The 53644-nt window shown below is 43.7% G+C and carries 44 protein-coding genes and 1 tRNA gene; 19 read left to right on the top strand and 26 right to left on the bottom strand.

Annotated elements, in window-relative coordinates; translation table 11 throughout:
• Window positions 1-265: 265 nt before the first annotated feature.
• From ACED59_RS15095 to ACED59_RS15080, 4 genes are read left to right on the top strand one after another with little or no spacing between them, the layout of a single operon-like run.
• Window positions 266-1432, top strand: coding sequence for an ABC transporter substrate-binding protein (locus ACED59_RS15095; protein ID WP_029224023.1), 1167 nt, complete (start codon window positions 266-268; stop codon window positions 1430-1432).
• Window positions 1433-1437: 5 nt separating this feature from the next.
• On the top strand, window positions 1438-3138 hold the full coding sequence (locus tag ACED59_RS15090) for an ABC transporter permease (protein WP_017098651.1): 1701 nt from the start codon (window positions 1438-1440) through the stop codon (window positions 3136-3138).
• Window positions 3104-3754, top strand: coding sequence for an ATP-binding cassette domain-containing protein (locus tag ACED59_RS15085; protein WP_012603669.1), 651 nt, complete (start codon window positions 3104-3106; stop codon window positions 3752-3754). The genes ACED59_RS15090 and ACED59_RS15085 overlap by 35 nt, the downstream gene beginning before the upstream one ends.
• Complete coding sequence (locus tag ACED59_RS15080; RefSeq protein WP_012603668.1) at window positions 3744-4361, top strand: CDP-alcohol phosphatidyltransferase family protein; 618 nt, start codon at window positions 3744-3746, stop codon at window positions 4359-4361. The genes ACED59_RS15085 and ACED59_RS15080 overlap by 11 nt, the downstream gene beginning before the upstream one ends.
• Window positions 4362-4495: 134 nt before the next feature.
• Here the strand turns inward: ACED59_RS15080 and ACED59_RS15075 are convergent, their stop codons facing one another.
• The 6 genes from ACED59_RS15075 to ACED59_RS15050 form a co-directional block, all read right to left on the bottom strand.
• Entirely contained in the window at window positions 4496-5077 is a 582-nt protein-coding gene (locus tag ACED59_RS15075; RefSeq protein WP_017104255.1) for a TetR/AcrR family transcriptional regulator, read from the bottom strand.
• Window positions 5078-5396: 319 nt separating this feature from the next.
• Window positions 5397-5792 (bottom strand): phosphate ABC transporter substrate-binding protein, encoded by a 396-nt coding sequence (locus tag ACED59_RS15070; RefSeq protein WP_009846438.1) that lies wholly within the window; start codon window positions 5790-5792, stop codon window positions 5397-5399.
• 11 nt (window positions 5793-5803) lie between these two features.
• Entirely contained in the window at window positions 5804-7054 is a 1251-nt protein-coding gene (locus ACED59_RS15065; RefSeq protein WP_371704968.1) for a hypothetical protein, read from the bottom strand.
• A 12-nt stretch (window positions 7055-7066) separates the two neighbouring features.
• The gene (locus ACED59_RS15060) at window positions 7067-8686 is read right to left on the bottom strand and encodes a methyl-accepting chemotaxis protein (protein ID WP_009846436.1); all 1620 of its coding nucleotides are present in this window, start codon (window positions 8684-8686) and stop codon (window positions 7067-7069) included.
• Between the two features lie 103 nt (window positions 8687-8789).
• A complete protein-coding gene (locus tag ACED59_RS15055) occupies window positions 8790-9995 on the bottom strand; it encodes an EAL domain-containing protein (protein ID WP_012603664.1) in 1206 nt (401 codons plus the stop codon).
• Window positions 9992-14134: an ATP-binding protein gene (locus tag ACED59_RS15050; RefSeq protein ID WP_371704967.1), complete on the bottom strand. Its 4143-nt coding sequence runs from the start codon at window positions 14132-14134 to the stop codon at window positions 9992-9994. The genes ACED59_RS15055 and ACED59_RS15050 overlap by 4 nt, the downstream gene beginning before the upstream one ends.
• Before the next feature lie 370 nt (window positions 14135-14504).
• On the opposite strand from ACED59_RS15050, the gene ACED59_RS15045 reads away from it, so the two are divergent.
• Entirely contained in the window at window positions 14505-14777 is a 273-nt protein-coding gene (locus ACED59_RS15045) for a hypothetical protein (RefSeq protein ID WP_009846433.1), read from the top strand.
• 19 nt (window positions 14778-14796) lie between these two features.
• The gene (locus ACED59_RS15040) at window positions 14797-16161 is read left to right on the top strand and encodes a hypothetical protein (protein WP_009846432.1); all 1365 of its coding nucleotides are present in this window, start codon (window positions 14797-14799) and stop codon (window positions 16159-16161) included.
• 210 nt (window positions 16162-16371) lie between these two features.
• On the opposite strand, the gene ACED59_RS15035 is transcribed toward ACED59_RS15040, so the two are convergent.
• Complete coding sequence (locus ACED59_RS15035; RefSeq protein WP_371704966.1) at window positions 16372-17145, bottom strand: ABC transporter substrate-binding protein; 774 nt, start codon at window positions 17143-17145, stop codon at window positions 16372-16374.
• 10 nt (window positions 17146-17155) lie between these two features.
• Window positions 17156-18289: a histidinol-phosphate transaminase gene (hisC, locus tag ACED59_RS15030; RefSeq protein ID WP_017104259.1), complete on the bottom strand. Its 1134-nt coding sequence runs from the start codon at window positions 18287-18289 to the stop codon at window positions 17156-17158.
• Between the two features lie 181 nt (window positions 18290-18470).
• Between hisC and ACED59_RS15025 the strand changes: the two genes are divergently transcribed.
• From ACED59_RS15025 to ACED59_RS15000, 6 genes are all read left to right on the top strand, one after another.
• Entirely contained in the window at window positions 18471-19358 is an 888-nt protein-coding gene (locus ACED59_RS15025) for a LysR substrate-binding domain-containing protein (RefSeq protein ID WP_135383933.1), read from the top strand.
• Between the two features lie 285 nt (window positions 19359-19643).
• Window positions 19644-19892, top strand: a complete 249-nt coding sequence (locus tag ACED59_RS15020) for a hypothetical protein (RefSeq protein WP_012603658.1) — start codon at window positions 19644-19646, stop codon at window positions 19890-19892.
• A gap of 161 nt (window positions 19893-20053) precedes the next feature.
• Window positions 20054-20656: a septation protein A gene (locus tag ACED59_RS15015; protein ID WP_371704965.1), complete on the top strand. Its 603-nt coding sequence runs from the start codon at window positions 20054-20056 to the stop codon at window positions 20654-20656.
• A 195-nt stretch (window positions 20657-20851) separates the two neighbouring features.
• Window positions 20852-21250: an acyl-CoA thioester hydrolase YciA gene (gene yciA / locus ACED59_RS15010; protein WP_017098521.1), complete on the top strand. Its 399-nt coding sequence runs from the start codon at window positions 20852-20854 to the stop codon at window positions 21248-21250.
• Window positions 21251-21459: 209 nt separating this feature from the next.
• Window positions 21460-21756 carry a YciI family protein gene (locus tag ACED59_RS15005; RefSeq protein WP_009846425.1) on the top strand — a complete coding sequence of 99 codons (297 nt, stop codon included), beginning with the start codon at window positions 21460-21462 and terminating at the stop codon, window positions 21754-21756.
• A gap of 1 nt (window position 21757) precedes the next feature.
• Window positions 21758-22156, top strand: a complete 399-nt coding sequence (locus ACED59_RS15000; protein WP_009846424.1) for a GspS/AspS pilotin family protein — start codon at window positions 21758-21760, stop codon at window positions 22154-22156.
• Between the two features lie 136 nt (window positions 22157-22292).
• Here ACED59_RS15000 and metE read toward each other — a convergent pair whose 3' ends face one another.
• Window positions 22293-24641, bottom strand: a complete 2349-nt coding sequence (metE, locus tag ACED59_RS14995) for a 5-methyltetrahydropteroyltriglutamate--homocysteine S-methyltransferase (protein ID WP_017098519.1) — start codon at window positions 24639-24641, stop codon at window positions 22293-22295.
• 278 nt (window positions 24642-24919) lie between these two features.
• Here metE and ACED59_RS14990 point away from each other — a divergent pair, with 278 nt between their 5' ends.
• A complete protein-coding gene (locus tag ACED59_RS14990) occupies window positions 24920-25831 on the top strand; it encodes a LysR substrate-binding domain-containing protein (protein ID WP_009846422.1) in 912 nt (303 codons plus the stop codon).
• Between the two features lie 156 nt (window positions 25832-25987).
• On the opposite strand, the gene ACED59_RS14985 is transcribed toward ACED59_RS14990, so the two are convergent.
• Window positions 25988-26188 carry a DUF4250 domain-containing protein gene (locus tag ACED59_RS14985; RefSeq protein WP_009846421.1) on the bottom strand — a complete coding sequence of 67 codons (201 nt, stop codon included), beginning with the start codon at window positions 26186-26188 and terminating at the stop codon, window positions 25988-25990.
• 121 nt (window positions 26189-26309) lie between these two features.
• A complete protein-coding gene (locus ACED59_RS14980) occupies window positions 26310-26990 on the bottom strand; it encodes a hypothetical protein (RefSeq protein ID WP_009846420.1) in 681 nt (226 codons plus the stop codon).
• A 237-nt stretch (window positions 26991-27227) separates the two neighbouring features.
• On the opposite strand from ACED59_RS14980, the gene ACED59_RS14975 reads away from it, so the two are divergent.
• Complete coding sequence (locus tag ACED59_RS14975; RefSeq protein WP_017098518.1) at window positions 27228-29627, top strand: YgiQ family radical SAM protein; 2400 nt, start codon at window positions 27228-27230, stop codon at window positions 29625-29627.
• 135 nt (window positions 29628-29762) lie between these two features.
• Here ACED59_RS14975 and ACED59_RS14970 read toward each other — a convergent pair whose 3' ends face one another.
• The 3 genes from ACED59_RS14970 to ACED59_RS14960 are packed head-to-tail and all read right to left on the bottom strand — an operon-like array spanning window position 29763 to window position 32717.
• Window positions 29763-30227, bottom strand: coding sequence for a GtrA family protein (locus ACED59_RS14970; protein ID WP_012603650.1), 465 nt, complete (start codon window positions 30225-30227; stop codon window positions 29763-29765).
• Entirely contained in the window at window positions 30214-31701 is a 1488-nt protein-coding gene (locus tag ACED59_RS14965) for a glycosyltransferase family 39 protein (RefSeq protein WP_017098517.1), read from the bottom strand. The genes ACED59_RS14970 and ACED59_RS14965 overlap by 14 nt, the downstream gene beginning before the upstream one ends.
• Window positions 31698-32717 carry a glycosyltransferase family 2 protein gene (locus tag ACED59_RS14960; protein ID WP_017098516.1) on the bottom strand — a complete coding sequence of 340 codons (1020 nt, stop codon included), beginning with the start codon at window positions 32715-32717 and terminating at the stop codon, window positions 31698-31700. Before ACED59_RS14960 ends, ACED59_RS14965 begins: the two co-directional genes overlap by 4 nt.
• A 125-nt stretch (window positions 32718-32842) precedes the next feature.
• On the opposite strand from ACED59_RS14960, the gene ACED59_RS14955 reads away from it, so the two are divergent.
• From ACED59_RS14955 to ACED59_RS14940, 4 genes are all read left to right on the top strand, one after another.
• Complete coding sequence (locus tag ACED59_RS14955; protein ID WP_009846415.1) at window positions 32843-33520, top strand: response regulator transcription factor; 678 nt, start codon at window positions 32843-32845, stop codon at window positions 33518-33520.
• Entirely contained in the window at window positions 33517-34815 is a 1299-nt protein-coding gene (locus ACED59_RS14950) for a sensor histidine kinase (protein WP_371704964.1), read from the top strand. The genes ACED59_RS14955 and ACED59_RS14950 overlap by 4 nt, the downstream gene beginning before the upstream one ends.
• A 127-nt stretch (window positions 34816-34942) precedes the next feature.
• On the top strand, window positions 34943-35872 hold the full coding sequence (locus tag ACED59_RS14945) for a pyridoxal-phosphate dependent enzyme (protein WP_029224008.1): 930 nt from the start codon (window positions 34943-34945) through the stop codon (window positions 35870-35872).
• Window positions 35873-35989: 117 nt separating this feature from the next.
• Entirely contained in the window at window positions 35990-36727 is a 738-nt protein-coding gene (locus ACED59_RS14940) for a dienelactone hydrolase family protein (protein WP_017098513.1), read from the top strand.
• A gap of 80 nt (window positions 36728-36807) precedes the next feature.
• On the opposite strand, the gene ACED59_RS14935 is transcribed toward ACED59_RS14940, so the two are convergent.
• The 5 genes from ACED59_RS14935 to ACED59_RS14915 all read right to left on the bottom strand — a co-directional run bounded on the left by ACED59_RS14935 (window position 36808) and on the right by ACED59_RS14915 (window position 43235).
• Window positions 36808-38061: a D-amino acid dehydrogenase gene (locus tag ACED59_RS14935; RefSeq protein ID WP_017098512.1), complete on the bottom strand. Its 1254-nt coding sequence runs from the start codon at window positions 38059-38061 to the stop codon at window positions 36808-36810.
• Between the two features lie 225 nt (window positions 38062-38286).
• The gene (locus tag ACED59_RS14930) at window positions 38287-39213 is read right to left on the bottom strand and encodes a LysR family transcriptional regulator (protein WP_017098511.1); all 927 of its coding nucleotides are present in this window, start codon (window positions 39211-39213) and stop codon (window positions 38287-38289) included.
• A 596-nt stretch (window positions 39214-39809) separates the two neighbouring features.
• Window positions 39810-39900: transfer RNA gene (locus tag ACED59_RS14925), tRNA-Ser, on the bottom strand.
• A 180-nt stretch (window positions 39901-40080) separates the two neighbouring features.
• Window positions 40081-40530 carry an L-alanine exporter AlaE gene (locus ACED59_RS14920; RefSeq protein ID WP_017098510.1) on the bottom strand — a complete coding sequence of 150 codons (450 nt, stop codon included), beginning with the start codon at window positions 40528-40530 and terminating at the stop codon, window positions 40081-40083.
• Window positions 40531-40778: 248 nt separating this feature from the next.
• The gene (locus ACED59_RS14915) at window positions 40779-43235 is read right to left on the bottom strand and encodes a hybrid sensor histidine kinase/response regulator (protein ID WP_012603641.1); all 2457 of its coding nucleotides are present in this window, start codon (window positions 43233-43235) and stop codon (window positions 40779-40781) included.
• 170 nt (window positions 43236-43405) lie between these two features.
• Here ACED59_RS14915 and ACED59_RS14910 point away from each other — a divergent pair, with 170 nt between their 5' ends.
• Window positions 43406-43975, top strand: coding sequence for a UPF0149 family protein (locus tag ACED59_RS14910; RefSeq protein ID WP_009846406.1), 570 nt, complete (start codon window positions 43406-43408; stop codon window positions 43973-43975).
• Between the two features lie 117 nt (window positions 43976-44092).
• Here ACED59_RS14910 and ACED59_RS14905 read toward each other — a convergent pair whose 3' ends face one another.
• The 7 genes from ACED59_RS14905 to fepB all read right to left on the bottom strand — a co-directional run bounded on the left by ACED59_RS14905 (window position 44093) and on the right by fepB (window position 53505).
• The gene (locus tag ACED59_RS14905) at window positions 44093-45124 is read right to left on the bottom strand and encodes a potassium channel family protein (protein ID WP_009846405.1); all 1032 of its coding nucleotides are present in this window, start codon (window positions 45122-45124) and stop codon (window positions 44093-44095) included.
• A 163-nt stretch (window positions 45125-45287) separates the two neighbouring features.
• Complete coding sequence (locus ACED59_RS14900) at window positions 45288-45989, bottom strand: 4'-phosphopantetheinyl transferase (protein WP_009846404.1); 702 nt, start codon at window positions 45987-45989, stop codon at window positions 45288-45290.
• Between the two features lie 5 nt (window positions 45990-45994).
• Window positions 45995-46807, bottom strand: coding sequence for an ABC transporter ATP-binding protein (locus ACED59_RS14895; RefSeq protein WP_017098509.1), 813 nt, complete (start codon window positions 46805-46807; stop codon window positions 45995-45997).
• 198 nt (window positions 46808-47005) lie between these two features.
• Entirely contained in the window at window positions 47006-50221 is a 3216-nt protein-coding gene (locus tag ACED59_RS14890; RefSeq protein WP_017098508.1) for a condensation domain-containing protein, read from the bottom strand.
• A 187-nt stretch (window positions 50222-50408) separates the two neighbouring features.
• Window positions 50409-51470, bottom strand: coding sequence for an iron chelate uptake ABC transporter family permease subunit (locus tag ACED59_RS14885; RefSeq protein WP_017098507.1), 1062 nt, complete (start codon window positions 51468-51470; stop codon window positions 50409-50411).
• The gene (locus ACED59_RS14880) at window positions 51467-52507 is read right to left on the bottom strand and encodes an iron ABC transporter permease (RefSeq protein ID WP_017098506.1); all 1041 of its coding nucleotides are present in this window, start codon (window positions 52505-52507) and stop codon (window positions 51467-51469) included. Before ACED59_RS14880 ends, ACED59_RS14885 begins: the two co-directional genes overlap by 4 nt.
• A gap of 32 nt (window positions 52508-52539) precedes the next feature.
• Complete coding sequence (gene fepB / locus ACED59_RS14875; RefSeq protein WP_017098505.1) at window positions 52540-53505, bottom strand: Fe2+-enterobactin ABC transporter substrate-binding protein; 966 nt, start codon at window positions 53503-53505, stop codon at window positions 52540-52542.
• Window positions 53506-53644: the final 139 nt, after the last annotated feature.

Genomic DNA, 53644 nt, shown 5'->3' with positions numbered 1-53644 from the left:
GATGTGTAGCTAGCCTACATGAGAAGCCGATAACGTAGTAGAAATGACCAGCAAACGCTGCCCGAAGGGTTCGAGCTGGGCGCCCCCGCAAAAAGCGTTTTACTCTTTGTTGAGGGAGATTTGCTTAGAGTGACTAGGCTACTTCCCCCTCGCCGCGATTATAACGCTTTTATCTCGAACAAAATTTAACCACGAAAGGTCAACACGCCCTAGGGAGTTTGAAAATACAATGCTCTTGCCCGTTCACTACCAAATGGAAAAGTTTATGAACAAGATAGTAAGTACGTTAGGAATCATGGCAACCGTTGCATACAGCGCAGCCATTTACGCTGATGAAGCAACATCAACCAATAGCTGGAACCAAATAGAACAGCAGGCAGAGGGACAAACTGTCTACTTTCACGCTTGGGGCGGAAGCCAAGAAATTAATCGTTACCTACAATGGGCAGGCAAGGAGTTACAAAGTGACTACGGTGTGACCTTAAAGCATGTAAAAGTAACCGACATTGCTGAAACGACTACTCGACTACTTGCAGAAAAAGCCGCAGGCAAGAACAGCGAAGGCAGTGTCGATATCGTTTGGATTAATGGTGAGAACTTCCGCTCGATGAAAGACAATGCGCTGTTATTTGGACCATTCACAGAATCACTTCCAAACTGGAAGTACGTTGATAAATCTTTACCAATTGATGTCGATTTCTCGGAGCCAACCGAAGGCTTAGAAGCACCTTGGGGCGTCGGACAACTTGTGTTCATCCACGACCAAGAGACACTAAACAATCCGCCACAATCGTTTTCAGAGATGTTGAGCTACGCTCAAGCTTTCCCTAACCGCTTAAGCTACCCTCGCCCACCTGAATTTCATGGCACCAGCTTCATCAAGTCTCTACTGATTGAGCTAACAGACAACAACCCTGCACTGGCTCAACCTGTTTCGGAAGACAACTTCCAAGAAGTTACTGCACCACTTTGGGCTTACTTAGATAAATTCCATAAAGTGGCATGGCGCGGTGGTAAACAATTCCCAGCGGGCACATCGGAAAGTATCCAACTTCTGGATGATGGTCAGCTCGATTTAGCGATTACCTTTAACCCAAATTCTGTCTATTCAGCACAATCAAGTGGCCGCCTAGCTGAAACTACCAAGGCCTATGCTCTAGAAAGCGGTGCTCTGTCTAACATTCACTTCCTTGCGATTCCTTGGAATGCTAATGCAAGTGCTGGCGCTCAGGTAACCATCAACTTCTTGTTGAGCCCAGAAGCACAATCGCGCAAAGGCGACCTCAATGTTTGGGGTGATCCTTCTGTATTAAGCAGCAAGTACCTGACTGGTAGCGCTAAGAATACTCAACAATTTAAATCGATTGATGAACCACACCCAAGCTGGCAAAACGCGCTCGAGAAAGAGTGGCTTAAGCGATACGGTAACTAAAATTCATGCTACGCGCTCTATATTATGTTGTTATAGCTGTGTGCATTATCCCTACGATTCCTGGGGTAGCGGGAGTAGTGGCCTCGTCACTGAGTTTCATCCCGCCCCTAGGTTTAGAGGAACCAACACTCAACGGTTTTAACCAAGTCTTTCAATGGGAAGGGGCTTGGCACTCTATTGGTTTGAGCCTAGGTTCAGCGGTCGCCAGCAGCTACATTGCCTGCTTCCTGACCTTTTGTATTCTTCAGGCTTCTTGGGGAAACAAGTATTGGAGAAAGATTGAGCTAACGCTATCGCCAATGCTTGCCATTCCGCATGTGGCTTTCGCTATCGGCTTTGCTTTTCTGTTTAGCCCAACAGGGCTTGGCGCAAGAGCCGTGCATCACTTACTTGGTGAATCGGCTACAAGCTCTGAATTGGCTTTGCTGATAAAAGATCCTTACGCGTTTGGCCTAATCATTATGCTCGCACTCAAAGAAGTGCCCTTCTTATTGCTGATGAGCATTTCGATACTTCAACAAATCGATGTTGAACGCATCACTAAGGTCAGTGCCTCTCTGGGTTATAGCCGTGCTCAGATCTGGTGGAAGTGTATTTTCCCACAATGGTTTACCAAGCTTCGCTTCCCTATGTTGGCGGTGCTTGCTTACAGCGTATCGGTTGTCGACATCGCTCTGATCATTGGCCCAACCAATCCGCCGACCTTTGCCGTTTTGGTATGGCAATGGTTTAACGACCCAGACCTTAATCTATTGCCACGAGCTGCCGCTGGCGCCATCGTTTTATTCGGTTTAGCTTCGTTGATCATCGCCCTAGCGCGTCTAATCGAATGGGCAATTCTCAAGTACTTTAGAACTTGGCAATATTCAGGAAGAACAGGTATTAACCTTCCAGGAAAAACGATCTTCGCAGTGCTTGCTGCATTGTCACTACTGATCATTCCACTAATGGGGATTTGGAGTGTTGCCCAACGTTGGCGTTTCCCTGATTTACTTCCAAGTCGCTACAGCAAGCGTTTCTGGGAGTTTGAGTGGGATGGCATCATGAGCACCGTCGGGCAAAGCTTGTGGATTGGCCTTATTGCCGCTTCCGTTGCTTTATTACTCGCGCTGGTAGCTCATGAGTACCGAATCAAATACAAGTGGCAAGTTCCGGGCTTTATTATCGCGATTCCCATGTTGATACCTCAACTCTCGGTATTGTTCGGCATGCAAGTGACCACGCTTTATATCGGCAGCAGCGCCTATGAATTTTGGGTAATTTGGGCGCATGTTTTCTTTGCTTTCCCGTTTGTGTATCTGTCTTTGGATGGCCCTTGGAAAAGCTTCAATGACGGCCTGATAAAAGCCTCGTTGAGCTTGGGTAAATCGCCATTTCAAAGCTGGTACTCCATCAAGCTGCCTATCTTGTTACCCGCTATTGCCTTTGCTTGGGCGGTCGGGATCAGCGTAAGTTTGGCTCAGTACTTACCCACCTTGATGCTCGGCGCGGGCCGTATTAGCACAATCACCACAGAAGCCGTTGCCCTTACCAGTGGTTTCGACCGCAGAGTGACAGCTATCTATGCCATTTGGCAGGCCCTATTGCCTCTGTTCTTTTTCTCTTTAGCGATATTAGTCAGCCGACTTCAACTCAGATATCGCCGTCTTACTTTTAAAGGTTTTCTAACGAATGAGTCTGCACCTCAACGACCTCGCCATCCGTAAAAACGATGGTGTATCGCTGTTTTCAGCGCTAAACGTAACATTAGAATCAGGCCAAGTATTGGCTTTGATGGGGCCGAGCGGCTGCGGAAAATCGACCTTGTTGGACGCCGTAGCTGGGCACTTAAATGATGAGTTTTCGTATTCTGGCACCGTTATTTTGAACGACATTCAGCTGGATGACCTGCCTTCACATCAGCGTGAAGTCGGTATTCTTTTTCAAGATGACTTGTTGTTCCCTCACCTCAAGGTATGGGAAAACTTGGCGTTCTCTCTGCCTAATTCAATTAAGGGCTCCGCTCGTCAACAGCAAGCGATGGCTGCACTAAAAGACATAGAGCTAACTCACTTGGCAGAGTCTTTCCCGGATCAAATATCTGGCGGTCAACGTGCAAGAATCAGCTTAACTCGTATGTTATTGGCGAAGCCGAAGCTCGCCCTACTCGACGAACCGTTTAGTAAGTTAGACCAAGAGTTAAGAGCACAATTTCGCGATTGGGTCTTCGAACAGCTGACAAAAGCAAATATCCCAACATTAATGGTCACGCACGACGAAGCTGACGTACCTCAAGGGGCGCAAGTGCTGTCTTGGCCATGGAGGAGTCATCATGCTGGATAAGTACTCCATCAAGGTCATTAAGTGGCCATTAAACCAATCAGCTAAGTTGCTGAGTCAATTCGGTATCACGGCAAATCAAACCACCTTATTTGGCTTTCTGGTCGGGTGTTTAGCGTTTCCGGCGTTGGCATTTCAACATTACGAATGGGCGCTAGGCTTCATTGTGTTCAACCGAGTATGTGATGGGCTTGATGGGGCTTTGGCTCGAATCCAAGGCATTAGTGACGCTGGCGGTTTTCTCGACATCAGCCTCGATTTCCTTTTCTATTCGTTAATTCCTTTTGGCTTTGTTATTGCGAACCCAGAACACAACGCCATTGCCGGTGCGTTTTTGATCTTCTCTTTTATCGGTACTGGCAGCAGCTTTTTGGCGTTTGCCGTGATGGCAGGCAAACGAGGCATCGAAAACCCAGTCTATAAGCATAAGTCTCTGTACTACATGTCAGGGCTAACCGAAGGCACTGAAACCATCGCTTGTTTCATCGCGTTCTGTATTTGGCCTCAACACTTTGCTGTTATCGCCTACACCTTTGGCACCGCGTGCTGGCTAACTACGTTCATGCGAATTTACTTTGGATTCCAGACACTCAAGGATCAAACTAGCTAGGGTGTGCATTTCTCATAAATAAAAACGCCGCTCAAATGAGCGGCGTTTTTTCGTGTCAGTTTTTGAGGAATTAGGAGTTAAGACTTAAAAACCCAAAATGTAACTTACGAATAATTCATTTAATAAGCAGTTATTTAATAAGCAAAGCGAGTCTCTTCTTTAAATAAGCTAGCTATAACCTCTTGGTATTGCATAAGGTTAAACGTAGAGTTGTCATTGTTATATTTTTGTTGCTTGTTTGCTAGATATGGTTGAGACACTAACGACGTAACCAGCATCTGGTAATAATGAAAGTTTGACTCGTTACAGCCATCAACTAAATAAAGAAGATTTTCAAGAGTCTTATTGTAGGTGTAACCAAACTTAGACTCTTTAAGGCGTTGAACATTTTCGTAATTGTATGAACTTCCGCCAAAAGTGAATAGTAAAAAGATGTTAGGCGAAGCTTCCCAAAACTCGATAAGTTCAGAAAGTAAGTGTTGTAGTTGTATTCCATCCACTCTCTGATACTTTGAGAACTGATCTTGAAAACGACTTGTATGCTCTTCGATGAGCTGATCAAACAATTGCTCTTTGTTATTAAAGTAATAAAGAATTAACGCGGGGCTTACACCCGCAGACTTAGCAATAGACCGAATTGAAACTTTACTATAAGGCTGAGAAATAAATAGCTTTTCTGCTGAGCTCAAGATTTTTGTTCTTTTGTCATTTAGCATCAGATTGTATCCTCACCTATTTGTTTATATTACCCGCGCATTCTATAACTCAACCAAATAATCTCAACATGCCCATTTTTATATCAAACAAACTAAATGAATAAAAATATAAAAAATTTGGATTTTTTAGAAAATAGAGCAAAAAGCAACCAGCAAGATTGCCTTATTAAACAATAAGATAGGGAATTGACAAGCGATTGTAAGCGGTAAGTAAGAGAGTTCGAGCAGTATGTAAGCCAATGTAAGAGTGGCGCCCTATTAGAGCGCCACACGAAAAGCCTTTACTTTGCAGCTCAAGCTTTTATTTTATAGCTCAAACTTAAAGCTTTAGAAGAACCTTAACTGAGCTATCAACTAAAGAGTCATCGATATAAGCAATTTTGTTTGAAGAGCTAGCGACCATGTCTTTCGCTAAGCTTTCTTGACCTACAGCTTTAGGTGGTTGACCTTTACCCGTAAATACTCGCTTTGCCCAGTAAGCTTGAAGCTGTGCTTCTGTCTTCTTTGTAATTGCTTGGTGAAAAGTACCCTTAAGTGGGTGACCGTCTTCCAAGTCTACCGCTTCAATCTGTAGAGACTTTGCTTTACCTAGATACAGTTTTTTAACTGTTGAAGCGTCAAGCTCATTCATTGATGGGTTGCCAACAACAACCAAACCAGCGAAAGCGTTCATGCTGCTAAGAAGAGCAGCGGCTACCAATGCTTTTTTAAACATAATTCTCTTCCTTAAAATACCGCGTCAACTTTAACTGTGTACAAGATGTTGTCTTCGTTCTTGTAAGATGCGTTAACACCACCATTAGTTGAACCGAAGTTGGTTAGGTAGCTAACATCACCTTTCAGCGCGATATTAGGCATAAAGTCCCAACGAGTACCGATGCTGTAAGTTGTGCGTTGGATATTCATGTTGCTAGAGATAGCGGCTGCAGAGCCGAAAGCATATTTAGTAGCAGCACTTGGGTTCTTAACCATGTTTACGTATTGACGTTTAACCTGGTTGTTACGTTCTGCATCGTCTGTCGATTCCATGTGCGTTACAGTTACGTAAGGCGTGAATTCGTTCACACGGTAAGCCGTTGTCAGGTAAGCAGAATCTACATCGTGATAGAAACCTTCAACCGTTGTACGAGTAACTTCTGAAACTAGCGATAGGTTACCGTTGTCGTATCGACCACCAACACCGTAGAACTTCGCTTTCTCATCGTTAAACGTTGTGTTTAAAATAGGTGGCTTATTCTTAACGTTCCAGTTTGTTGTTGAGCTTACCACTGCTTGAGCGTAAACCGTACGTAAAGTCCAAGTGTCGTCTGTCCAGTTGATCACACCACCAGCGATGTCATCAAACTGCGTATCAGCATTGTAGCTATGCTTAGACGCTGAAAGCTTTTGTGAACCTACGAAACCTTGGAATGATACAGTGCTGTCGTCTAACTCAACGTCATAGATGAAATCACCACCAGTAAGTGACGTAAGAACCACAGAACCATAAACTTCACTAGGAACGCGAACGCTTGTTTGAGCGTAACCCACTTCTAGGTAGTCAGAGTACATGAACAGAGGAAGACGTAGCTTACCGCCACGGACTGTCAAATTTGGTGTTACTTTATGGCTTAGAAATGCCCACTCAACATCCGGTGTCCAGTTTTCTTTCTTGTTACCGCGAGCAACCATTTGCACTACAGCTGAAGTAGAGTCGTTAACTTCAAACTCACCTTGCAAACCAATTAGAGAACCTTCATCAAAGCGTACTTTGTTTTGTGACTTCATGAAACCATGGCTATTGTTACCAAGTTGCATGTTCAAAGACGCAAAACCATTGAAGCTAAATTTATCAGCGACTGAATTTAGTTCTTTTGCTTCAAGAATAGCGACCTTGTTCTCAAGCTCAGCCAATTTTTGCTCATCTGTAGCGTGTGCAGCGAATGAAGTCGCAAGTGCTACCGCTAACGGCAATAAGCGAAAAGAGGAGTTAGTCATTGTTGTTCTCCGTTATACTTTAAATTGTGATGTTGATTTACTCAGCTCTGTAACGATGCCACTCAGTTGGTGACTTAGAGCTTCGAGTTGATCTGTCGACTGAGACACTTGATGAGAGCACTGTCTAAAATCATCCATATGGGTGTGGATTTGTTTTGAAGCACGAGCTTGATGCTCTGTAGTACTTGCAATTTGTTTGTTGAGCTCGGTAATTTCTTCTACCTGGCCACTAATTTCTAATAGATAGTCACCCGCGTTTTGCGCGTCTCCAACCGCCTGTGACGAGCTCGCTAAGCCTTGGTCCATAGCGCCAACAGCAGCGTTAGAGCCGGACTTAAGGTCGACCAACAAGGCATTAATTTCTGTTGCGGATTGTTGAGTATTGTTCGCTAACACGCGCACTTCGTCGGACACAACAGCAAAGCCTCGGCCATGTTCACCAGCTCGCGCAGCTTCAATTGCAGCATTTAGTGCTAACAAATTCGTTTGCTCAGCGACACTTTGTATTGTGTTTAGTATTGAGCCAACATTGCTTGCATTCTGATCGAGTTCTTTCAACTTACAGGCCGTATCACGGATGTTTGTCGCAAGCTCTTCAATTTCTTTACTCGTTTTAAGAACCACTTGTGTTCCTGTTTGAGCACTAGAATTGGCTTTTTGAGCTTGAGAATCTGCATGCGATGCAAAGTTAACAACTTGTTCTATGAGGTCGATGATGTTATTGACCGCCTCGGTAACCTCTTCGATGTGATCACGTTGAGTGCTATTTAGAGCCAAGGTTTGATTCGACTCGCTACGAATCTTGTCGCTGACAACCTCAAGCTCGTGTCCAATGCTTAACGTACTCGCGATAATGCCTTGTAGCTTTTCAATGAATTGATTGAAACTCTCAACAAGCGTTGATATCTCATCTTTTCCTGCGTAGTCGATGCGTACCGTTAAGTCACCATCCCCAGTCGCAATCGCCTTCATCTTTTCTGTCACAAGCAATATTGAGCTAATAACCGATTTGAATATTGCGTAACCAACCGAAATCACAGAGATCAAAAAGAACACACCTAACCAAATAGATTGATTCGCAGCGTCGTTTGCGGCTTTTTCAGAGTGCAAGATAGTGTCTACGACCTTCTGACTCGCGGATGCACGTAACGTCTCGCTTAACGCAACTAATGAATCATATTCAGTGCTAAGTTGGTTCGCTCTGGAGGTCAGGCTCTCGAAAGAGTCATTGAGATTAATAAAATCTTCGCTCAGCGCGTACGCAGAATCCGTGTACCTTGCTAGTTGTTGTGACAGTTTATTAAAAGCTGTCGCTTGTGAAGGTAAAACATCGGCACCACGACTCGCTTCAACTTGCAGTTCAGAAGAAATTTGACGTGCAAAATCGAGAGCTTGCTCATCTTCCATCACGACAGCAGCTTCGAACTGTTGCTTCACGTTAGGTAAAAGAGAATATATTTTCGTCGCATGCTCAAGTGCAGGGTAGTAACTTGACTCTAACTGCTTTAGGCGCTGACTATTATCATTATGAATAAAGACATTTATTGAGATAATGGCAGCTAGGCTAAGAGATATTATTGAGAGCAGTACAATAAACTGTACTTTAATGTTGATATAGCGAGACAATAGCATAAGGTTTTTTCATTAGCGCTGGTTGTGGCTGATGGTAACGTTTGTTCATATTTAATAGCGAACACATTCACTAAACAAATTTACCGTTATGTTCAAAGCCCGCTTATTTAATTTCTTTAATTAAGTTCAGCTCTTTAATTTTGCTGTCCCAGTCTTCTTTCCACTCTAATAGTTTACGAGCGGGCATTGGACGAGCGATAAAATAGCCCTGAACCAATGTGTCGACATTACTGATTTCACGAATGTCCATCCAAAGAGAATGATCCTCAACCCCTTCAGCAACCGTACTCAGTTCTAATAAGTGAGCCAAGTAGAGAGTAGCGCGAACAATGGCATGGCTTGAACGACTGCTCTGAATGTTTTTCACAAAGTCGATATCCAGTTTCAGTGCTGAAAATGGCAGGTCATCTAATTGCTTGAGTGAAGAGTAACCTGTTCCAAAGTCGTCAATCGCCAGGGGAATACCGCGCATGCATATCCTCGTGGTGGACGCTAAAGCAAGAGCGACACTTTCAACTAAATCAGATTCTGTTAATTCCAATTTTATCTGCTCTGTCTCAAGTTCACCTTGGTCGATCAAAGCGAAGATATAATCAACAATATCACCGTCAATAATATCTTTAGCTGTCAGGTTTATTGCAAATCTCCGCTCTCCGAGAAATGACTTCTCATTGATCGCTTGATTGATTAAATACTTCATCACCTCTCCCATTTTTCCTGACTCAAGTAACCGAGACAAAAAGAAAAAAGGGCTGAGTACGCCATAACGAGGGTGCTGCCATCGAATTAGCGATTCACTTTCTCGCCATTCACCACTATGGATACACACTATCGGTTGGTAATAGAACATAAACTCTTGGTTGCTTACCGCTTTTGCTATGTCTTCATCCGTAATAACGATGTCGCTATTAGAATTAGAAGCAGCCGCTTCTTTTGTAGAGTTAAGGTTAATTAACTTTGACAGCGACTCTTTTGCTATTGGCTTCTCAAGAACACCAAGCAAATTCAGGTTAAACGCTTTACACATCTTCCTTGCGGCATCGAGCACTGTTTTGCTTTCCGCACTTGTGATGATGATATTGCCTTGAAAATCGGCCTCAGCAAGGCGTTTTAGGAGTTCGATACCATCGATCATCGGCATATTCAGATCACATAAGATCAAATCGACAGAAGAGGCTTCAATAAACTCTAGAGCCTTATATCCACATTCAAAAGGTTGGACATTTTCCATACCCAAACTCTTTAAAACCATCCCCATTACATTCAATTGAAAAGGGTGATCTTCTATCACTACAACATGCTGGTTCATGGTAGCTCCTTAAATGGTTTGATTGATTCTGAACAATAAGTCTTCAATTGGTTCGTCAGCTGTTCGAGGTTATCGTAATGTGCTTGAATACCATCTAAGTCACTTAAGGAGACCAATTCCATTGTTTGCAATTGATTGGCAATGTCCTCTGTGCCTACCATTTTTGCAGCTCCCTTCATCTTATGAGCTACCTGTTTAATGGCTTCGAGATCTCGCTGTTCACACGCAGCTTGAAGCAGAGGCATGTCAGCTTGATGGCTCTTGATAAAGTCAGTGATGATCTGCATGACGAGATCTTGGTCACCAAACAATTCGGTTAAGTTGGCGAGATCAATCGGAGCAGAGCTCGGCTCACTTTTAGGCTCCGAGGAACTAATACAAGGCTTATCGACAACAGATTGCACCTTATCAAGATGTTTGATTATGGTGTCGCCAATCACCCTTAATTTGGTTGGTTTTGATAAGAAGTCATCCATACCAATCTCAAAGCACTTATCATTTTCGCCTTGCACAGCGTTTGCGGTTAACGCAATGATCGGAAGACGAGGTTGGTTTTGGGTCTGCTCTTTTACTCGGATCTGCCTCGTTAATTCGTAGCCATCCATCTCAGGCATGTGGCAATCGGTAATTAGCAGCCCATAATCTTCATTATCTAAGGCAACAAGTGCTTCCTTGCCGTTATCTACCATGTCGGCATGGAAACCTAATTGCTCAATTTGTTGAAGAATTATCTGTTGATTGATTGGGTGATCTTCCGCTATTAAGATAAGTCTTTGATTCTGTTTGGCAGACTCGCGCGACTCAGTACTCAATTTCAGATTATTATCATCTTGGACAACATCTTCCACAAACGCAGGACAGTTGTGCAAACAGTGCATCAACTGCGAAGGCAACAATGGGTTTGCTGACAGATTCCAGCCCAATTTGCATGGCGCCGGCGAAAGCATTCCTTGTTCACTGACACAAATAAACTGCACGCTTTCGGCGAACGTATCAATGCTCTGATCTAGCTCATGAGGAATAAACACAAAATCAGGCTCAATGGTATCGACCCAGTGTGCGAGCTCTTTAGTCACCTGAACATTCTTTGAGATAACCTTAATACCCCAAGATGTTAGATAGTTCTCTAATTCAGATTGCTGCATGAACGTTTTGGTAAGTAGCGCCACCTTGCCATTCATGTCCGCCCTGTTATTTTCAGCGAGCGTTTTAAGCGGCAGCGTAATAGAGAACGTTGAACCAATGTTGATCTTACTCGTTACGTTAAGACTGCCACCCATTTGTTCAATAAGTTGCTTCGAGATAGTCAGACCAAGGCCTGAACCACCATATTTCCTCGTGGTTCCTTCATCGGCTTGAACAAAAGGTTGGAATAGGTTTCGAATGTGTTCTTCACTGATACCGATGCCACTGTCAAACACCTCGAAACAAATTTGTTGCTGTTCACCATCCAGGTCGAGTAACTTTGCCGCTAAACCTACGGTTCCATATTCTGTAAATTTAATGGCATTGCTCAACAAGTTATTTAAAACCTGTCCAATACGAATATCATCCATTAAGACTAAATCATTCAACTCAGGGTCTAACCAAAATTTGAACTGTAACCCTTTGGCGTGAGCTTGCCTCGCCTGCAACTGAGTCACTCTAAGGGTCAATGTATCTAGACTTGCAGGCTGATAATCTAGGGTCAGCTTACCGGCTTCAATTTTCGAGAAATCGAGTATATCGTTAACAATATGCAGTAGGTTATTCGCCGATTGACTCAGCGTTGTATGGATTTTCTGAACTTCATAACCAACTTCATATTGCTCTGACAATTCCAACAAGCTAACAATCCCTCCCAATGGAGTGCGGATTTCATGACTCATGTTTGCCAAAAATCGAGACTTGGCCTCAGTTGCGGCGATAGCACTTTGTCTTGCTTGTGTTAGCTCTTCTTGCTGTTGTTTAAGCTCTGTTATATCAGTAAGAACAGAGTCCCATTCATAATAATCGCCAAGATCAGAAATCTTGCTCTGCAAATTGAGCCATCGGTTTTGGTTATCAATATTCACTCCAATATCGAGGCTTAGTTTTCCCTCTTTATTTCCACTACGTACCTTCTTAATTAAGGTTCGACGATCCTGAGCATTAAGCGGTGCGAAAAAACTAATTGGAGAGCGGCGCAATTGAGCAGGAGTAAGCCCTAAAAGCTCCTCTACCCCATTACTAATAAAGACGAATTCAATATCGTGAAGACTTCGTTTGGGCTGAATATGCTGTATAACCGCGCCATGCAAATTGTTCGCCAGTTTCTGTACTCGGTCATCGGCACTTTTTGCAATTTTTTTCGCTTCGTAAAGCTCAGTAAGATCATCAAGAATGGTCACTGAGCCTTCGATATTCCCGTTGGAGATATAAGGGCACTTCCAATACGCGTAGTGTTTACTGCCTTGCGGCGAAACGACTTCTTTTTCTAAGCGAGGTAAAACAACCCCGTGATGGATCATTGTGTCTTCATCGGAGTTATTAACGATGGTTCCTTCGATTAACTCAAAACCAGTAAGCTGCTGCGCGGCACTGTTCAGACTGATTATCTGGTTATCCAAGTTACGCACAACAATAGGAAACGGCATTGCGTCCAACAATGAACGCTCGAACTCCACTTGATGTTTGAGAGCGGATTCAGTTCGCTTTCGATCTTCAACTTCACGTCTTAGTTTCCAGCTCCATGCCATTACAAGCATAATGAGCACCGATGCTACAGAGATTAAAATGGCAGCACCCAAGATAACATCTGCCGTATCCACGCCTGATTCATAAGACACATCCAACCAATGCTTCTTGATCTGCTGATACTTGTGATGAGGTATAGCGAACAGCGCTTTGTTAATAATATTGTTCAGCACTTCTTGGTCGGCTTCGACACTGTAGGCGACTGGAATATCGTTGTCTTTAGATAGCAGGCTTGTTACACGTAAGTACCCTGAATACTGGCCCTGTAATAGAGGAGACGCTAAATAGAGCGAAAGCATCGCTGAGTCTACCTCTCCTGTATCCACGGCATCGAGCAAAAGCAACTCAGAGCTATAGGTCTTAATTGGGCAAGCCTCACAATAGCGTTTCACAAGCTCTATTCCGACACTGTCGTTTATAGTTCCAATAACGGAGCTCTTCGTTAACTCACCGAATACCGCCAATTTACTCGTATCACTTTTACCAACCAGTGCCCACGGCTCAACCATGAAAGGCTTAGAATAGAGGTGATGCTCATCGTCACCAGTAGAAGGTGTCGCCTTAGTATGAATTACTGGAAGAGAAACTGGATGAGCTTGGTTGCCCTGTAAATCGAGGTCGTTGTCGTAAATAAAGTTTAACCCCGTAAGTCGGGATATTTCACTCAATATATCAATCGAAATACCATCAGGCTTACCTTCACTATTCATGAAAGATATAGGCTTAGAGTCTGCCGTCGATGATACATATATGTTCGGATTAAGAAGAAGGAACTGCTGTTCTTTTTCAGTTAATAGCAGCTTGTTTTTACTAACGACTAACAGAAGACGCCTTTGTATTTCGTTCAACCACTTTTTGCGAATATTAACAAGCTTGCTTGAGTTATCTTGGTTTATAGCGTTATTGATAATACCCAGCAACTTCCTATTTTCAGGCGTATCCAGCAAGGCAATAACATAATTATTTAAGGGTAAACCATCATGTAAGTTGACCGACAAAAATAACTCATAGGGGCTATTCATTAACTTGTTGTGCAGTAACACTCCATCGTCAACAATGGCTAACGCGTTCTCTCGAGCTACAGCAGCAATCGCGGTTTGATAGGATGAATATGACTTAAAAGAAGAAAATGGGAGAAGCGATTTCACAGAAGACGCGTTACTCGAGTCTTCAAAATAAGCCAGGTTTCGTCCCTTCATTAATAAGTGGCTTTCAATAGGCTCACTACTTAGGCTAACCATTCGACTAGATAAGATAGGTTTAGAGTAAATAACACCGCTACTAGAAACATTTTGTTCAGCCGTAATAATGGCATCAACTTGTTCAGTTTTAAGTACGTTATTTAGATCCGACGGAGAATGAAAACCGACAAACTCCAAGCCATTCAACTCACGCTCTGCATAGAAACCGGTCAATTCAGGCAATAATCCCGAAACCTCCCCCTCTTGGACAACAACGTACGGAGAAAATCCTGAGGTTTGAACTCCGATTGTAATCGAACCACTAGCCTTAACGTAAAAAGATACGGAAGAAGCCAGGATAATTAGAGAAAGTAGATTAAAAGCGCGGAACATGAATAACCTAGAGTTTTATTAATTAGTGCACCTTATATCTTATTCACAGTCTCGACTCACCAATTTGCACTGAACAATATGGAACTTCTGTTTAACGCAATCGGTTGCTCCGTTTTGGCAGTATGACTTATAAAATGAATTGTAAGCAGTTGATACAAAGCTTAATAACCCAATCAGCTACTAGGTTGGTCTCCCCGATGTTATATGAGGTCCCATAACAATGATTAAATTTCTACATATCAGTGCAATTATATTACCTATAGCTTTGATCGGCTGCGGGGGAGATAGTTCAAAAAAATCAACCACCACTTCAAAGCCTAAAACCCAGCAAGTTACCGCGACTAAATCTACTCTAAACCAAAAACTGAACAAGGTAGATTTGCAATCAAAAAAACTGAGCTCAGAAGGCGTTAATACGATTATGAACTTGCCTGTCGGAAAGACGAGCCTATCTATCTCTACACCGACCAAATTCAGTCAAGTTAAACAATAGATATTGAAGGATTTGTATTATGAAAAAAACCGTTTTAGCTTCAACCATTTGTATAAGCCTATTCTCTTCATCTATCGTTAACGCCCACTACAATGGTGCTCATGAAGTCGGTGAGAACATGCGTAGTAGCATTGATGAAATGATTACAACTAAGCTTAAAGCGTCATTTTTTGACTCTGCTGCGCTTTATATGGACGCAACAAATGTTAAGCAATTAAAAACCTCCCCAACTGGATTGCTAACATCTTTGACTACGGGTTCGCAGAACACGGAACTTCCGTTGGAAACTAGACAGGAGTTGATCGACGCATCTCAAGAAGTCGGCTTTGTCGTTGACTACTTGAAGAAAAACCCTAAGACACAAGGTGTCGATAAAGAGGTGATGGATTTCTGTATTGCAGAAAACGTAGAAGCGAAGAATTGGCCGGGTATTGATTATGTTGTCGATCAATACGGCACAAAAAATGGTATCACTACGCTCCCCGTCTCTATTATCTATTTCGCATCCAAAGGCGAATGCCAAGATCCAAATGATTGGGCACCCAAGTTAAATCAGAGCACCGCAAAATCAGAATTTGAATCCTCAATTCCCCAAGAGATCATTGCTTACAGCTCAAACGTAGGTAACACTGGCGGTGAACTCGTCTTCATTCTTGAAAACAGTTATAACTTCAGTGACGAGCCCGAAGAGCAATTTGAGTCTTTTACTTTCTATCAAACATCAAGCGATGACACTCCTGGAACAGGTCTGTTTAGACGTACTCAAGTTAATAAAAACTCCTCAGATCCTACGCAAGCGTATTCAAAGTTTATCAACGTGGCATGTCAGGACTGTAATAGTGACAACGAGAAGTTTAAAGTTGAGAGCCGCGCCGAGTCTGGCTACGGTACAGTGTCAGTCGCTTCAAGTGCTGTCGAATCTGGAGGCAAATTAATTCCTGGTTTCGTAAGTGAAGATTCAACCGAAACCGAATACTTTGTTCAAGTAAACTATGAGACAAAGGCCCCTAACAAGGCTACATCTCTATTCGTTGATGCATTCAAATTCGAAGATTCCCTGATCCATGGCCGTTACTATTACGATGGTTTTAAAGGTGTGAAGTTCAGTGCTGAAGAGTTACAAACCGCGAATTTAATTGCTGAGTATTCCCTAGCTCATCCCCTAAGCTTAAACGGGCTATCGGTAGTGGAAACCAACGGTGTTCTAACGAATAACTCTTACTCACTACAGGTAAAATCAAATAACTCGGTCATTGTTGCTCCAGTAACCGTGACGGACGCAGAAGATATTCAATTATTAAATGAGATATCTAAGGTTACAGCAGAAGCTATCAATTACGACAATAGCGATGTGACGATTGCTGATTGGAATAAAATATACTAATCAGATCATTAGTTACGATTGTTCGCAAGGCACTGCCTACTTTCCTTGCACTAAGCCACTCAGTCGAGTGGCTTTTTTTGTACGTCTCTTCTCCCCTTCCCAACTACACACTTAAACACTTAAACAATGGTCTTTTGGAGCCAATAAAAATCCGAGAGCCTCACAGCCCTCGGGTTTTTATTTGTGTTCTACTTTCAGATGTTAGGCGAATTACAAATCAGCGCCATAGATATCAAATGTGAAGTACTTCGCTGCGATCTTATCATAGGTGCCATTTGCTCTAATCTCTTCAATCGCGGCATTGAATTGTTTCGCCAGTTTTGAATCCTGCTTTCTTAGTGCTAAAGCCGTACCTTCGCCAATGTAGGCTTTGTCTGTTACCGCTTTACCCTTGAATTCAAAACCCTCACCTTCTTTCTTATCTAAGAAAGCCAATGAAAGTTGATCAGAGTTACCAAACGTTAAATCTAGACGCCCATTCTGCATATCCAGATAGACTTCATCTTGGCCGGTATAACGCTTAATGTTTGCCACATCGCCAAACTTGTCGGTTACGTAACGATCGTGAATCGTACCTTGCTGAACACCTATGGTTTTGCCTGTTAAGCCTGCCTCATCTACGCTGAACTCCACGCTTTTAGCTGCAACAAATACGGCTGGAGTTTGGTAGTACTTATCAGTAAACAAAATCTTGCGCTTACGCTCTTCAGTAATACGCATCGAAGCCATAATCACATCTGACTTTCTTGCCAATAAGCTTGGAATTAGCGAATCCCAATTTTGTGAAACCCAAGTACAGTCTAATTTAGCTTGCTCACACAAAGCGTCAGCTATCTCAATATCAAACCCGACAGGCACACCGTCACTGTTTTTATAGTTGAATGGCGGATACGTAAAGTCTGACGCCAAACGGATTTCTTTCGCCTGTACCGTTGTACCAAGTAAAGCGGCCGCACAAGCGAGTCCTAGTATTATCTTTTTCATCATTGCCATCCTAGATATGATCTTTATCGAGTTGAGATTGAGTTTCTTTATGCTGAGATTGTTTGCCTTGTTGATTCTTTTCTAATTCGGTTTGGTAGCGTGTTAGTGACGTTATCACTTCTAGCATGCTCTCTTGGCTACCAATACTGATTCGTACACAGTTACGCAAAGCAGGTTCGTGGTTTTGGTTTCTTGTCACAATGCCATCCTTCGCCAATACGCTAAACACATGGTGCCCCGGTTTTTGACGTAGCAAAACGAAATTAGTCGATGAAGGGTAAACCTGTTCTATAAATTCAAACCGCGTTAGCTCACAAGCAAACCGATTACGCAATTCAACCAACTTTAACGTCGCGCTTTCCATCAACGCAATTCGTTCATCAGACAATGCGTCTAGCACTATTTGAGATGAGCAATCTGGCATTGGATAAGGGGGAATCAGTTTCGCGACATACTGCATCACATTTTGACTCGCTAAGATAAAGCCACATCGAACCGCAGCCAATCCAAACGCCTTAGACAAGGTGCGAATCACAACCAAATGCGGATAACGCGCAATAAGGCTCACAGCTGACGTTTGTGGTTCAAATTCGATATACGCTTCATCGACTACCACTAGCGACTTGCCAATCGTGCCTTCCAGTACCTGAATCAAATCCAATTTAGGGATCACATTGCCCGTAGGGTTGTTTGGTGAGCAAAGAAACACGATATTAGCCAATTCCGCTTTATTCACTATATCAGCGACGTTAAGGCTGAAGTCTTCCTGCAATGGAGAGTCTAAAGTATTAATCGCCAATGCATCGGCGCAAAACTCATACATCGCATAGGTTGGAGAACAGATAAGTATGTTGTCGCTCGCCGGCTTACAGAATGTTCTAATCAGCAAATCAATCGCTTCATCTGCACCACGGACAGCAACCGTCGCGGCATCAGTGCCACAGTAATCTTGGTAAGCCTTAGCAATATCTTGTGGTAAGAAGTCTGGGTATCGGTTGTGACTTGCTTCTCCTTGAAACAGCGAGCTTTCCAATTCATTGGCGTTTAACCAAACACGTCCATCACCACCAATTCTTCTTGCCGATTGATAAGGTATTAATTTTTTTACAGCCTGAGGTACTAAGCTATCAATAAAAGATGTCAAGAAGCTATCCCTTTCACAAAATCACAATGTCTTCATCATTGCCTTCATATTCAATAAATGTGACCTATACACATATTGAATCACAAATGATGATTAAGTATTTACATTCAAACAGAACACTATTGATAAATGAATCGAAATAATCACATAATAGCCATGATAAAAAATCATAGGTAAAGATATGAATCGCACACTTCCTTCAACTAAAACCTTGCTCGCGTTCTTGTCGACGGCAAGGCACCTCAATTTTACGCGAGCGGCACATGAGCTGAATGTTACGCAAGGTGCAGTGAGTCGTCAGGTATTGTCGTTTGAAGAAAGTCTCGGGTGCGATCTTTTCTACCGACATGCTCGCGGGTTGTCATTAACACCTAAGGGAGAAGAACTGGTTCCGCTGATTCAAGATACCATCCAACAACTGCAATCGGCGTTAAATCAAGTTGCCAGCTCTCCATCGAAGATCAAGCTCAACGCACCAAGTTGTATTACCTCTTGGCTGCTACCCAAGTTGATGTCTTTTCAGCAAGCCTATCCTGAAATTGATGTCGAACTCACGTCGACCATCAAGCACGTTTTTGAACCAAGCTTTGACCCTTTTGATGCCGTTATTACCTATGGTAAGAAGCCAAACCAGCAATCGATTATCAGCCAGTTATTGTTTAACGAGCAGCTAGCGCCCGTTTGCCAAGCGCAAAGCATTACGCAAAGCCATCTTGTCAGCGACACGTCGACCATCATCAAGCCACATCAGCTCGCCCAATACACTTGGTTGCACGCCAACAATGAGCAGAGTGATTGGCGGCTTTGGTTGGAACACATAGGCAGCCACGACCTTTCAAGCAAGAACAACCAACAATTCGCGACGCTCGATCAAGCGATGAACGCCGCGATACAGGGCTTTGGGATTGCGATTGGCGACATCACTCTCGCCAAGCAAGACATCGATTTAGGGAGATTGGTGAAAGTGAGTGAAGGTAGTGTTTTCTCTGGAAATGGTTACTTCTTGCTGCAACCCAAAAATCGTCAAAATACGTCGTTATCAACCTTAGTCGATTGGCTTGTCGATTAGCGGCAATCATCTTGGGTAAGCCCCCACTGTAGCTTTAATAGATCGTCATAATGAGAATTTCACCATTCTCAAAATGAAACTATTTTACGCTCGCTACGTATTGGTATCTATAGAATAGAACGAACGTTTCTTTAACTAGTTGAAAAGAAAATTAATTCAACTTTTTACGTCAGAAATTCTACCCCAATGGATTAAATGGCATTCGAATTGCTTTGTCATAGACAACCCAACCAATATACAGCAAGTTGCACCAGTTTCACTGCAGCTTGTCACGGAGGATAGGCTATGACCTTACAAAGACATACATATTACGGCTTAATTCACCATGGAATTAAAACTCTATTAATGGACAGAATTGGCCACTTCACAGAGCGTGAATATCACGAATACCTTGACCTAACGACCGGCAAATCGACATGTTTTGCCATGAGCGAGCAAGAGCTCGAGAACACCTTAGACAGTTTAAAGAGCGAAGGTTACCTTGAAGATATCAAGAAGCTAATACCTCGCTACCAAACCACATCAATGCAATAACGTTCTTAATCTCGATTAGGCGCTTCAATCCTTTATTGGGGTTAAACTTGTCAAAACGGTTAGATGTAATTAATTGGCATCCAATTGTCTCGAGCTATTTAGCATCGAGACAGTTTTGGTTAGACTGTCTGCAACTCAACGAACTGGATAGTCAGTGCCACATGAAGCAAATTCTTGATTTCATTCCTCTCATTATTTTCTTTGCGCTTTACAAGATGTACGACATCTACACCGCTACAGGTGCATTGATTGTTGCTTCCGCAGTACAAATCATTTTGACGTACATCATCTACAAGAAAGTAGAGAAAATGCAGATCATCACATTCTTGATGGTTGCCGTATTTGGTGGCATGACCATCTTTTTGCATGATGACAACTTCATAAAATGGAAAGTGACCATCGTTTATGCGCTATTTGCTATCGGCCTTACAGTCAGTCACCTAATGGGAAAATCAGCGATTAAAGGCATGTTGGGTAAAGAGATCTCTCTTCCTGAAGCAGTATGGGGCAAGATCAACTGGGCTTGGACTCTGTTCTTCACATTGTGTGCGATCCTCAATGTTTACGTTGCTTTCAACCTGCCATTGGATGTGTGGGTCAACTTCAAAGTGTTTGGCTTACTAATCGCTACTTTTGCATTTACCTTGCTAACGGGCGTTTATATCTATAAACATTTGCCAAAAGATAAGCATCAGCAAAGAGACCAAGAAACACAAAACGATACGCAACAAGAGCTCTCAGGTAAAAATACCGAGGAGAAATAACCCTTAGGGATGAGTCCTCCCCCCCTTTTTGATACAATTATTATCAATATGCGATTTAACAGTGGCCAATGATACTCGTGATCATTGGCCACTGATTGTTTGTGTTCGGTGAATACGTTAAAAATACGACCACCGCGAACCCCGCAAACACATCTATTTAAATTTAAAACAATCAATACCATTAAGAGTACAACAATGACTATTCAATCAACTTTGAACCCGATTGGTTCTTTACTTCTTCGCACTTTGGCGATGCCTTCTGATACCAATGCAGCAGGCCAGATTTTCGGTGGTTGGATAATGTCTCAGCTCGACCTTGCTGGCGGGATACTGGCGAAAGAGATCTCTAACGGCAAGATAGTCACCGTGTCAGTATCAAGCATCGAATTCAAACAGCCAGTGTCGGTTGGCGATGTAGTCTGTGTTTATGGCGACTGCACCAAGATTGGCCGCAGCTCTATGAATATCGACCTAGAGGTATGGGTTAAGCCGGTACTTGATCACGGTATTGGCGATCGTTACAAGGTATGTGGCGCGACATTCAACTACGTTGCTGTAGACGAAAGCGGTAAACCTCGCCCAATCAAAAAATAGCAATTTTCGTTGAGCTCATGATGTCGATGGTCTTTAGTTTTTATAAATGAAATTACTAGAGACCATACAATTCTCTCGTACCAATTCACCTCGCACCAATTCACAATTTCTTATCATTAACTCTTCCAATACCGATTAGTTCGCGTAAATTAGCCAGATAACTAATTTAATCGCTCTAATTCAGTGAAGTAACATAAGGATATCTCAACATGTGGTACGTGATTTTTTCTCAAGACGTCGAAAACTCATTAGAAAAACGCCTAAGTGTTCGCCCACAACATCTAGAACGCCTACAAACACTTCACAATGAAGGCCGACTGTTAACAGCAGGTCCAATGCCAGCAATTGACTCCGATAACCCTGGCGAAGCAGGCTTCACTGGTTCTACTGTGATTGCTGAATTCAACTCTTTGGAAGACGCACAAGCATGGGCTGATGCAGACCCGTACATCGCTGCTGGTGTCTACCAGAATGTGATTGTTAAACCATTCAAGAAAGTATTTTAACGTGAAAAAATGGATTATTGGGTCACTGGCTATTGCCCTACTCGCAGGCTGTAGCTCATCAAGTGAACAAGACAAACAAAGACAGTTAGAGATGATGGCTCACCATCGTGCGGGTGTTTTATCTGCCGGCCTACCTATTGAGTATGGTCCACTCTCTATCATGCGTGTGCTAGCAAAAAATACTGTCGTCGAAATCATGATGATCTACAACCAAGATGCGAAAGGCGCTAAGCCTTTAAACCAAGTTGTAGACATGAGTGTGAATAGCTACTGCACCAACTCTGAAGTAAGAGCTAACCTCGACATGGGCTTAGCTTACAACATCAAAATTCGCAATACACGCGGACAACTGATGGTTGAAAAGCTGATCAGCAAAGAGACGTGTCAGAGCAGCCGCTAGATTCGAGATTCGAGATTCGAGATTCGAGATTCGAGATTCGAGATTCGAACAAGTATAAAACCAGAAGGCCTCGCAAATGCGAGGCCTTTTTTGTGGGTCATCGTGGAGTAGAGGGTCAATCAAATCTTAGACTGAATTATGCCTCAGCTGATTCCCACTCTTTACGCAGTGTCTTCGTCGCCGAAACTAAGTTAGTGAGTGCCGCTTCTGTCTCTGCCCAATTACGTGTCTTCAGCCCACAATCAGGGTTTGCCCATAAACGTTCTGCAGGTATTTTTTCTGCCGCTTTCTTAAGTAAATCAACAATCCACTCTTCTGAAGGGATGTTTGGCGAGTGAATATCATAAACGCCAGGTCCAATCGCATTCGGATAGTTAAACTCTTCAAACGCTTTCAGTAGTTCCATGTTCGAACGAGAAGTCTCAATGGTAATCACATCGGCATCTAGCGCGGCCACTGAATCAATGATCTCGTTGAACTCGCTGTAACACATGTGGGTATGAATCTGAGTTTCTGGTTTAGCACTCGCCGCTGAGATCTTAAAGGCATCCACTGCCCATTCTAAGTACTCTGCATGGTCGCGCTTTTTCAAAGGCAAACCTTCGCGAATAGCAGGCTCATCGATTTGAATAATGTTGATTCCTGCGTCTTGCAGATCAGACACCTCATCACGCAGCGCAAATGCCAATTGATTAGTGATCTCTTTACGCGAGATATCTTCACGTGGGAATGTCCAACATAAGATAGTCACTGGCCCTGTGAGCATGCCTTTCATCTGCTTTGAAGTTAGAGATTGAGCATAAGTCGACCACTCGACCGTCATTGGTTTTTCACGCTCAATATCCGCAACCACAATCGCCGGTTTCACGCAACGAGAGCCATAACTTTGTACCCAACCAAACTTAGTGGTTTGGAAGCCTGCTAGGTTTTCTGCAAAGTACTCCACCATGTCATTGCGTTCCGCCTCACCATGCACAAGCACATCCAAATCTAAGGCTTCTTGGCGCTTAACCGCATCAGCAATATGACCTTTCAATGCGGTTGTGTATTCCGCTTCATTCAGTTTGCCAGTTCGGTAAGCACTACGCTGAAGACGAATCTCTCCTGTCTGTGGGAACGAACCAATGGTTGTGGTTGGTAACAGCGGTAACCCGAGAACTTCAGACTGATGCGCTGCGCGCTCTGCGTATGGAGCACTGCGTTCTGCCAGTGCTTTGGTAATGGTATTGATACGAGCCTGAACTTGTGGCTTGTTCACATGAGTCGCGTTCTTACGGGCAACAATTGGTTGGCTGTAAGTCTCACACGCCAAAATGGCATTTTGATCGCCGTCTAACGCCGCACCCAACAAGCTCACCTCGGTGACTTTCTGTTTTGCGAAGGCAAACCAACTCTTCACTTCTTCGCTAAGCGTTTCTTCTAACTCCAAATCAACAGGACTATGCAGCAATGAACATGAACTTGCGATCCAAAGCTTATCTCCTAGTTTGTCTTTCACAGGTTGCAGTAACTCAAGCTGCGCGGCTAAGTCAGCTCGCCACACATTGCGTCCATTGATTGCACCCGCAGAAAGTACCCAATCTTCCGGTAACTTATTAACCACTTCATCGAGTTGCTGCGGTGCTGCTACTAAGTCGATATGTAAGCCGTTTATAGGCAGATCTACGATTTTATCTAATGTATCTGTGACCGAATCAAAGTAAGTGGTAAGTAGTAGTTTTACATCGCCTTGAATCACTTGGTAAGCCAGCTTGAATGAATCTACCCACTGATTATCAAGCTCCAAAGCCAGGATTGGCTCATCAATTTGGACCCACTCTACGCCAAGCTTTGAGAGCTTTGCCAAAATGGCTTGATACGCGGTAAGAAGGCGAGGAAGTAGAGATAAGCGGTCAAACCCATCTTCCACTTCTTTGCCTAGGTATAAGTAAGAGAGTGGCCCAAGGAGTACAGGCTTAACTTTGTGTCCTGCTTTAATCGCTTCATTCACTTCATCAAACAGTTGAGGCCAACTTACTTCAAAAGAGTCATCTTTGCTGAACTCAGGAACAATGTAGTGATAGTTAGTGTTGAACCACTTGGTCATGTCAGAAGCAGCTGAACTGTCTTTAGTGACATCATTCGACGTATGCGAACCACCGCAGCAAGTAGATTGAACTTGAGACTGACCACGACCAACGCGGAACAAGGTATCTAAATCTGGGAAGGCTTTTTCATCTTCTGATCCACCAGCATGGCGCTTGGGAACGTGGCCTAGAAGTAGAGTCGTAGTTAGTACATGGTCATACCATGCGAAGTCACCCGCAGTTGCAAAGCTTAGATTCGCGTCAGCTTGTACATTCCAGTTACGATTTCTTAATTCACTGCCGATCTGCTTAAGCTCAGATTGATCGATCTCACCGCGCCAGTACTTCTCGAGAGTGAATTTGAGTTCGCGTTTTTCACCGATACGTGGGTAGCCAAGAATATGCGTTGTTGTCGTCATGTGTGTGTTCCTTATTCGATAATTTTAATTTCCGGTCAGACTGCCTGTAATGATTGCATTTTTAACAAAGGCGTCTGGATGGCTAAACTATCTCCCTAATCTGAACGATGAACAAGGTCCAAATATTCATCTTGTTTATTAATAATTTTCATCTTTAATAATCTAACCGCTAATTTATTAAATCCATCTGGACATCCAGACGTTTACAAATGAAAGAAAACACCGTAGGGTGATTATTAAGAAATATTGAATTAGCTTAGGGAATATGAGGAATACTCATGATAGAGCTTAAACACCTTCGAACATTGACCACCTTGAGAGACAGCGGCTCGCTAACCGCGACTGCAACTTCTCTTCATCTGACTCAGTCGGCACTTTCTCACCAGTTGAAAGACCTTGAGGCTCGAATTGGCGGTCAGCTTTTTTTGCGTAAAACAAGGCCGGTTAAATTTACCTCGGAAGGCGAAATCTTGTTAAAACTGGCTGATGAGATACAGCCACAAATCGCCAAAGCTGAAAACGAACTCGCAAGCCTAAAAGAAGATGTGAATGGTCGATTGCACATGGCGATCGAGTGTCACTCATGCTTCCAATGGTTAATGCCCGCTTTGAAGGAGTACCAAGTTGCTTGGCCAAGTGTAACCCTTGATTTCTCGTCAGGGTTTGGCTTTGAACCCCTACCCGCACTAATGGCAGGCGAACTCGACTTGGTGATCACATCAGACATTCAGCCTCGCTCTGAGGTTCACTACGAACCTCTCTTTGATTTTGAGATGCGTTTGATCACTGCAATCAACTCACCTTTGGCAGAAAAACAGAGCATAGAACCGCAAGATCTTAGCGATATAACCATGCTCTCTTATCCGGTTCAAAAACAGCGTCTCGATGTAGTGAAACACTTTTTGCAACCAGCAGGCGTTGAACCAAAGAAATGGAAACAAGCAGACAACACATTGATGTTAGTGCAAATGGTATCGGCAGGCTTAGGGGTTGCTGCGTTGCCAAATTGGGCAATCAGTGAATTTTCGAGACAAGGGTTAATCGCCAGTAAACCATTGGGTAACGGGCTTTCAAGAAGGTTGTTCGCAGCGGTAAGAAACTCAGAAAAAGACAAACGTTACCTACAAGCTTTCTTTAGCACGGCAAGACAGCAAAGTAAGAGTCACCTAGATGGCATTGAGGTCGTTTAAGAGACTCGTTGTTGGGTTAGTTTATGCCTGCGTTGAACCTGATAGATATGCGCCAGAAACAAAAAAAGTCACAGATTATCTGTGACTTTTTTATTGCCAATACCGACAACAGGTAATGAGTGTTAATCCACGATAGAAGAAACTCTCATTGTGAGCTTATCTTGAGTAAGACTTGAATTGATTAGTCAGTGGGTCGTATTGATAGCCCAACATATCAAGCTTGCCCACGACACTTTCTATATCCATTTCATACATACTGATCAGCTCTTCAAAGCTATCGCATTCTAAGCGAAGTTTTTCATTCACGATTCCCAGCAAAATAATGCTATCGAAACCTTTGACGTTGCTTAAATCCATCCCGTACTCCTAACGAACACACCGACTAGATTTAAGTTTAGAACGCTTACCAACACCCCGCTAAAAAACAGATCACACTTTTTCGATTCAACACCGAAAGGCTTGTGAGATCAGTAACCGCCTACATCGCCCAAACTGGCGTTAAACCAACAGCCGCCGCCAATAACATCAACAATGAAATAGTCAGCTGAAGCTTTTCAGGGGTTTTAACGAACAATAAATGCCAACACCACACCACGATAGCAGAGATTAGCAAAGCAAAGCTAAACAGCAGAGTTGAAATCATTGGCTCTAATTGAGCTTCAGACAGAGAGTAAACATTTATGACCGTCGCCAAAACCACCAACATCCCCGTCAGCACACCAACAACGGGCAGAACACGGTGAAAAGCCTGTAAGCGTGTTCTTGCAATCGTCAGCAGTAAATGACCAAACGCTGCCCCCAATAAAACCACGAGTAATAAAGTGCTAATAATACCGACTGTGGTTGCTTGCTCCGTCGCTTGTATAGCAACGTATGACAGTGCTAAACCACAAGCTAAATACATCACCCAAATAGGGCCAGAATCTCGAGTCTTCTTGGTTTGAACTTGAGAATAGAAATAAAAGATCGCGAACACGACAAGAAATGCTTCAATTCTTAATGAGGCAACGGCAAGCCAAAGCACGCCAATTGCAGGCAACATCTTGTGAATGCGGCCACGTTGTCCCGGGCAAATATCCCCTTTCACTAAGATGAGGGTTAAGATCAGTTGGGCTCCTAATAGCATCGGAGCAAATTGTACTAATAACGTTTCGACCATTGTGGATCTACTTCTTCAAACTTATTTTCGCGAATAATATCAAAAACTGGTGCGAACACTAATCAAAATCATAAATTAGAGACGAGATTCAAGGCTTCAACTATGCTGATGTATGGCTCTTCTGTCGCCATTTACCGTAAAAATACGAAAGACATCAAAACTAACAGGGGCATGTTCTACTGGCTAGTCTAGGCTCATGCCGCTATAATTCCCGCCTCAAAAATCAAAGGTTGAAATATGTACAGCGATATCACTCCTATTCACGAACACAAAAAATACTGGGCCGAGTGCTACGGAACTGCACCCTTTTTGCCTACCAGTAGAAAGGAGATGGATGCTCTTGGATGGGATAGCTGTGACATTATTATTGTAACTGGTGACGCTTATGTCGATCACCCGAGCTTTGGCATGGCTATCATTGGCCGTTTGCTTGAAGCTCAAGGATTCCGCGTGGGCATTATTGCGCAACCAAAGTGGGACAATAAAGACGCCTTCATGAAGCTAGGTAAACCTAACCTATTCTTCGGCATTACAGCGGGTAACATGGACTCCATGATCAACCGCTACACCTCTGATCGCAAATTACGTCACGATGATGCTTATACGCCAAACAACGAAGGTGGCAAGCGTCCTGACCGTGCAACTCTAGTTTATTCCCAACGTTGTCGCGAAGCCTACAAAGGCACGCCAATCGTTCTTGGTGGTATCGAAGCAAGTTTGCGCCGTGTGGCTCACTACGACTACTGGTCAGATAAAGTTCGTCGCTCTGTATTGTTTGACGCAAAAGCAGATATTCTTCTTTTTGGTAACGCTGAGCGTGCACTGGTTGAAGTGGCACACCGCATTGCCGATGGCGAAGACATGTCTACGCTGACCAATATCCGCGGTACTGCTATCAACTTGCCTGCAGCGCCTGAAGGTTACAAAATTATTGATTCTTCTCGTATCGAAAAACCGAACAAAGCCTACGTTCCGGTTAACCCGTACGAAGTAGAAACGCAATGTGATACCAAGAAAGATGAAAAAGAAGAAGTAAAGGCGCAGCCAATTACTATTCGTCCTTCTCGTCACGATGCAAAAACAACCGCGGTTCGTATCCCTGGTTTCGAAAAGCTCAATAACGACCGTATTCTTTACGCTCACGCTAGCCGTATTCTGCACCTAGAGACTAACCCGTATTCAGGTCGTGCTCTTATTCAACGTCACGGTGACCGCGAACTATGGGTAAACCAAGCGCCAATTCCTCTTGCAACTGAAGAGATGGATTACGTGTTTGGCCTTGCGTACAAGCGTGTTCCGCACCCTATGTATGGCAAAGCAAAGATCCCTGCATACGACATGATTAAAACTTCGGTTAACATCATGCGTGGTTGTTTTGGTGGTTGTTCTTTCTGTTCAATCACAGAGCACGAAGGTCGTATCATTCAGAACCGTTCGAAAGAATCGATCTTGGATGAAATCGAAGACATTAAAGATAAAGTACCTGGCTTTACCGGTACGATTTCTGATTTGGGCGGCCCAACGGCGAACATGTACCGTTTAGGTTGTTCAGATCCAAAAGCTGAAATTAACTGTCGTCGTCCATCATGTGTGTTCCCGAAAATCTGTGAAAAGCTAAACACAGACCATCAACACACCATTGACCTGTACCGCTCTGCGAGAAAAGTACCGGGCGTTAAGAAGATCATGATCGCTTCTGGAGTACGTTACGACCTAGCGATTGAATCTCCAGAATACGTACGTGAGCTTGTGACTCACCACGTTGGTGGCTACTTGAAGATTGCTCCAGAGCATACTGAAAAAGGCCCTCTGGATCTGATGATGAAGCCAGGCATGGGCACGTACGATCGTTTCAAAGAGATGTTCGAGAAATACAGCGCTGAAGCCGGTAAGAAACAGTACCTAATTCCTTACTTCATCTCTGCTCACCCGGGCACAGAAGATGAAGACATGCTTAACCTTGCAATGTGGCTGAAAAAGCACAACTACGAGTGTGACCAAGTACAGAACTTCTATCCATCGCCAATGTGTAATGCAACGTCGATGTACTACTCAGAGACCAACCCTCTGAAACGCGTGAAATATAAGAAGCGTGAAGATGTTCCTGTACCGAAAGGTGATCGTCAACGTCGTCTGCATAAAGCGCTGCTTCGTTACCACGATCCTGAAAACTGGAAGATCATCCGTGAAGCGCTGATCAGCATGGGTAAAAAGCACCTAATTGGTGACAAAGCAAACTGTCTAGTACCAGAAGAAGATTTTGAAGCTCAGACACCGGCGCAGCGTCGTAAGTCTGGTCGTCACGGCTCACAGCGCTTTGCGACTAAGCACAGTAAGTCTCAACCAGGTCTTGGTGGCGAAAGCCCACGTAGCCATTCTAAGCCTGGCGGCAATAAGCCTAAACCGGGTGGTAAGAAGCCAACAGGTAGCCAAAGCAACGGCAATCAGGGCAACGGGAAGCAGAACGGTAATGGTAATAAACCAGCGACTGGCTTCATCAAAAAAGCCCCTGCTAGTCAGCAATCTCAAGGCAATGGCGGCGGGAATGGCAAGTCAAACCGTAACAAAGCGGGTAATGGTCAAGGTGGTAAACCTGTGAGTAACGGCAAGAATCGCCAACGCGCAGCACAACGTTAAGACAGCAACCCATTGACTTCGCTATGGTAAAAACACAAAGCGCAGCTTTTTAGCTGCGCTTTTTTGTGCCCGTTGCCAATGGCTAGCTCCTTAGCCACGTAAATACTTAGATACCAAGGGGGGTTACCTACTTATCTAACGCGTAAACACCCAATACTGGCTAAATAGGTAATTGGTGACCATTCCGACAAGAGTCCCCACTGCCATTGCGATAAAAACAGCTCCGATAAAGGTAGGAAGCAATTCCGTCATCAGCTTAAAGCACAGCAAATTAGGTACCGCTGATATTGATGCGGTAAACATGAACTTTTGCCACTGAATCAGCTTCTCAGACCAATGACCTCGCCCTTTATATTCAAAAGTCAGTATACGATTACCCAACCATGTCGTCGTTGCAGCAGCAATAAAGGAGCTAATTCGCGCCATCATTAAAGGCAGCCCAACAACATAATGCAGCAATGCAAAAACCAAACAATCAACAACAAACCCACCAACACCAACCACAGCAAATCGAACCATCTTGTGGTGGGACTGTAGTCTTTGGCTATGTGATTGAAGCTTGTCATTGAACATTCGTAGCCTTGAGTTAACGCTGAACATCATTTTCACTTTCAATATGATTCAACGAAAAATTTGGTGTGTTGCTCTGGTGATGGCAGCTGAACAGAGCACGCTTAATCTTGACCGTCGGTTCCAAAATACACGTTAATGCGTTCTCTTTGATCTTAATTTCCACTTCCGCTTTATGGCCGATCAAATAGAATTTATCGATGCCATTTAGTTGCTCGATATCAAGAAGCTTTTTCGCTTGCCCATGACTGTAAAATTGCCCTGAGAATGGTCTTTTACCCACATAAAAACTTGGCGCAGAATCCGTAATCTGTTCAAAAATAATACGGTCACTTTTCTCGTTCGCCTTCCCTAAGTTCAGGTAAACCATCGCAATCATTAACAGCACAGGTAGCACCAAAGCCACACTCGAAAACCACTTCTTATCTTTTTCCACCACAAGTATAGCAACCAGCATCCCAAGGGCTGGAATCCCCGGCAGTACGTACGCAGGGAGAATATTGCCCGCCATAGTGAAAAGAATCAGTGGCGAAATCAACCAACAGACAAGGAATGAAAACAACCCACTATTCTCAGCGTTAATTTCCGCAATTTTCTTGCGACGAGCGAAAGTTAAAATAGGTAATACAATCGACCACGGCGCAGCGGCCTGAATCCAAAACACCCAGATCATGCCTCTGGTTTCATCATGAGCAGAACCGTATAAATCGCCCTCCCAACCACTCACAACAAAACGCTTAAAGTGTTCGCCAACAATAAAATAATCAATAAAGCCCGGAGTAGCCATTTCAGCCATAATGTACCAAGGCAAGGCAATCGCCAGCATGACACCTAAACCAGACAACAGTGGAAAGCGTTGCCACAACACTTTAAAAGCCCCAAAGATACCATGTTGTAATAGCAACCAAGGGAATACTGCGATACCCATGATCACAATCGCAACAGGACCTTTTGCAAGCAAGCCCAACGCCAAGCCTACAAATCCAACGTAACCCCAGGTTTTGTTGGTTCTCTCACTTCCTTCGCCTTTACAGTCTTCTCCACCGAGCCAACATAAGTAAAAGCCCAGCATCGCGATGGTCATGGCTAACGTTAACGCCATGTCGGTCATCACAGCACCCGCGGCGATAGAGAAAATCCCACATGTTGCCAATACAACAGCCGCCACTAAGGCACTTTGTCCCGTACGCTTCGCCAGATACGCGACCAATAGAATCGTCGCGAAACCTGCTAACCAATGCGGAGCACGCACAGCAAACTCACTCAAGCCGAACAACTCAATACCAGCAGCACTCATCCATGTGAACAACGGTGGCTTACCCCAAAAAGGAATACCGTAATCAAACTGAGGGGTTAACCAATTGCCAGTTTCTACCATCAAGCGAGCCATTTCTCCATAGCGCGCTTCAGTGGTGTCCATTAACGGATAAGTCGCCAAAGATAAAAGCCTTAGAACCAGTGCAAAAGCCAACAAATACCATAGATGCGTTCTGTTCAGACTCATGCTGATTCCTCTAATTTAAAATGTGTTTTCAATGCGGGTGTATCAACGACCGATTGGATCAGATAAAGAGGGCGATTCTTGGTTTCGATGAAAATACGACCTATGTACTCCCCCATTAAACCAATACTCAACAGTTGGATTCCGCCAAGTGCAAGTTGCACGACCATCATTGACGGATAACCCGTAATTGGCTCACCAAACATCATGGTTTTGAACACGATGAAGACGCCATACACGAAAGCAGTAAGCGCCACTAATCCACCAACTGCCGTCGCAATACGCAGTGGGCGGATAGAGAATGATGTGATGCCATCCATCGCCAATCCGATGAGTTTCAAATAGTTCCACTTGGTCTCGCCACAGAAGCGAGCATCACGCTTAAATTGGAGTGTCGCTTGTCGGAAACCCGGCCATGAAAAAATGCCTTTCATGTAGCGGTTACGTTCTGGAAGCTGATTGATATGGTCGACAACCTCTCGGCTTAACAGTCGAAAATCACCCACATTCTCAGGAACATCAATCTTCGCAGCCACGTTCATGACTTTGTAAAAGCTCGCTGCTGAAAACTTCTTAAACCATGTTTCACCATCACGCTGGCTGCGCTGCATATTGACGACGTCATAACCTTCGCGCCACTTAGCAATCATTTGCGGGATAAGCTCAGGTGGATCTTGTAAGTCAGCGTCTAGCAAAATCACCGCTTGTCCACGACAGTGCTCAAGGCCTGCGCTCATCGCTGATTCTTTGCCAAAATTACGGCTTAAACCGATAACAGAAATTGAGCTATTGATTGAAGTGAATGAACTCACCAACTCCAAGCTGCTGTCTTTGCTACCGTCGTCGACATAAACGATTTCACTCTTGATGGGCAAGCTATCAAGCACCTTGGTAAGGCGAGAGTGGAACTCTTCCAATACCTCTTGTTCATCGTAAAAAGGCACAATGATAGACAGAGAAACCGCAGGGTTGATCTGCGATGTAGATATCTTAGGGCGGCTTATATGAAGTTCAGACATAATACGTTCTTCTATTTTTTAATCTGAACCCAATCTACCCTCCCATAAGTGAAAGTTATGTTATTGACATATTTTTCACGCTCACTCAGGATAATGTTACCGTCTATTTCTGTATGAGAATCAAAATGAAACGAGTTCTATTAGTCGAAGATAACCGTGAAATCGCAGGTGTCTTGTTTGATTATTTTGAGTGTATTGGTATGGAACTCGATTATGCGGACAACGGCGAACTCGGCCTGCAACTCGCGTTGGAAAACTCATTTGATATCATCATATTGGATCTGATGTTGCCAAGAATGGACGGCCTCACGGTTTGTAATAAATTGCGAGACCAAGGCAACGCGACACCTATTTTGATGCTGACCGCGCTAGATAGCCGCGATGATATGTTGAAAGGGTTTGAGCATGGTGCCGATGACTATCTAACCAAGCCTTTTGATTTGGATATTTTAGAAGCAAGAATGAACGCACTAGTTCGTCGTTACCGCGGAAAAGTAGCCTCTTCAAAACTTCAGTTCGGTGAACTCACCATCGACCAAAAAACCCGTAAAGCTTACCGCCAAGATAAGCTTCTTGCGCTAAACCCAACCACTTACACCATACTTGAGATGCTCTGCCAAAACGCACCGGAAGTGGTGACTCGTGAAGATATCTCCTACAAATTATGGGAAGAAGATGAACCCAATAATGATGTGCTGCGCAGTCACATCTATCAATTACGAAATCAACTCGACAAGCCTTTTGACAGTCAAATGTTGATTACCGTTCCTAAAATAGGATTCCGCTTGGAGTCATCGAATTGATTTCCAACTTTCTGACAAGCACTAAAACCCTCACCGGCCGCTTAGCTGTTTTCTTTGGGCTAATGGCCGTGATTGTGTCTGCGTTCGTCTATATCGTTTTTATTGTCGCGCTCTACATGTCTGAAGACCGGGTCGGAGAAAGACGCATCTTGATTGACCGCAATTACGCCGTCGAACTATTTCAAGCCGGAGAAAGTGGTGAGTTAAGAATTGATGATCTGACGGTCGCCTATAACGACCCGTCATTCGTACCTCCCGAATATTATAAGCTCATTGCAAATAAAGAGAGCTTTCTCGGAGAGATCGGCGAAGAGCCAGAGTCAAGAATGGTCTATGTTGGCGAGTATTCTGACAAAGGAAAAACCCACCCAATAATCCTACTTTCCGAAATAGACCGTGTTGAATTTGCTATTTCTGAACTTGTGTACGCGACCGCCTTTGTGCTCACGTTACTTTCTATCTTAATTTTTAGTTTTGGTGCTCTGCTCTATCGACTGTCAAAACGACTGATTGAACCATTCAACTCTCTCTCTGAGCAACTTGAGTCGAATAAACTCAATCTCAACGAAGAGTTCGGTGTGAGTGATGATGCGGCAGTTGAATTTCGTCAGCTAACCGATCAACTGAATCAGTATCGTCGAGAAATCAATTCCTTGGTCAAGCGTGAACAAGCCTTTGCTCGATACTCAAGCCATGAGTTAAGAACACCACTAACCGTTGCTCGTGGTGCGAATAAATTGCTATTGAGAAGCGAAACAACCGAGTTTCAATCTCGGCAGGTTGAACGCATTGATGAAGCCATTGTTCAGATGTCTGAGATGGTCGATGCCCTGCTTGGCCTAGTTCGTTACGAAAGAAATAGTGACGATGCACCGCTGCGCTTGTTTAGCCAGCAAGAATTAGAGACCATCGTTTCCAAAAATACGTTACAAGCAAATGAGAAAGCAGTCGAAATATCCCTACTCGTTCAATCTGAGCCTATAATTCAAGCCACCAGTGCGATCATGAACATGTTGGTTGGCAACTTGTTGAGAAATGCGATTGCAGCGACCAATAGTGGCACAGTGAGCATCACTCTCTCACAAGACAACCTGGTAATTGAAGACCAAGGAGAAGGCCTTCAGGAACAGTACAATCCGAATGGTCATGGATTAGGTTTATTGATTGTCGACGACTTGTGCCAGCGCTTCCATTGGGACTTTGAGTTGGTCAATCGCAACTCTGGAGGGAGTACTGCAAGAATCGCCTTTCAGACAGATTCCTCCTTATCCACATTAAAGCAAGCAAACTCGTAATACGAAGCTCAATACCCTATGAAAACTTGATTTAGTTGGTTTACAGCACTCGCTAGCTACTAGATACTCAGTAGTCCTTTTTGATTTAAAAATGCTGGCTCTTGAGTCAGCATTTTGTCTAAGTGCGATGAAACTAAATAATAGCCCTGTAACTCAGCATCAATACAACGATCACACCTTTTTCTTAAAGCGAGACGATAAGCTTCACTCCCACTTTTGCGGCAACAAAGCCAGAAAGTTCATGAAGCTACTGGAAGACGATCACCCAAACACCACCACTCTAATAAGCTATGGGTCAGCTCAAGCTAACTCCTTGTTCTCGCTAGCCGCACTTGCAAAAATCAAAGGCTGGACGCTTGAGTTTTACGTCGACCACCTTCCTCAATGGCTACAAGAACGCCCACTCGGCAACTACCGTGGCGCTATCGATCTTGGGGCTAAGGTTATTTCAGTCAAAGAAACAGGCTCTGAGCTTCATCCACAAGCGTATATTGGACAAATAAGGCAACCAGGTTCCGATTGTATTGTGTTACCTGAAGGTGGACGTTCTCAGCTTTCTGAATATGGCGTGAAGCAACTGGCGATGGAAATACTCAGCTGGACGCGCTTCGAAAACAAACACGATTTTGTGGTTGCACTGCCCGCTGGTACTGGTAGCACAGCGCTGTATCTTCATAAGCATTTAAAACTGCACAACATCCCGGTTTTAACCTGTGCTTGTGTTGGTGGCAGTGACTACTTAACGCAGCAGTTCAATGAGCTTGGCGAGACCGATCACCCACAGATTTTACCGCTCAAAACCAAACACCATTTTGGTAAGTTGTATCAGCAGGATTATCAAACTTGGTTAGACCTGCAAGAGCAAACTGACATTGAGTTTGACCTGCTCTATGACCCTTTGATGTGGCAATGCTTAGTACAGTGGCAACAAGACAACCCAACTAAGACCATCATCTATATTCATCAAGGCGGCATCTTAGGCAATGAATCGATGTTGCCGCGCTATCAGCGGAAGTATCCGGAGATGAGCATTAGCAAAACCAACACATCTTGGTAATTTTTTTCCTTTATTCTCCAGTTTAGCTATTCAAGTTATAAACTGAAATCTGGCGAGAATCATCGCGTTATCTATACTTTCGATTGGAACATCAATTGTCATCGAAAGGAATCACGCATGCGAACAATCACTACGCTCGGCCTGTTTTCAGTTTTACTGCCCTTCTCTGCGATTTCAGGAGAAAACATCACTTACCAAGTCGATGGTATGGATTACGAAGGTTATTGGAGTGAAGCCAGTGACCAAGCGCCTTTAGTGCTATTAGTACACGATTGGGATGGTTTAACTGATTACGAAAAGAAACGTTCTGAGATGCTCAACGAACTCGGTTACAACGTGTTCGCCATCGACCTATTTGGTAAAGGCATTCGCCCTACCGAAGTGAAAGACAAAAAACAACACACAGGCGAGTTGTATAAAGACAGAGAAAAAATGCGTGCACTACTTAATGCGGGAGCGATGGAAGCGAAAAGGCTTGGTGGTAACTTAGATAACAACGTGATGATGGGTTACTGTTTTGGTGGCGCAGCCGTTTTAGAAGCCGCTCGTGCTGGCATCCCATCGAAAGCTTATGTCACCTTCCATGGCGGTTTATCGACACCTAAAGGACAAGACTACTCTGAGACAAAAGCTCCAGTTGTCGTGTTCCATGGTACAGCAGACGCCATGATCTCAATGCACGACTTTGGAAGCCTCGCAGCTCAACTTGAATCAAGCAAGGTTCCGCATGAAATGATCACCTACAGTGGTGCGCCACATGCCTTTACCGTATTCGGCTCAAACAACTATCAACAAGAAGCTGACCAGAAATCGTGGGATAGATTTACCCATGTACTAGAAACCACCACCAGATAACTTTCGATACCCACCCAGAAAAAACAACCCCATTCTAAAACTTAGAATGGGGTTACTTTCACCATCACTACATCATGTTGCTACAAATAACGATGGATACTTAAGTCATCAGATTTAATATCACTGGCAGAGCCACTGACTATGCTTGCTAGGATCTTTCCTGAGCCACATGCCATTGTCCAACCTAATGTTCCATGACCTGTATTGGTAAATAAATTTTTGATAGGTGTCTTGCCGATGATAGGCGTGCCATCTGGCGTCATTGGTCTTAGCCCAGTCCAGTATTCAGCCTTAGAAAAGTCCCCCGCTTGTGGGAAAAGATCTTTTATCACCATATCAATCGTGGCTTTACGTTTTTCTGGGATTAGGTAGTCAAAACCAGCGAGTTCTGCCGTACCCGCGATACGAATACGATCATCAAATCGCGTCATCGCGACCTTGTAGGTTTCATCCATAACAGTCGAAGTCGGTGACTTATCTACATTCACGATAGGCAATGTTAGTGAATATCCTTTCACTGGGTAAACCGGTATAGACAAGTCGACTTGCTTTAATAGTTCTCGAGAATAGCTTCCTGACGCGACCACGTAAGCATCCGCTTTAAACTCGCCTTGAGTCGTTGTAATAGTCTCAATGGCTTGATTCTGATGATTCAAACTTACCACTTCAGTATCAAACACGAACCTAACACCGAGTTGCTTGGCTTTCTCAGTCAAGGTTAAACAGAACTGATGGCAATCACCGGTTTCATCATGAGATAAGTATAAGCCGCCCACCAGTTTGTCTTTAACGTCCGCTAAACCCGACTCCACTGACAGACACTGGTCAACATCAAACAGCGAGTGTTCGATCCCACTCTCTGTTAATAGCTTCATATCCTGCTGAATAGCATCGAGTTGCTTCTCGCTTCTGAATACTTGCAAGGTGCCTTTCTGCCTGCCCTCATAAGCTAAATCTTCACTGGTTCTTAGATGAGTGAGACACTCTCGACTGAAGTTTGCCACTCTTAACATGCGTGACTTATTCATGGCGTACTTGGCTTCATTACAGTTGGCCAACATCTTAGTCGCCCAAGCAACTAATTCAGGAGAAAGTGACGGCTTCACTTTTAGAGGCGCGTGCTCTTGGGTAAGCCATTTCATTGCTTTCAACGGAATCCCCGGTGCCGCCCATGGTGAAGAATATCCGTAAGAAATTTGCCCTGCATTCGCAAAGCTGGTTTCTTTACCACTGCTATCTTGACGCTCAATAACCGTCACTGAATGACCTTCTTTCGCCAGATACCAAGCACTGGTTAACCCAATAACACCACTGCCAATCACAATAACTTCCATTCTCTTCCCCTAATGCCCGACAAAGCCAAAATCTGTCGAACACAGCTGTCAGTCTAAAACTCGTTTCGTTAATGGTTTGTAACTTATTCTGCGTATGTTGACTTATCAATAGGGAGAGCGTTGACATAAACTCAATTAGACTAAAAAACGAATTCGGCAGTTTGGAACTGTGATATTGGCGGTATTTGGAAGTTTGGGAGCAGTCGTTACCTAAATCGATTAAGCCTAGATATTGTAAGCGTCATGACTCAAGAAAGTGGCATTCTCGAGTAAGAAATCTAACAAGGTTTCGGCCTGTAGCGTGAGTGCGCGGCCTTTTAAAGATTGAACCTTAACCGTCGCCTTCGATAGCATCTCCAACTCGGTCGCAACCACTTCAATCTGTCCTGACTTTATCTCATCGAACACCGTGAGCTTAGGCATAAAGGTGACACCCAACCCTGCTGAGACAAAGTTAGTCAGTGCAGTGACTGAGTTAGTCTGAAGCTTAGGTTCTAACGTGAAATGCGACATTTGCTCGGCCTGCTTGACCAATCGACCCATCCCTGTTGAGTTGTCGATCAACGCCAAAGACACATCCTTAATATCTTGCAGTGTCACAGGCGCTTCTTTCATCGTAAGGAAGTGCCCCTTCGGAGCAATCAATTCGAGCGGATGGCTACGTTCAACGTGGGAGTGCAGCTTAGGATGTGGAGCAGAAGCATAGGTTATTGCGAAGTCTATCTGTTGATCTTCCAACATCTTGACCGCGTCCAATGCCCCAGCAATTTCAATAGAAAGGTTGATATCAGGATAACGGGTCATAAAGGTTTGCATCGGCTTTGACACCAAGTTGGTAATAAACCCTTCACCGATGGCAATACTGACACTGCCTCCTTTGAGGTTTTTAAGCTTGGCTAGTCGAGTAAGCACTGCAGCCTCTCCACGAACAATGGAACGATAGTAATGCAACAGTTCATTACCCGCCTCAGTCAACAGTGATTGGCGGTTGTTGCGCTCCCATACTTTCATTTCCGCTTGCGCTTCGAGCTGGGTCAGCATTCTGCTCATTGCAGCAGGGTCAACATTCATCATCTTGGATGCCTTACGCAATGAGCCATACTTAGACAACGCGTTTAAATACTCAAGAGCGCGGATATTAAAGTGATGCATTCAACTTCCTTGTGATTCGACTGACACTAGATCAAGCGTCTCACAAATTGGCTGCGAACATGTATCCCATTTTATCAAGAACGTATTTACACTTACTAACTTGTGCACCGAGTCACTTCAAGGCAGCTAAAGGCTCATGCTCGTTTATTCGATCTACTCTTGATAGACAGATGGAAAGAGCTTAAAGAACCTGTTTGAAACCGCTTAACGAAACATTTTCGATGACATGGCACCTGTGAGGTTCGGCTTTCACTTGAGTAATACTAATCACAGTAAATAAGTGATCAAACATAGCGTAGGAAAAAAGCTTGAGAACAAGGCAGAATTTTTCGATAAGTAGTTATTCTACAATCAAAAATTCTAACGAAGTTATCGAGGTTTTTAACAAGCTAGGGTGACCAGTTATTTACTACGATTGGTATAATACCAATCACAGTAAGCAAGTGGTCATAAATAGCGTTGGAAGGCGTGATAACTAGGCAAAGGACTTTGGGCTAGAGATAGAGATAGAGATAGAGATAGAGATAGAGATAGAGATAAAATATAGGTGCTCTAAAACGAGAAAACCCCAGCATTTCTGCTAGGGTTTTGAATAGTGGTGGAAGGATGGGGATTTGAACCCCAGATACGCTATAAACGTATACTCGCTTTCCAGGCGAGCGCCTTAAGCCACTCAGCCATCCTTCCACAAATTGTGTGTTGAGCTTGTCACTCAACGAGGCGCTACTTTATTGATTCTGCTTGCTTTGGTCAAGAGGCATTATCAAAAAAAGTGCCTTTTTCAGTTTGTTCGATTACAAATTAACTCATTAGATCAAAAACAAACCAAATTTCATTCTATCGTTGTACTTACGCTTGTTGCTTTTCTTAAGCTTGTTGATAGTAGCCCGGAACTCTAAACCATTTACGGCACATATCTAAGAAGTAACCGTACAGCACGCCCATACCACATGAGATAACAGCGTTACTGGTGACAGCCGTAACAATCTGGTCGCTTGAAGCACCTACTGCCAATAAAATACCGGTATACACAGGTGACTGGAATAACACGTACGCCACCAAGTCAGACAAGTTTTTCATCAATGAGCTTTGTGAAAGCTTTGCGCCGTTACGCAAGAACCAATCACGAAAGACTCCATAAGGCCAAGCGATAGCTATGTTTACCGGAATAGATAACGTTCGAGAAGCAAGAGACTGCTCAAACGTCATACCAGAAATAAACACTTCAACAATCATTCCAGAAATAAAACAGAAAACGACCATAGCGAATGTATCCGCAGCTGCGTTTCGAATACAGAATGGACCACGAGACTTCATTGACAATAAACCTAAAATATATCACTACTTAATTAGTGATTTAACAACACATAAACAAGGCCAGATTACACCTAGCCAGATAATGTCACTATTAAACCACAAGATAAGCAGTCATACATTCCAAATTAAAAATAAAGTTGTAAATTAACAACCAAAAACCACTTTAAAAGCAGTCACTTCCACCAATAAAACCCACAAAGGTCAAATGACGAGCGATTTGTTATTATATTTCCGTAATTAAACAACAACTATGCCATAGGAAGATTTACCGTAATGGTATTGATGATTTCTTGTTCAGGAGTGAAACCGAGAGAAACCTGCTCTAAAGCTTTATCGACGTGATCTGTGAGCTTTGCATTATTCATAGGTTCAGCATGAACACGCAAGCTCTCTAATGCAGACTTAATCAGCGCTAAGTTATTATCTTCGAGCGCAACGTACAGCGTGACGAGTAGCTCTTCGGTGTTATCTTTGTTTCGTAGATCAGGTTTAGGTAGTGACTCGCTGTTACTTTGCGAATCGTTTTTTTCTACATCTAGGCTATCAAGATCATGAGCTTTAACTTCATGGTATTGGTAAAGCTTGTTTGAATAGCGGAATAACGCATCATCCAACTCACGCTCATCAATCGGCTTGGCAATAATATAATCCACACCCGCACCAAGCATACGTTCGCGAGTCTCTTTAAAGACATCAGCCGTACAACCAAACACCAGTACCGATGATATCTCGCCTATCAAAGCTCGAATTGCAGTGGTTGATTCAACGCCGTCCATCACTGGCATATGGTTATCCATTAATACCAAATCAAAGCGCTCAGCCACCACGGCTTGTATCGCAAGTTCACCATTTTCGACGCTCTTACAAGTGAAGCCTTTACTGCTCATGAAGGTTTCAATAATGACGGTATTGGTTCGGTTATCTTCGACAATCAGTACCTTCAAGCCAGAGTAATCTAACTTTTTATGTGGCAAGCTCTCTATTTCGCCAGGCTGGCAAGGCTTAATCTTCAAGCGAACATCGAAGCTGGTGCCTATCCCTTCTTCACTGGTGACACTAATACTGCCTTCCATCAATTGGGCAATTTTCTTCACAATCGCTAAACCGAGACCAGTACCGCCAAAGCGTCTCGTAGTCGAAGACTCAGCTTGTTCAAACGGTTTAAAAATACGTTTTTGTGCTTCTTTAGATATACCAATCCCCGTGTCACGAACTCGAATACTAAGGTAGGTGTCACCTCGCTCTACGATTTCTTTAAGGTACACCTCGACAAAGCCTCGAGAGGTAAACTTGACTGCGTTGTTTAAGAGGTTAAATAAAATTTGGCGAAGGCGTGCTTTGTCTGAGAAGTACCAACGGCCAGAAGGCACTTCGGAGTACACTTTGAATTGAAGCCCTTTCTCGGAAGACAATGTGTAATAGACACTATTGATACTTCCTATGATTGAATCAAGCGGGAATCGTGTTTCATCCAGATCTAACCGACCCTGCTCTATCTTTGAGAAATCCAAAATTTCATTGAGTAACGTCATCATATGATCACCCGAATCATACAGGCTCTTAAGATGCTTCTCTTGCTCTGTGCTCAAAGGGGTTTTCAGTAAGATCTGAGCCGTTCCTAATACACCATTCATCGGGGTACGAATTTCGTGTGACAAAGTCGCAAGAAAGGCCGTTTTGGCATTAGTTGACGCTTGAGCTTTAACCTTCTCAGCTTCGAGATAGATGGTTTTTTCATTGAAGGTTTTGATTAAGTGACCGATTTCATCATCACTAGAGTAGTCAACATCGATGATCTCGCCCGCTTTAGAACTATCAACTTGGGCGGCAATCGTTGTGATTGGGTTTATCAAATAGCGGTTCAGTAAGTAATAACCGGCCATGACACACAATAACAACAGCGGCACAATACCGCCTTCAACGCTCATTACCTGACGAAACACTTCGTCTGCTACTCGTGATTTTGAGTTGACGACATCCACTTGCCATCCAAACTCTCCAAATTGGTTACTACTAATATAAATCCCATCAACGAGATTGAAGTTATGAGAAACCAACACTTGGTTGAGTTTGTCTCTTAGAGTAATACCAAGGTTGTATTCTTCCGCATGGTTCTTGATAAAGCCGAGCAACTCTTCGAGTGAGAGATCCACCGTCGCGACACCTGCAAAAGTTCCATCGTAATAGTAAGGTGAAGATGCTGTGATCATTTGAACATGTGTATATGGGTCAATATACACATTGCTCCATGCAATGGTTCCCTGCGCTTTGTTTAATACAGATGTATACCAATATTCGTTTTGATAAGGCGTATTTTTGGGGTTGTTATAAGAAAAGATCTGGTCAATATCACCATCGTCGGCTTTGTTGAAAAAATAACTGTTAAGGATTTTATCAGAATCCAATGCATGCGGTTCTGGCCAAATACCTGCGCTGACGATCGTGTCATCGCTCGCCGCCAACATTGACTTAATAAATAACGGTATAACATCAGTATCACTGCGCTGCGCCTGAGCGAAACCAACCAAACTATCAACAAAACCTTGAGAGCTGCCGAGGGGTGCTGTAATCAATTCCGATAACAGTTGTGTACGTAAGTCGAGGTTTTGTTGCAACTTAGCGCGTACAGGAGATTCTACGACGTAATACGTCACACTACCGACAATAGCAATGAACATTGCGAGGTATACACCAAGCGCTACCATACTTTTTTTCTTGAGAGACGAGCGTATTTGCATAATTATCTTGTTATTTTCTTTTCTGTTTAACCTAGTGTTTATCACTAATGACATCAAGCGTTTTTAGATGAAGCTTGATTGGCGCAAGTTCATTGGTACTATAAGCACAAATATGTTCCCTTTTACGGTACCTCACTTTGACTTTACAAGATATTCTTGCGCTTCCAGAGTTGGAAGGAAAGCTAATCACAGAACACAAAACCATGGGCTTTGTCACTGCAATGGCAGCCGCTCCAAATGTGTTAACCCCTCATGAATGGCTGCCATTCCTTTGGGGTGGCGAAGAAGTCGCACCTTTTACCGACGGTGAACAGCTGGAAAGCTACATTGAAGTTATCATCGCGCTTTGGAACAAAACCCGCCCAGAACTGATCGAAGGTACTTGGGTATGGCCTGAAGCTTGTCAATTAGATGATGCAGAAGTTGTAAATACAGCAGCTCGCGATTTTTGTGAAGGCTTACTTCAAGGCTGGCAGATTGCCCGTGATGATTGGGAAACACTGATGCCCGAAGACAGTGAAGACAATGCACTGGTCGGCGGCGTGTTGCTTTCACTAAGCATGCTTTACGATCCAGAAACTTCCATTGCTACGCTTGCAGAGCAAGGCATCGAAGGCCTTGAGCAATTTGAAGAGATCTTTAATGCTGTGCCCGTGATGCTTTGCGGGTTAACGCAACGCGGTATCGCATTAGCCGAAGCTCAATAATTTTCCATTCTCTCTAAAGCGAGAGATATAAGAGAAATAAGCTGCGCTATATCGAACGATAGTAAGAAGGCCTCACAATGAGGCCTTCTTTCGCTTCAGGAGAGACTAAATAGCCGTCTAAAAGCCTTTCCAATCGAAATGATCAATTCGCTCATCGGCAATGTAAAACAACTTAGTGCCGCTGCTGACAACTTGGTCTAACTCCGGATTAAGCTCTATACCACTCCCCGTATCAATCGCGATCAGCGTTGCTTTATACTTCTCTTTGAATACAGAGAAAATAGGCGCGACGGTTACAGGTTCGGCATCTTTAGGGTAATACGTCGAATACTGTGTCATACCTCTAGTTGAGCTTAAAAGCTCTTGATGAAGTGCACTTGAACCGGGATCAACCGCAGCTTTAGCCAGCATTTCGGCACCCACTGCCGGAATACATTCAGAGTTTGGGCAATGTTGATGCAGTAAATCGCTCAACGCCTCATCTTTAAAGTAAACCAGAAGATGAGCCTTAGGGTTTCGGTTCGCACAATAAAGCGCTGCAGACAGCGTGATGTCGTCTTCAGGGTTATCAATAAGAATACAGCTGGCTGACTCAATGCCCGTTTTCTCCATCTCTTTACCATCGGTGTAGCTGTTGACCTTAACGAAATTGATCTCACCGGGTAACGGATTTTCGATATCTGAACGCGTACATAATACGATTGGTCGCTTGCCCGTTTCTTCATGTTGCAGCATACGGATGAGATGAATGGTTCTTTGTTCATTCCACCCCAACATCAAAATGTGGTTTTCCACTCTAACTCTCCTTTTACCTAACAAGCCCGCTCGCCAATATTCAACACCTTCTGTTGCCACCTTACCCAGTAAAGCAGCGAAAAGGCTGAGCCCTCCAGGGATAACAAACAAAATAACAATCCATCGCCCCGCTTCCGTCGTCGGTGACAAATCGCCATAACCAACCGTAGAAGCCGTCACGACTAAATAGTATGCAAATGTAGTAAACGAGTTGGTTAAGTCCGTTTCACCCGCTAAATACAATGTCGACCACGATAAAAACACGTAGCCGAGGAAAGTAAACAGTAGGTTTTTACCATTCAAAACAAAGATATTCGCTTTGACCCAACGTTTGAGTTGTAACCAGATTATCATTAGAGCCTCTAATCCATTTCTCTTAGTTACATGCTAGAAAAAATAAATGATATCAACAAGATGTATCTTAAGAAAAAGGCACATGAGCCCCAAATAATGCCAATAGTCCACATTTAGGTACAAAAAGACTTAGAAATATATACAAACAATTTCTTGGATCAAATCAAGCTTGGCGAGGTTCGCGTACCAATGTATAAACTTTACCTTGCTTAAAAAAGAAATACACACACAGATTTAGTGCTTCGCCAAACGCCTTTTCTCCGCGCTCACACAGTTGAAAATGTGCCTCGCCTTTATCCATATCGATACTCATTAGCTTTGAGTCGCTGAACTCTAAATAAGTCTTAACATAGGGATAGATGGCTTTAAAAATACTTTCCTTAGCAGAGAACACTAAGGTGACAAACCATTGAATGGGAAGGTGAGTCCCGGCTAAGTGCTTTATTTCTTGAGGGCTAACAAACATAGGCATGAGTGACATAACCTGGTTTTCGTTGATGAGCTCTTCAACATCCAAACCAACAAAGCTCACGTCACTTAATGAACTGACCGTCGCTACCGCTAGATCATCGGTATGAGAAATGCTTCCAATCCAACCCTCGGGCCAAACCGGTGATCGGTGTTCACCGATGGGCAGTTCGAGGCAATCACACCCTTCAATGCGTAATGCGTGCAATGCCGCCCTGCGACCGGCAATAAACTCCGCTTTTCGTTTAGTTACTGAACGCTTCATTTCATTTGGTAACGCGACGTCAAGTTCTTGAAAAAGGCAATCTGTATACCTTTGTCGTTCAAAGTGGTACTGCCAAACCTTAATATTTTGCGAACCAAAGGTGAGCAATTGCAAACCTGACAAAAAAGTCATACGAGTTACTTCCCCAGAGGCACAATCAATGGAGTATGACTTACAGGATCATCAATAATAACGCTATCTAAGCCAAATACTTGCTTAACGAGTTTGGCGTCAATTAAAGACTTAGGTTCGCCTTGCGCGACAATTTCTCCACCAGCAAATGCAATCAGGTGATCTGCATAACGACAGGCTTGATTCAAATCATGCAGCACGGCAACGATAGTATGTTTTTTTTCTCTATTGAGGCTACGGAACAACTCCAACAAATCAATCTGGTGTGCGACGTCCAAATAAGTTGTTGGCTCATCAAGTAATACTATCGGTGTCTTTTGCGCTAATACCATGGCGATCCAAACTCGTTGTTTCTGACCTCCAGAGAGTTCATCGACCTGCCTCTCGGCCAAATCGGTGACACCAGTATCTTCCATCGCTTGAAAGACCACCTCTTGATCATCTATGCTCCACTGCTTAAACAGTTTTTGATGCGGGTAGCGACCTCTTGCCACCAAATCAACGACTCGAATCCCTTCAGGAGCTTGTGAGCTTTGCGGCAGTAACCCTAACTCTCTCGCCAACTCTTTAGCTGGCACCTTTTGAATATTCTGACCATCAAGACAAATTTTACCTTGAGAAGGTTTCAACAAGCGGCACAAGCTTCTCAATAAGGTAGACTTTCCGCACCCGTTGGGTCCGACAATGACCGTAAATTTACCTTCAGGAATATTAAGTTCGAGATTTTCACAAATAACGCGATTATCGTATGCAAGTTTAAGGTTATTTCCATTTAGTCGAGAGGTAATGTTGGATTTAACCGGTGTCGATAGGCTCATAAACTTCTGATTCATTTAAGTTAAACAATATCCCCTAAGTAACCTTTAACTATTTGCTTATTTAGCCAATTAGCTGTTTGATTGCTTAACTCAATAGCTCTAGCCATTCAGTTACTTGGGAAAGCGCAGCATCAAGAATAGACTTGATGCTGCTCAAGGTTACGCATGGTTTCTTGGACGAGTAATCTACCTACGGTTTTAGAACATTGCGGGTTCAACCACGCGGTCTTTAATTGCTTCGAGCAACTGCTCCCCCTTTGAGCTCAAAGCAAATTCTGCAAACAGAGCTCTTAGTGTGTCACACAGAAGATCAACCTGAGCTTGACTGTAGTTTTCAGTAAGGTAGCTCATCATTACACGTAGCACCTGCTCATCATTGACGGTTTCTTCTAACACTTCGAACTGAAGTCCTAAACCAGATTCGCTTCGATCTGAATCAACCTGCTGGAAGTTGATTTTGTCACCATTAGACAATTCAAAAGCACCACTAAATTTACTTTTGGCGTGAAGTTGAATAAAGACTTCGAACATGTGCCCATCCACATCGGGATCCCCCCCAACCAAACCTTCTTCAATAAGGTCGATAGGAATATCGCCATATGGCATAGAATCATTAATCGTATGTTTCACTTGGGCTACCAGTTCAGCCACCGTACGGACGCGTTCAAAATTCACTAAATGCGCCACTACGGTGGTGAAGTAACCTATCGTGTCATAATACTCAACGTCTTGTCGGCCCGAAGCCGAGGTTCCTACTATGAGCTTATTGGGTGCACCAACAACATTGAGTGCCGCTGCAATAGATGCATAAACAACATTGAATAGCGATGCGCTTTGCTGCTTGGCAAGTGCATATAACCCATCCCTTACGTTATCTTCAATTTCAACGATAACCCAACCACCTTTAGCCCCTTGAGGATCAGCCTTCTCTGATAAAGGGTGACTCTTAGGGAATATAGGGGTAGACCACGGCACATCTTTTAGATTATCCAACCAATAATCGAGGTGCTTCTGATGTGTTCCAGAACCTCTCTGCATACGAGCATACTCGTGCATTGGAAGAGCTTCATGTCTCCATTCCGGTGATTGACCTTGAACGCGCAGTTTATAAGCTAAATTAAGCTCATCCATCATCAAATTCACTGACCATTCATCTTGAACAATATGGTGGAACAAGAAGGACAAGAACTGCTGCCCCGTATCCTTGCAACGGATGAATCTTACTCGAAGAGGGAACTCCTTCTCTAAATCAAAGGGATGGATTGCCTCTTGTTTAAGAAACTCATCCCTATCTTCGATTTCACATTCATCTGAAGTCCAAAACCATTTGTAATTGCCGATGTCACTGACATCAACCACTTGTTGGCATGGATTACCATTATGTTCATAAAAATGGCTTCTTAGAGTGGCATGACGAACTAGAATATCGCGGCAAGCTTCCCCAAAAGCCACTTCATCCAATTCATCGAAAAAGCGTAAAACAAACGGTAAGTTAAAAATCGTATTGAGTCCAAATTTGGCGTATTTTGGAATCGCCTTCCACAGAGAATTCTGAGCGAGTGACAATGGAGCAAGTGTAGAACCAACATCGGTAAGAGATGCCGAAGACTCAATAAACTCGGTACTTTTCGGCACAGCTTGTTCGGCAAGCGATTGAGCCGTCGGGTTGCCAAAAAGATCATTAATGCTGATTTCAATACTATGGTGAGTCAGCAAGCGACCAATAACTCGAGTTGCAATCAATGAGTGCCCTCCGAAGTCAAAGAAATCGTCCGTTACTGTCATCGTATCCGAAGCTAACGCCTCTTTAAACTCAGCCAAAATGAGTTCGGCAGTAGAATTTATCTCAGAAACGGGACTTGATGCTTCAACTGATGCCGGCATAACCGTGGGATTTATTGGCTTAGCGCGCTTAGCCAGTTCAGTCGCAGTTCGGTAGGTGAATAAGTCTTCAATGCTCACTTCAATCCCATGGTCCTTCAACAAGCGACCAATGACTCGAGTACCAATAAGCGAATGACCACCAAAATCAAAGAAGTCATCGTCTTTGTTCATGCTTTCTATAGAAAGTGCATCTCTAAATTCAGTGAGTATTGCCTTTTCAAAAATTGAAACTGGCTCGGCACTTTCATTCACCAACGGTGCTGCTTTTACATCCTGCTTTGCCAATGCAGGTTTAGTGACTTTTTGGCCATCAATGTAGGCAATAAATTGCTCAAATAGAAACGCACCTAAGTGAGGAGAAACCGTTGCCCCCGTAACTAACTCAAATGACAGGGCACCTTGTCGGTTAATGCCAACCGCAAGAGAGATTTCAAACTTCGGATGAAGCGGTGCGGTCGGTAATTTCACAGCCTCTACATCGTCAAGTGACAAATAGTCAGACGGATCTACAAGCCAAGTCACTAAAGCTGCTGATTGAGAAAACTCTGTTGACTCGATGGTCTTAGACTGAGCAGCGGTTAGCCTCATAGTAAGGTCGCCAACAGCTTGGCCTAAGTCTGAAATTGGCTGCCCTAAACAGAGATGAGTCAAACCAGTCTCAATCATCGCGCCATTAATTTCTCGATTTTTCTGACTGATATCAACCGGCATGAACACATCAAGACTATCGAGATCATTAGACTCGGTGATGTAACGAGCGAACAGCACCGCAGTAGCTGAGAGGATTTCTACTTCGTTCATCGTCCTACCAAGGCGGTTCTCGAAGATCTCTCTTTGAATAGAAGTCGTAAACTTACGTGGTACTGATGCTTGTAAATACGAACAAACATTTTCACTGACACCGGTTTGTACTAAGTCAATATCCTGTGTAGAACGCTTAATCCATGGCAAATAAGATGTCGAAAGAGCTTCAAGCTTTTGAATTGGCGTGAAACCTCCTATCTCTGTGGGCTGCTTTCTCTGCTCTATGGTGCAAAGGCCATGATTATATAAAGCACTCACAACTTCGAATATTTCTTTCCAGCACACTTCACCACTCAAAATTTGGTGAGAAACTACACCTAACACCACATCTTGCTCTGCGCAAATGTAAACCGTAAATTGGATTCCTGACTGAGATTCCAGCGCTATAGGGGTTGATTGATTAGCTTGCAGGTGGGAAATAGCATCTTGAACTGAATCAACAGCTTCAATATTAATCGTCTGAGAAAATTCATTACCGTGAAATTTAACTAAACCTGCATCCTCATCAAATTGATAACAAACATTAAGGGATGGGACGAATTGAGAAATTTTACTCAACGAAGAAACCAAGCGACCAATGTTGACTTCCCCAGCTAGACGGTAAGCAGCTGAGTATTGAGCAGAATCTTCATGCTGCTGATGGTGCATCCAAACTCGTTCTTCAAAATCTGTCACTGCGTTGCCAAATCCACTCTTTTCCTTCGAGTGATGCGAGTTAAATATCATGTTCCTTTCTCCTGTCTGAAAGAATTCAGAACTGTCCTTTTTGAAGCTAAAGCTGCCTTTAAAGTACAAGTATTCTGGGGGAGGCTCTAAGCTCTACGCTTATTAAAATCAGTGGCTTACTTTATTCTCAATAAAACTTAATGTAAAGCATTCTCATTTGTATTAATTAAGATATGTATACCTATGCTTAAAACTGGCGAGATCGGGTCAATAGCCAAATTAAATATATGCCACCAACAATACCCGTCATCCTGCCTATGGGCACGCTTGCTTGAAAAGGTAACCATTGAATTAAAACGTCCGCAGTTAAGACCAACAACGCGCCCATAAGAGCTGAGGAGAATAAGGATAATGCTCGCGACTTTCTCAATCGACCAACTAATTGAGGAGCAGCAAGGGCAATAAAGGCAATAGGTCCAGCAGCTCCTGTCGCGAATGCGGCTAAGACCACAGCAAAGAAAATCATAGAAAGACGGACTCGCTCTACTCGGATACCCAGCTGAGTTGCGATGTCATCCCCCATCTCTATCATGGCAAGCGCACGCTTTAGCATCATCATAAAAGGGAGGAGGAGAAATACCCCTATAAGTACAGGATAAACATGTGTCCATGTCCTAGCATGCAGTGATCCTGCAAGCCATAGATTAGCCAAAATGGCATTGTCCAAATTACCCTTAACTAACATCAGGCTGTTCAGCGCACTCAAAATGGACCCGACCCCAATACCAGTGAGTATTAAGCGATACCCTCCAACCACTCCTGCTTTTACCGCGAGTAAGTAGACGATAACGGCCGTGATTACTCCGCCGACTATCGCCGCGATTGCAACTTCTATTGCCCCTTGCTCAAACAAAACTATTTGAGCAATTGCACCGGTCGCAGCCCCCGTAGTGAAGCCAATGACATCTGGAGAACCAAGAGCATTTCTTGATACCGATTGAAATACCGCACCAGAAATGCCTAACGCAGCCCCAACAAAGACCGCAGTAAGAACCTTAGGTAGTCTTATGTTAAGAATTATTCGATCTTTTACGCCCCCCTCTCCAACCCCAAGAATGATATCGGCCACTTGAGGCAACGAGATATTAAACTTACCCAATGTCATGGAATAAGTTGCAATAGCGCAAACTGATATCAACAAAATCAAAGCGACAAGTATATGAGACGGTTGATAACAGAAAGAAAACTGACCGAAGCGTACAACACTTCCCGAGCCAGAATTTTGAAGAGTGTAAGGCTCAATCATCATAGGGGAGATATCTTCCAACGTTTCACTAAGAATACAAAGAATGGCCCGCCGATTAGAGCAATCATAATGCCTACACTGATCTCATTGGGATACCCGACGATCCGGCCTAGTACATCGGCGACAACCGCCAGAATGGATGCAATCAGTAAAGAGAAAGGCATCAACCATTTATGATCCGGCCCCGCCGCCATCCTTGCAATATGAGGGGCAGTAAGACCAACAAAGCTGATAGGACCAGCCGCCGCAGTAGAGGTCCCCGCTAAAACCACAATAGCAATAGAAGCAAAACACCATATTTTGATCGGGTTAACACCTAAGGCGTGACCAATATCGTCCCCTAACGAGACAGTATCTAAGGCTTTACTTAATGAAAATGCGATTACTAATCCAATGGCTATTAACATGGCAGCCGGGATCAAGACATCGTAACCTCGCCCTTGAAATGACCCCACAGCCCAATGTCTATATTGTTCAAACACCATTTCATTGCTGTTTATTGTGATCATATGAGTCAGTGCAAGCAACACAACCGACAAAGCAGTTCCCGCCAATACAACTCTTACAGGGTTAACCCCTTTATTGACCCCAGCAAGTGCAAAAACACCCGCTCCGGAAACAGCCGCCCCAAGTAAACCAAACCACATCACATAGGCCATATCATGGATGCCCAGAAAGGCTATCGCTGAGACTATGGCAACTGTCGCCCCCGCATTGACACCGAGTATCCCAGGGTCTGCTAATGGGTTACGAGTTAAGCTTTGCATGATAACGCCAGCAACACCAAGCGCACCGCCAACAACTAAAGCTAACAAGGTGCGTGGAATTCGAAGGTGGACAACCAATAGATGATCACTGTTGGTTGGATCAAAAGAAAAAATCGCATCCAAAGTCACTACCGGCGATATGTAATGCGTGCCGATAAAAAGGCTAAAACACGAGGCAAAAAATAACAACACGACTCCCGCCATCAGCCATCGTCGTCGTTGTCCATTTCTTATCTGTTCAAATGCTTCTGCAGGACCAGCAATACTTGTCATTACGGACATCCTTTACCCATTGGCATTAGCCATTAACCTGCATTTGTATCTCGTTCAAAAAGCTGAACAATGTCGTTAACGATTTCAGTGGCACTATACATATCGATACGAAATGAATTCTCACCTAGGCCAAAGACTTGTTTATTCTGGACGGACGGAAGGTTGATCAAGATTGGGTCATGCATGAATCGATTAGCGCTGTCGTCGCTCGCTTCTAGCAAAAATGTCGTATCGGCTTTAAGTTGAGTCAGCAGTTCAAAGTGGACGCGCATAAAATCTGATAAAGGCACGGTGTTGTCATGCCATTGACGATTTTGCACTTCCATTTTAAAACCAAGATCAGTGAGCAAGTCCGCATGAACGCCATCCTCTAAAGCGATAGCATTGGTAGCTCCAGGTCCAAAATACGCCACAATATTGGTTTCGCCTTCTGGTATCTGTAGCTTGTTTTTACTCTGGTTAACGAACAACTCAAACTGGCCAATTTTTTGTTGGGCTTGTTCTTCTAACCCTGTCGCCTGTCCAAGCCTCAAAGCCAAGTCTTGCCATGATTGTGCGGTGTAATCCAAAATAATGGTTGGTGCTATTTGCTTAAATTCAGCGATTTGATCTCTCGCCGAATCACCACCGCGCCATGCTACAACAATCAAATCAGGTTCATAGATATAGGCAGACTCTAAATCAACGCTGCCGGCAGGCCATGCCTTTTCCACGCTTCTCTGTTCAGCAATATCTGCCCATTGACTAAAAAACTTCCCTTCATAAGTGAGTGCTGTTGCGGCTAAAGGAGCATCAATAGCCAGTAGCGTCCCACTAATCGTCACCGAGGTAGAAAGGATTCGAGTCGGTTTAGATGGGATCACTGTCTGTGAGCCATCCGCATTAACGAAAGTCTTGGGGTAAGTATTTTGAGATGTCATTTCGGTTTCTGCGAAAACAGAAGCCGAAGCTGAAATCAAAAAAACAACAATGATTTTAAAAATTATATTGATTCTCATTTACTATTTACACTTCATTTAGTTTGCGTTTAGTGAATTAAATGGTCTTACTACTGGGAGTTTGAGTCTGAATAACTTTTCTGAATTAAGCCATTAAGCCATTAAGCCATTAAGCCATTAAGCCATTAAGCCATTAAGC

The organism is Vibrio sp. FF266 (genome assembly GCF_041439695.1).
Classification (GTDB): domain Bacteria; phylum Pseudomonadota; class Gammaproteobacteria; order Enterobacterales; family Vibrionaceae; genus Vibrio; species Vibrio tasmaniensis_A.
The sequence above is the reverse complement of the archived record's forward strand: the minus strand, read 5'-3'. Positions and strand labels throughout refer to the sequence as shown.

Excerpts from the sequence above, each read along its gene's own strand:
- ACED59_RS15095 (WP_029224023.1), top strand. The coding sequence starts at position 266 with ATGAACAAGATAGTAAGTACGTTAGGAATCATGGCAACCGTTGCATAC.
- ACED59_RS15090 (WP_017098651.1), top strand. The coding sequence starts at position 1,438 with ATGCTACGCGCTCTATATTATGTTGTTATAGCTGTGTGCATTATCCCT.
- ACED59_RS15085 (WP_012603669.1), top strand. The coding sequence starts at position 3,104 with ATGAGTCTGCACCTCAACGACCTCGCCATCCGTAAAAACGATGGTGTA.
- ACED59_RS15080 (WP_012603668.1), top strand. The coding sequence starts at position 3,744 with ATGCTGGATAAGTACTCCATCAAGGTCATTAAGTGGCCATTAAACCAA.
- ACED59_RS15075 (WP_017104255.1), bottom strand. The coding sequence starts at position 5,077 with ATGCTAAATGACAAAAGAACAAAAATCTTGAGCTCAGCAGAAAAGCTA.
- ACED59_RS15070 (WP_009846438.1), bottom strand. The coding sequence starts at position 5,792 with ATGTTTAAAAAAGCATTGGTAGCCGCTGCTCTTCTTAGCAGCATGAAC.
- ACED59_RS15065 (WP_371704968.1), bottom strand. The coding sequence starts at position 7,054 with ATGACTAACTCCTCTTTTCGCTTATTGCCGTTAGCGGTAGCACTTGCG.
- ACED59_RS15060 (WP_009846436.1), bottom strand. The coding sequence starts at position 8,686 with ATGCTATTGTCTCGCTATATCAACATTAAAGTACAGTTTATTGTACTG.
- ACED59_RS15055 (WP_012603664.1), bottom strand. The coding sequence starts at position 9,995 with ATGAACCAGCATGTTGTAGTGATAGAAGATCACCCTTTTCAATTGAAT.
- ACED59_RS15045 (WP_009846433.1), top strand. The coding sequence starts at position 14,505 with ATGATTAAATTTCTACATATCAGTGCAATTATATTACCTATAGCTTTG.
- ACED59_RS15040 (WP_009846432.1), top strand. The coding sequence starts at position 14,797 with ATGAAAAAAACCGTTTTAGCTTCAACCATTTGTATAAGCCTATTCTCT.
- ACED59_RS15035 (WP_371704966.1), bottom strand. The coding sequence starts at position 17,145 with ATGAAAAAGATAATACTAGGACTCGCTTGTGCGGCCGCTTTACTTGGT.
- ACED59_RS15025 (WP_135383933.1), top strand. The coding sequence starts at position 18,471 with ATGAATCGCACACTTCCTTCAACTAAAACCTTGCTCGCGTTCTTGTCG.
- ACED59_RS15020 (WP_012603658.1), top strand. The coding sequence starts at position 19,644 with ATGACCTTACAAAGACATACATATTACGGCTTAATTCACCATGGAATT.
- ACED59_RS15015 (WP_371704965.1), top strand. The coding sequence starts at position 20,054 with ATGAAGCAAATTCTTGATTTCATTCCTCTCATTATTTTCTTTGCGCTT.
- yciA (WP_017098521.1), top strand. The coding sequence starts at position 20,852 with ATGACTATTCAATCAACTTTGAACCCGATTGGTTCTTTACTTCTTCGC.
- ACED59_RS15005 (WP_009846425.1), top strand. The coding sequence starts at position 21,460 with ATGTGGTACGTGATTTTTTCTCAAGACGTCGAAAACTCATTAGAAAAA.
- metE (WP_017098519.1), bottom strand. The coding sequence starts at position 24,641 with ATGACGACAACAACGCATATTCTTGGCTACCCACGTATCGGTGAAAAA.
- ACED59_RS14990 (WP_009846422.1), top strand. The coding sequence starts at position 24,920 with ATGATAGAGCTTAAACACCTTCGAACATTGACCACCTTGAGAGACAGC.
- ACED59_RS14985 (WP_009846421.1), bottom strand. The coding sequence starts at position 26,188 with ATGGATTTAAGCAACGTCAAAGGTTTCGATAGCATTATTTTGCTGGGA.
- ACED59_RS14980 (WP_009846420.1), bottom strand. The coding sequence starts at position 26,990 with ATGGTCGAAACGTTATTAGTACAATTTGCTCCGATGCTATTAGGAGCC.
- ACED59_RS14975 (WP_017098518.1), top strand. The coding sequence starts at position 27,228 with ATGTACAGCGATATCACTCCTATTCACGAACACAAAAAATACTGGGCC.
- ACED59_RS14970 (WP_012603650.1), bottom strand. The coding sequence starts at position 30,227 with ATGTTCAGCGTTAACTCAAGGCTACGAATGTTCAATGACAAGCTTCAA.
- ACED59_RS14965 (WP_017098517.1), bottom strand. The coding sequence starts at position 31,701 with ATGAGTCTGAACAGAACGCATCTATGGTATTTGTTGGCTTTTGCACTG.
- ACED59_RS14960 (WP_017098516.1), bottom strand. The coding sequence starts at position 32,717 with ATGTCTGAACTTCATATAAGCCGCCCTAAGATATCTACATCGCAGATC.
- ACED59_RS14955 (WP_009846415.1), top strand. The coding sequence starts at position 32,843 with ATGAAACGAGTTCTATTAGTCGAAGATAACCGTGAAATCGCAGGTGTC.
- ACED59_RS14945 (WP_029224008.1), top strand. The coding sequence starts at position 34,943 with ATGAAACTAAATAATAGCCCTGTAACTCAGCATCAATACAACGATCAC.
- ACED59_RS14940 (WP_017098513.1), top strand. The coding sequence starts at position 35,990 with ATGCGAACAATCACTACGCTCGGCCTGTTTTCAGTTTTACTGCCCTTC.
- ACED59_RS14935 (WP_017098512.1), bottom strand. The coding sequence starts at position 38,061 with ATGGAAGTTATTGTGATTGGCAGTGGTGTTATTGGGTTAACCAGTGCT.
- ACED59_RS14930 (WP_017098511.1), bottom strand. The coding sequence starts at position 39,213 with ATGCATCACTTTAATATCCGCGCTCTTGAGTATTTAAACGCGTTGTCT.
- ACED59_RS14920 (WP_017098510.1), bottom strand. The coding sequence starts at position 40,530 with ATGAAGTCTCGTGGTCCATTCTGTATTCGAAACGCAGCTGCGGATACA.
- ACED59_RS14915 (WP_012603641.1), bottom strand. The coding sequence starts at position 43,235 with ATGGTAGCGCTTGGTGTATACCTCGCAATGTTCATTGCTATTGTCGGT.
- ACED59_RS14905 (WP_009846405.1), bottom strand. The coding sequence starts at position 45,124 with ATGATAATCTGGTTACAACTCAAACGTTGGGTCAAAGCGAATATCTTT.
- ACED59_RS14900 (WP_009846404.1), bottom strand. The coding sequence starts at position 45,989 with ATGACTTTTTTGTCAGGTTTGCAATTGCTCACCTTTGGTTCGCAAAAT.
- ACED59_RS14895 (WP_017098509.1), bottom strand. The coding sequence starts at position 46,807 with ATGAGCCTATCGACACCGGTTAAATCCAACATTACCTCTCGACTAAAT.
- ACED59_RS14890 (WP_017098508.1), bottom strand. The coding sequence starts at position 50,221 with ATGATATTTAACTCGCATCACTCGAAGGAAAAGAGTGGATTTGGCAAC.
- ACED59_RS14885 (WP_017098507.1), bottom strand. The coding sequence starts at position 51,470 with ATGATGATTGAGCCTTACACTCTTCAAAATTCTGGCTCGGGAAGTGTT.
- ACED59_RS14880 (WP_017098506.1), bottom strand. The coding sequence starts at position 52,507 with ATGACAAGTATTGCTGGTCCTGCAGAAGCATTTGAACAGATAAGAAAT.
- fepB (WP_017098505.1), bottom strand. The coding sequence starts at position 53,505 with ATGAGAATCAATATAATTTTTAAAATCATTGTTGTTTTTTTGATTTCA.